This window comes from Neisseria sicca, assembly GCF_014054945.1.
GTDB lineage: Bacteria > Pseudomonadota > Gammaproteobacteria > Burkholderiales > Neisseriaceae > Neisseria > Neisseria sicca.
This window is the reverse complement of the sequence record NZ_CP059566.1, coordinates 57,672-114,416: the sequence shown is the minus strand read 5'-3', so window position 1 is coordinate 114,416 and position 56,745 is coordinate 57,672. Positions and strand designations below refer to the sequence as shown.

Here is a 56,745-nt window from a genome sequence, read left to right as displayed (position 1 = left end):
TCAACCATATCTTTTGGGTAGTAAGGAGATTGGCGCAATTCGGTATCGTCCAAGTCGTCAAGATAAGCGATGGCGGCGGCTTCGAAAGCCCAGTAGCCGCAATAACCGTTCTGCTCGGGTTCAAGATGGGTCTGGTATTCAAGGTCGCTCATGCCGACCATTTTGCGATACCAGTCTTTGAGATAGGCATTGAGTTCTTCCAATTGTTCTTCTTTGGTTTCGCCACGCATAGCTTCACCGAATAAAATGGCGTGTTTACCCATTTGGACGTAATCCGGATCGGGACGATTTTTAAAATGGTAGTCCAAAAAGTCTTCAATAGTGGAATCAGGTTCTAAATCGCCTTCTGCATTGGCAAGGATGACTTCGAGCAGGCGCGGAAGCAGGTCTTCGCGTTGCAGGAGGTAGCAAAGCGCGATAAGGTGCAGCGTTGTAAGATAGTATTCAACATAAAACCACGGCATCGGGCTGCTGTAGTAGCCGATATCGTTTAATTTCACTTTGTTTTGCTGCCAGAATTTGGTTATCTCTTCCTCTGAAGCTAAAAATTTTTCTAGAATAGGAATTAAATCCTCTATCGGTTTACCTGCTGTATATATAATTTTCAAATAATCCCAGTAGGTTTCTGCTTGTTGTCGAGATAAAAATCGTAATGCCAAATCATCTGAGAGCTTCCATTTATTATATTCAGGAATAGCTTCCACAAAATAATCATTAAATTTATTAAATCTTTCCTCCGTCAAAAAATGCTGCCTACGCTTTTCATGAAAAGGAATTTTCTCGGTTTCGTTCATGTTTACTCCCGTAAAATTTAGCTTGGTCGGTACTCTCTTAATTCTGCTGTTCGGTTTCAGACGACCTTTTAATCTTTAACCTTTTCCAAACTAATCAGCTTTACCTTTGGTTTCACGCTTTCGCTTCTGCTCCCTTGCCCAGTCAACAATATCTTTTGGGTAGTAAGGAGATTGGCGCAATTCGGTATCGTCCAAATCGTCAAGATAAGCGATGGCGGCGACTTCGAATGCCCAGTAGCCGCAATAACCGTTCTGTTCTGGTTCGAGGTGGGACTGGTATTCAAGGTCGCTCATACCGACCATTTTGCGATACCAATCTTTGAGGTAGGCGTTGAGTTCTTCCAGTTGTTCTTCTTTGGTTTCGCCGCGCATAGCTTCGCCGAATAAAATGGCGTGTTTGCCCATTTGGACATAATCCGGATCGGGACGATTTTTAAAATGGTAGTCCAAAAAGTCTTCAATAGTGGAATCAGGTTCTAAATCGCCTTCTGCATTGGCAAGGATGACTTCGAGTAGGCGCGGGAGCAGGTCTTCGCGTTGCAGGAGGTAGCACAGCGCGATAAGGTGCAGCGTTTTAAGGTAATGCTCACCATCACACCACGGCATTGGGCTGGTATAGTAGCCGATATCGTTTAATTTCACTTTGTTTTGCTGCCAGAATTTGGTTATCTCTTCCTCTGAAGCTAAAAATTTTTCTAGAATAGGAATTAAATCCTCTATCGGTTTACCTGCTGTATATATAATTTTCAAATAATCCCAGTAGGTTTCTGCTTGTTGCCTAGATAAAAATCTTAATGCCAAATCATCTGAGAGTTTCCATTTATTATATTCAGGAATAGCTTCCAGAAAATAATTATTAAATTTATTAAATCTTTCCTCACTCAAAAAATGCTGCCTACGTTTTTCATTAAAACAAACTTGTTCGGTTTCGTTCATGTTTACCCCTATAAAATCTGGCTCGGTTGGTGCAATTCTTTGAATCTTTGTATTGAGACGAATTTAATCCCTCAAACAATAGCAGTTTGAAATCTGAATCCAACGCCCTGTTTCAATTCACGAAAAGGTCGTCTGAAATCTAATTTCGTTTTTCAGACGACCTTTCCGTATCAAACTCAATCAAGATTCCCCCACCTCATCACGGCTCCGCCATTTCCAACGCCTGTTTGATGTCCACAGCAACGACGCGCGAGACGCCTTTTTCCTGCATGGTTACGCCGACGAGCTGTTCCGCCATTTCCATGGTCAGGCGGTTGTGGGAGATGTAGAGGAACTGGGTTTGCGCCGACATTTCTTTGACCAGGTTGCAGAAACGCGAGGTGTTGGCATCGTCCAGCGGGGCGTCGACTTCGTCCAGAAGGCAGAAGGGGGCGGGGTTGAGGCTGAACAGGGCGAACACGAGGCTCATGGCGGTGAGGGCTTTTTCGCCGCCGGAGAGAAGGTGGATGGTGCTGTTTTTCTTGCCGGGCGGGCGCGCCATGATGGACACGCCGGCGGTCAGGAGGTCGTCGCCTATCATTTTGAGGGTGGCTTCGCCGCCGCCGAACAGGGTGGGGAAGAAGGTTTGGACTTTGCCGTTGACGGCGTCGAAGGTTTCTTTGAAACGCTCTTTGGTTTTGTCGTCGATTTGGGCGATGGCTTCTTCCAAAAGGGTGATGGCGGCCTGTACGTCTTCACTCTGGCTGCGGTAGTAGCCGTCGCGTTCGCGCGCTTCTTCGAGTTCTTGCAGGGCGGCGAGGTTGACGGCGCCGAGGGCTTCGATTTGCTGGGTGAGGTTGCCGATGCTGCTGTTCAATACTTTCGGCGATTCTTTCGCCAACGCTTCGAGCGCGTCCAAATCGGCGGCGCGTTCGGTCAGGTTTTGATGGTAGCGTTTGGCGTTGATCAGGGCTTCCTGCTGCTGCAACAGGGCGGTTTGGGTGGCGGCCTGAAGCTGCGGCAGCTTGGTTTGCAGGGTTTGTACGCGGGCGTATTGCTCCCTGCCCTGTTCCTGAATCTGCGCGAGTTTCTCCTGTACGGCGATGTATTCTTCGTCCAGCGTGTGCACGGCTTCAGTCAATTCGTCGAGCTTGATGTGCTGCTCGTCGTTTTGGAACTCGGTTTCATAGGCGAGGGCAAGCTCTTGCTGGCGTTCCTGCCAGTCCAGAGTTTGCTGTTCGAGCCGGGCGATTTGCTGTTGGTAGTTTTGTTTTTGCTGGTTGAGTTTGTGGACGGCGACTTCGGCAAGCCCGTATTGGCGGTTGGCTTCCAACAGGGCAAGCTGCGCCTGTTTCAGACGGCCTTGCTGCTCTTGGCGGCTGTGTGCGGTGGTTTGCTGTTGGCGTTCGAGTTCGGCAGCGGCTTCCTGCAAAGTAGCGATGTCGTCTGAAAGCCCGTCGGACGTGTGTTGCAACACGGTCTGTTCTTCCGCCAACTGCGCCAGTTCGCGCTCGATGTGTTCGCGGCGGATTTGCCCTTGGTTGGTGCGCGCCAGAAGTTCGGCGGCGCGTTGCTGCGCTTGGCTGTATTGGCGCGTGTGCTGCTGTTGCTGCTGCATCAGGTTTTTATGCTGCGTTTCAGACGAGCGCACGGCGGCATCCGCCTGTTTGAACGCGGCTTCGGCGGCGGAGAGTTCGGGGGCGAGGTTTTCCAGTTCGGAAGCAATGCCGTCGAGGCGTGCTTTTTGGGCAATCAGGCTTTCCTGCGCGGGTTTGGCATAGAGCAGGACGCTAACCTTATCAACCTGATGGCCTTCGGGTGTGAGCCAGATTTGGTGTGCGCCCAAATCGCTTTGATGTGCGAGGGCGTAGCTCAAATCGGGTGCGCACAATACGCCGTCGAGCCAGTGGTGCAATGCCGTCTGAAACGGCGGCTGCGCTTGGATTTGGTTCAACAATGCCTGTACGGGCAGGGATTTTTTGATGCCGCCGGAGAGGTCGTCTGAAAGCCATGCCGCCTGCCCCTGCGGCAAAGGCGCGGGCGGCACGAAGCCGTGCGGCACGGCGCGGGCGTGCAGGCGTTCGGCAAGGATGACGGACAAGGCGTGTTGCCACTCGGCGGGCGCGGTGATGTGTTGCCACAGTTGCGGCGCGGCGGCGTGGTCGGTTGCCTGCCAAAAGTCGGCGGCTTCCTGCTGTTGCGACAGGATTTGCGACAACGCCTGCTGCTGCGCCTGCAAGGTAATGTGTTGCTGCTTCAGGCTTTGGAAGCGGCTTGAGGCCGTCTGAAACGCCTCGCGGGCGGCGTGTAAGGCTTCTTCGGCGGCAATGATTTGTTCTTCGTAATGCTCTTGCTGGCTTTGCAACAAGGCGGCGGCTTCCTGCGCGGCGGCGGTTTCGGCTTCGTCGGGCAGGTTTAAGGCTTGGTTTTCCTGTTTCAGACGACCTTTGCGCTCTTCGTGCTTGGCAACGGTTTGTTCGGCATGGGCAAGCTGCTGCTGCTTCAACGCCAGTTCGCGGCGGATGCGGTTTGCCTCGTCCTGCTGGGTTTGGAAGGCGGCGTTGAGCGTGGCTTGGGCTTCTTCCAATTCGGGCAGATGCTCTTCGTGTTCGGCAACCTGCATCGCCCATTCCGCCAACTCGGTTTGCTTTTCTTCGGCCTGCAATTCGTTTTCTTCAAGCTGCACGCGGATTTGCTGCTGCTCCTGATGGATGCGCTGCATCTGCGCCTGCGCCGCCTGCTTGTCGCGTTCGATGCGTTGGTGCAGGTTTTGCTGATGGCGGATTTGTTCTTCCAAACGGGCAATCTGCTCGCGCAATACGCCGCGTTTGTTGCTCAATTCGTGTACCGCCTGCTGCTGCGATTGTTCGGCGGTCTGCAAGGCGTGTACTTCGTCATTTAACGCCTGAACCTGCGCGGCGGTTTCGTCCTGCTGCGCCTGCAAAGACTGATGCTGCGCGGTCGCTTTGTCGGCGGCGGCAAGCGATTGCTGCCATTGGGCGTAATCAAGCAAATCCTGTTGTTGGTTCAACTGCGCGGTCAGGGATTTGTAGCGTTCGGCGGTTTCCGCCTGTTTCTCCAGCTTTTCCACCTGACGCGCCAACTCGTTCTGCAAATCGCCCAAACGCTGCAAATGCTCGCGCGTGTCTTTCAGACGACCTTCCGTCTCCTTGCGGCGTTCCTTATATTTGGACACGCCCGCCGCCTCCTCGATATAGGCGCGCAACTCCTCCGGCCGCGCTTCGATGATGCGCGAAATCATCCCCTGCTCGATAACGGCATAACCGCGCGCGCCCACGCCCGTACCCAGAAACAAATCGGTAATGTCGCGGCGGCGCACGGTCTGATTGTTGATGAAATAAGTCGATTCGCCCTGACGCGTCAGCTGCCGCTTGATGCTCACCTCGGCATACTGCCCCCACGCACCCTGCAAACTGTGGTCGCTATTGTCAAACACCAGTTCCACCGAAGCCCTCGGCGCAGGACGGCGCGTCGCCGCACCGTTAAAAATCACGTCCTGCATACTCTCGCCGCGAAGCTGCTTCGCCGAAGCCTCGCCCAACACCCAGCGCACCGCGTCAATCACATTCGACTTGCCGCAGCCGTTCGGCCCGATAACCGCAACAAGCTGCCCCGGAACATGAATCGTGGTCGGGTCGGTAAAAGATTTGAAGCCGGAGAGTTTGATGTGGGTCAGGCGCATGGGATAAGGATGGGGAGAAAAAATAAAGTGGGATTTTATACTAGTCTTCCCGCGAAAAACCAAATTCTTGAAAACAAATCCGACGGTCTGCCATCCTCGCCTGAAAATCAGGTTAGACGGGCAGCACACAAACTGAAAATAAGCAGTTTGCAGCAACCCGATTCTTCAAATGCGTCAGCAGGCAAACCGATAATTCAATGCCCTGATCAAAACAGGCATATAATATGCACCTTATCAAAAACAGATTGGAAGGAACCGACGATGGATGGACAAATGGCGCTTTTTTGCTATCAGGAACTGCCGGTTTGGCAGGCAGACGAGATTCCCGACGCGCTGCGGGTGGGTCATGCGTTTGACGAAGGGGAATGGGCTTGCCTGAACGTGTTGCAAGGTCGTCTGAAATTAACGGAAGCTGATAATGCTTCTGTCGAGCTGACTGCCGAAGACGGCGATCACATGATCGCGCCGCAGCAACAGTTTACGGTCGAGCCTTTGACGGACGACACGGAAATCAAACTCTCGCTTTATTGCGCAGCAAAAGATTATTTCAATAAGAAATACGGCATGAGCGCGACCCATTCGGCGGTAGTGGCGGCTGAAAATATCGTTCCTGCGGGCAAGGCTTTGGATATGGGCTGCGGTCAGGGGCGTAATGCGCTGTTTTTAGGTTTGAAAGGATTTGACGTAACCGCCGTGGACAACAATCCGCAGGCGGTGCAAAACGTCAACGAGTTGGCGCGCATCGAGGGCTTGGACGTGCGGGCGGTGGAATATGATTTGAATGCCGCCAACCTTCAAGATCATTTCGACTATATCGTGGCGACCGTTGTGTTTATGTTCCTGTATCCGCGTTTCATGCCGCAAGTGATTGCCGATATGCAGGCACACACCAACCCGGACGGCTACAACCTGATCGTTTCGGCGATGGACACTGAAGACTTCCCCTGCCCTATGCCTTTCCCGTTTAAATTTAAAGAAGGCGAGTTGCGCGAATACTACCGCGACTGGGAGATTGCCGAATACAAAGAGGAACTCGGCGCCATGCATGCGAAAGATGCGGCGGGCAATCCGATACAGTTTAAGTTTGTTACCATGTTGGCGAAAAAGCCTGAAGTATAGTGGATTAAATTTAAATCAGGACAAGGCGACGAAGCTGCAGACAGCACAGATAGTACGGAACCGATTCACTTGGTGCTTCAGCACCTTAGAGAATCGTTCTCTTTGAGCTAAGGCGAGGCAACTCCGTACTGGTTTAAAGTTAATCCACTATATAAACGAACGGGGTCGTCTGAAATATTTTCAGACGACCTTTTGGTATCCGCTTTGTTACGACGCTTTGAACTTTTCCTACCTGCCATCCGACCGGCAACCTCAAATCCGGATTGTGTCGGCTAGAGGCGTTTTCCACTCAAACACGCATCACCGACAACTTCAAAAACAAAAGGTCGTCTGAAACCTTTCAGACGACCTTTTTATGATCAAACAATCAGTTGCTCAACACATCCACACCTTTGGGCGGGGTGAACTTGAATGCGCCGCGCGAGAGGTTGGGCTTGGTGTTCAAGCCGCCGAAGCTGATGGAGGTTTGGTTGCCGAAGCTGTCTTTCAGCTGCATGGCGGCGAGGTTGTCGCCTTTGAAACCGATGCGGATGTATTGGTAGCCGGCGTTGTTTTTCTTAGGTGTTGCCAAGACGTAGTCGATGCCGTTGGACGAACCGTCTTCTTTGAGGGAGTAGCTGCTGTCAAGGGCGTTTTTGTTGGAAAGGATGGCGGCGGGGCTGTCGCCGATGGTTTGGTCTTGGGCGGACTTGGTCACTTGTGCCAAATCAACGTCGTAGAGCCAAATGGTTTGACCGTCGCCTACGATGGTTTGTTTGTAGGGTTTGGTGTATTCCCATTTGAAGAGGCCCGGACGCAGGATTTTGAACGTGCCGTGTGCGGTTTGGGTTTTCTTTTTGCCTTGGACGGTTTGGGTGAAGCTGCCGCTGATACCGTCGGCGTCGTTGTTGAATTTCTTGAGTGCATCCACTGCGCCTGCCTGTGCGAAACCGATGGTCGCGGTCAGGGCGGAAGCGGTGAGGAATTTGAACAGGTTGTGTTGTTTCATCATTATTTTTCCTTGTTGGAAGGGGTGTGGCGCCCAGTATCGATGTTACAAAATAACAATGCAAGCCGCTTATGGGCGGTTTACATTTTGCAAACAGTGTTTCCCGAGGGCTAATTTTTTGAAGCTGCGGGATTTTTTCCTGCGGAAAAGACAATCGGGTTTCACAATTCTTTAATGTATGCCGACTGTGCAAACTGTGGTATTTAATGGTTTTTGACGCGCAACGCCAAATTGTAAAGATTATATTCCTTATATTGTTTTTTTTAAACGCTATAATGTTTGTTTTCCGAAAAACGGCGGACTTGGAATGAAACCTGATATTTATGCCTTGCTGGAACTTGCCCTGCTTTCAGACGACCCCGATGAAAAAGGACGGCTGACGGACGAGGCGTTTGCCGCCGTTCAGAACATGGACGGTGCTGAAGCAAACGCTGCGCCGCTGGACTTCCGCCACGCAGGAAGGCCGCCAAAGCCTGTTTTGGTCGCGCCGTCGCAACTGACGCCGCGCAAGATGAACACGGTCGAAGGCTATGCGGCGATGCTGCACGCGATTGCGCATATCGAGTTCAACGCCATCAATCTGGCTTTGGACGCGGCATACCGTTTCCGCACGCTGCCGTTTCAGTTTGTGCGTGACTGGGTACGGGTGGCGAAGGAAGAGGTGTACCACTTCCGCCTGATGCGCGAAAGGCTGCGCGCTTTCGGCTTCGATTACGGCGATTTCGAGGCGCACAACCATTTGTGGGACATGGCGTATAAAACCGCCTACGACCCGCTGTTGCGTATGGCGTTGGTGCCGCGCGTGTTGGAGGCGCGCGGGCTGGACGTTACGCCGGGGATACGCGCGAAGGTGGAACAGCGCGGCGATTCGGAAACCTGCGGCGTGTTGGACATCATTTACCGCGACGAAGTGGGCCATGTCGCTATCGGCAACCATTGGTATCAACACCTCTGCCGCGAACGCGGTTTGGAACCTGTCGCCTTGTTCCGCAGTCTGATTGCCCGTTACGATATGTTTATCTTCCGCGGCTATGTGAACATCGAAGCGCGCGAAAAAGCAGGCTTCAGCCGCTTCGAATTGGATATGTTGGAAGATTTCGAGCAGGGTTTGAAACAAGGCAAAAAGGTCGTCTGAAAACCCCGAATCCGGATTTTCAGACGACCTCTATTGAGGAACGTTATGTCGACTCACCATCACGAACACCATCATCACGCACACGCCCACACGCATACCGCCAACAAAAAAGTATTGCGCGTGTCGTTCATCATCATCGCCGCCTTTATGCTGCTGGAGGCGTTCGGCGGCTGGCTGACCCACTCGCTCGCACTGCTTTCCGACGCAGGGCATATGTTCAGCGACGCATTTTCCTTAGGCGTGGCGTTGTGGGCGTTCAAACTCGGCGAAAAAGAAACCACGCTGCAAAAGACCTTCGGCTACAAACGTTTCGAAATCCTCACCGCCATGTTTAACGGCTTGTCGCTGGTGGTTATCGCCGTGCTGATTTTCTACGAAGCCGTCAAACGCCTGCTTTATCCGCCCGAAATCGCCACGCTGGGGATGCTCGTCATCAGCGTCGTCGGCCTGCTGGTCAACATCGGCGTGGCTGTTTACATGCTGAAAAACAGCGACACCGAAGCCAACGTCAACATGCGCGGCGCGTATCTGCACGTTTTAAGCGACCTTCTTGGCTCGGTCGGCGCGATTGCCGCCGCCGTACTCATGATGGCGTTCGGCTGGAAATGGGCGGATCCGCTCGCTAGCGTGTTCGTGGCCGCGTTGGTCGGACGCAGCGGCTGGAGCCTGCTCAAGCAAACGCTGCACATCCTCATGGAAGGCGCGCCTGAAAACATCCACACCGACGACCTGCTCGCCGTCATCCGCAATACCGACGGCGTCAAATCCGTCCACGACTTACACGTCTGGACGATTACCAGCAATATCAACGTATTATCCTGCCACATCGTCGTGGACGGCAGCATGACCGTTGCCGAATCCGAGCAAATCGCCTACCGCATCGAACACGAGTTGTCCCACAAAAACATCGGACACTGCACCATCCAAATCGAAAGCGAACACCACCCGCATCCCGACAGCGTCTTGTGTGCCAACGAAACCGACAGCACGCACCATCACCACCACTAAACCCAAAGGTCGTCTGAAATCCTTTTCAGACGACCCCATCGAAAAACCAAAGGAAAACATATGATACAAGCCGTATTGTTCGACCTCGACGGCACGCTCGCCGACACCGCCCTAGACCTCGGCGGCGCACTCAACACCGTATTGCGCCGCCACAACCTGCCCGAAAAAAGCATCGCGGAAATCCGCCCGTATGCCAGCCACGGCGTAGCCGGCCTGTTGAAAATCGGCGTCGGCATGACTGCCGAACATCCTGATTTCGCAGCATGGCGGCAAGAGTGCCTTGAAGCATACAGCCTTTGCTATGCCGATAAAACCACGCTGTTCGACGGCGTGAACGAAATGATTGCCGAACTCGACAGACGCGGTATCAAATGGGGCATCATCACCAACAAACCCATGCGCTTCACCGACAAACTCGTCCCCAAACTCGGCTTCGTCATCCCGCCCGCCGTCGTCGTCAGCGGCGACACCTGCGGCGAATCCAAACCCAGCGTCAAACCCATGCTGTATGCGTGCGAACAAATCCATGCCGATCCGCAACACACGGTTTACGTCGGCGACGCCGAACGCGACATGCAGGCCGGACGCAACGCGGGCATGAAAACCGTACTTGCCGATTGGGGCTATATCGCCGCCGAAGACCAAACCGAAACTTGGCCGTTCGACCACCGCATCGCATCGCCTTCGGATTTGCTCAAGATTCTATAGTGGATTAACTTTAAACCAGTACGGCGTTGCCTCGCCTTGCCGTACTATCTGTACTGTCTGCGGCTTCGTCGCCTTGTCCTGATTTAAATTTAATCCACTATATAAAACGAAAGGTCGTCTGAAAACTTTCAGACGACCTTCTTCAAATCCGCTTCTTTATTTCTTCTTCAAATAAACGCCGCTTTCGATATGGTGCGTAAACGGGAACTGGTCAAACAGGGCGGCGCGTTTGACGGCGTGGGTTCGGCAGAGGGTGTCGAGGTTAGCACGCAGGGTTTCGAGATTGCAGGAAATATAAATGATGTTGTCAAACTGCGAAACCAGCTTAAGGGTTTCTTCATCGACGCCGGCGCGGGGCGGGTCGACAAAAATGGCGGAAAAACCATAATCTTTCAGCGAGATGCCCTGCTCTTGCAGGCGGCGGAATTCGCGGCTTTGCGTATAGGCTTCGGTAAATTCTTCGGCGGAGAGGCGGGCGATTTTGATGTTGTCCCGCCGGTTGGCTTCGATGTTCCACTGTGCGGCATAAACGGAAGTTTTGGACACTTCGGTCGCTAAAACCTGACGGAAATGCTGTGAGAGCGGCAAGGTGAAATTGCCGTTGCCGCAGTAGAGTTCGAGCAGGTCGCCGCTCAGGTTTTGCGCGACATCGCACGCCCAACCGAGCATTTTTTCGCACACGCGGGCGTTGGGCTGGGTGAAACTGCCTTCGACTTGGCGGTAGCGGAAGGTTTTGCCGTTTACGTTCAGCTCTTCGGTTATATAGTCTTGAGTCAAAACAATTTTCTGCCCCCTACTCCGACCGATGATATGGATGCCCAATTCACGCGCCAAGGTTTCGGCGGCACGCTGCCACGCTTCGCCCAGTTTTTTGTGGTAAATCATGGTAACGAGCATCTCGCCGCTCAGTGCAGACAGAAATTCTACGGCATACCAACGGTTTTTGAGTTCGGGATTTTGTGCAGCGGCTTCGATGAGCTTGGGCATCAAGGCATTGATGGACTCGGAGGCGGCGGGAAATTGGTCGCAACGTATCAGGCTTGCGCCGCTTGCTTTCTGCCCGCGCTCGAACATGGCGTAAAACATTTCGCCGCCTTCGTGCCAGATGCGGAATTCGGCGCGCATCCGATAATGCTGTTCGGGAGATTCGAAGACTTCGATTTCAGGGAAATCGAGACCTTGGAAAAGCTGTTGCAAGTATTGGATTTTTTGGTCGAGCTGTTGCGTATAAGCGGTCATGTCAGATTAATCTAATAAAAACAATCAGCGCATTATAATATAGTTCAAAGAGCAGATTACGGCACTGCGCCAAAAACAGCAAACCCACCGCCCCAATACCCCATAAATGCCTTCTCAAGCAGTTTCAAAAAATTTTGGAAGTCACTCGGGCAGCCGTTATTTTTTCTGATCTACAAGCAAAAAAGCATACCTAAATTTCAGCAAAACTTCCGGCCCGGCATTCCATCGATTTACCCATTCAATCTATATTGATTAAGTAAAAATAACATTATAGAATATTCACTCTTTTTAACATTTCATCTCGGGTATCCATCATGTTTGCCAAACGCTTCCTCATTGCCGCCTTCTTATCCGCTTCCGCATTCGCCGGTGCCGATGTTCATATTGATGAAAGCATCCCCTATCGCGATAAAGAAGAGATTGATAACCGCATCGTATCCGAGTGTTTAGAAATCGGCAGCATCATGTCCGAATCCTTGCAGGAAAGCGCGACAAAAAGCGGGGTGACCGTCGTTCGCGACGGCCTGAAACAAGACACTTACGCAGACATCGCCATCACTTCCGCCATGAGCGCAGGCAATGCCTTTGTGGGACACGCCAAGGGCTTGGCTGTTTCTGTGACTTTGTATATTGACGGCAAACAAGTCAAAAAAACCACATTATCCCGCAATTCTATGGGCGGCATGTTTGGCGGTTTTAAAGGTTCTTGTTCCGTCCTGAACCGGACGGCCAAAGCTTTGGGTACGGATTTGGCCAAATGGATTATCCAAGAACAAAAAACCGCTCAGGCTAAATAAAGCGTTTAATCAAAAGATTGGTTTGCAAGCTCCGCTTCTGCCGTCAAAACCAGTGATAGCGGGGTATCGGTCAAACACAGTACCAATCTTCCCATTGCAAGTCAGTGCGAATACAAACGCGCTCCTAAATATAGACAAAAAGGTCGTCTGAAAACATCCGCCCCCATGCGAAACGTTTTCAGACGACCTGTTGCTTATCTTAACCGGGATAGAACCTTATTTCTTTTAACGCCCGAAGCCGATATAAGTTTCTCCGCTGCCTTGGTTGCGGCTGCGCCAAGTGTCTTTGACACCGGTTTTCGAACCCAAGGGCGTATCTTGTTCGATCTGCCACAATACATCATTGCTGCCGCCGATAGGATGCGAACCGCGCATACCGACATAGCTGCCCATGTCGCTTACGCCGTTATTGGAAATTCTGTGGCTGCCGTATTGGGTGCTGGAAGCTTCCACTCCGGCTTTCAAATCGCCGTAAAAATGAACTTCCGCCGCAGCAAACGCAGGCAGTGCGAGTAAAGACAAAATCAGAATTTTCTTCATTATGAAATGCTCCTTATATGACATCCCTTCTGCACAAGCAGGCGGGAAGGGTTAGTGCAAGGCGAATTCTACCGTCCTAAAAGTTTGTGTTTGAATTAAGAAAGAAAATTCATGCAAAGGGTCGTCTGAAAAATGTGAAATCAGATTCAAACTTCCCATGCCGACCGCACATGCTTTTAATGGCAGATGCGCGTCAAACCGAAGCCGCGCCTCGCCATCCGGAGCTTTACCATCCTGCGCAAAATGAAAACGCGCCCATCAAAACCGCAGCCATTACAGACACACCGGCTTTCGCTATAATGGAATACACCCTCCACTTGGCGCGAAAGGAATATTTATGAATCCCGAAAACACCCTGTGTCTGATTATCGACATCCAAGAACGCCTCCTCCCCGCCCTGCACGACAAAGACGATATGTTGCACCACAGCCGTATCCTGATACAGGGGCTTCACGCCTTAGGCGTCCCGTTTGCCGTGACCGAGCAATATCCGAAAGGCTTAGGCAAAACGGTTCCCGCCGTCTCGCTGCTGCTGCCCGAAACTACGCCTTTTATCGAAAAAACCCGTTTCTCCGCCTTCCCCCCCGAAACGCACGCGATTCTGACGCAGGCAGCCGTTCAAAACATCATCTTAATCGGTGCAGAAACCCATATTTGTATGTTGCAAACCGTATTGGATTTGCGCTTGGAAGGTTTCAATGTTTACGTCCCCTTTGAATGCACGACATCCCGTTCCCCCGCAAACAAAGAAAACGGTCTGGCGCAAATGCGCGAAGCCCGCGCCACCGTTTCCAATGTGGAAAGCATTTTGTTCCAATTGTTGGGCGACGCGCGCCACCCCACCTTCAAAACCGTTTCCAAACTGATTCAATAGCCTGTTAAGGTCGTCTGAATGCAATACACCATCACCGAAGCCGCCAAAACCGACTTGCCCGACATTGTCGAGATTTACAACAGCACCATAGCCGCCCGCCAATCCACTGCAGACCTGACGCCTGTCAGCATTGCCGAACGCGAACCATGGTTCGACGCGCACGGCGGCAAGCGGCCTCTGTATGTATTGAAAAATCACGAAGGTACGGTTTTGGCGTGGTGCAGCCTCAGCGACTACTACCCGCGTCATGCCTATCACATTAGCGCAGAAATCAGCCTCTATGTCCGCCATGACGCGCGCGGTATCGGCGTAGGCAAAATCCTGCTGCAAAATGTGCTCGAACGCGCACCGTCCTTGGGCATTAAAAACATATTGGCAGTCATCTTCGGACACAACTACCCCAGCCTGCACCTATTTCACCAGTTCGGCTTTACGGAATGGGGGCGATTGCCCGCCGTATGCGACTTAGGAACGCAGCAAGCCGATGTTGTCATCTTAGGCAAAAAATTAGTCGATTGAATCCCCGACAGCCAAACCGCAAACCTTTCCAAACACTACCCGCCCCAAACCAAAATGACCGCTCCCCAAACCTGCCCCTGCTCTTCAGGACAAACCTACAACGACTGTTGCGCCCCGTTCCACCGTCACGAAAGCCTGCCGCAAACCGCCGAACAGCTGATGCGCTCCAGATACAGCGCCTATGTTTTGCACGATATCGCCTATATCGTTGAAACGACTGTCCCATCCCAACAACACCTGCTCGACCAAGCCGATATGCTGGCATGGAGTCAGACGACCCATTGGCTGGGTTTGGAAGTCATACAACACGCCAATGTCGGCAAACAACATGCCCAAGTCGAATTCAAAGCCTATTTTCAAGACGGTCAGGAAACAGCGTGCCATCATGAATTATCCGCCTTCGTCAAAATCGACAACCGCTGGTATTTCATCGACCCGACCACGCCCTTACCCGGCATGAAACAAGACTGCATCTGCGGTTCGCACAAAAAATTCAAAGCCTGCTGCGGCCGTTTTTTCAAATAACAAACCCTGCCCATCCGCAGGCAAATTTGAAACCATGCCCGCAGACAGACCGCGTCTCCTGAAAACACCGGTTTCAAAAATGCCGCCAATCCTTCCCTCTTCCCCACCTCAATCCGCCTGAAAAACAGCCCTTTCCGTTATAATTCCCTTTTTCCCGCCCCATTCCTCAACAGCCGCCATGAAAGCCGCCTTTTTCCTCCTCTACCTCATTCAGCTCCTGCCCTTCAAGGCCATACACAAAATCGCCGACGCAGTGGGCATCCTTGCCTATTACGCCGTCAAACCGCGCCGCAAAGTCGGCGAGACCAACCTCAGAAAATGCTTTCCCGAATGGAGCGAAGACAAGCGCAAAGCCGTGCTCAAACGCCATTTTCAACACATGGCGAAGCTGATGCTCGAATACGGCCTGTATTGGTACGCGCCTGCCGAAAGGCTGCGCAAACTCGTGCATTATCAAGACAAACACCATCTTGATGACGCACTCGCGGCGGGCGAAAAAGTCATCCTGCTTTATCCGCATTTCACCGCATTTGAAATGGCGGTTTACACCCTCAATCAGGACGTGCCGCTGACCAGCATGTATTCGCACCAAAAAAACAAAGCGTTGGACGAACAAATCCTCAAAGGCCGCCACCGCTACAACAACGTCTTCCTCATCGGCCGCACCGAAGGCCTGCGCGCGATTATCAAGCAACTGCGCAAAAGCGACGCCCCCTTCCTTTATCTGCCCGACCAAGATTTCGGCCGCAACGACTCCATCTTCGTCAACTTCTTCGGCATCCCCACCGCCACGATTACAGGCTTAAGCCGCATCGCCGGCATGACGAAAGCCAAAGTCATCCCCGCCATCCCCACGCGCAATGCCGACAACACCGTTACGCTGCGTTTCTATCCGGCATGGGAAAACTTCCCTTCAGACAACGTTGTAGCCGACACCCAACGCATGAACGACTTTATCGAAGCGCAGGCAAGGGAAAATCCCGAGCAGTATTTCTGGCTGCACAAACGCTTCAAAACCCGTCCCGAAGGCGAACAGGGATTGTATTGAATTACATACAGTTACAACAAAAAGCAAAGCTCGTCATATTCGGGCTTTTATCATTTCTATTAAATCGAAAATTAACAACGATAGTAACAAATCTTCAATTGAGAATTTTTCACATTAACTCTTTGGATAAAATGGATATTCAGCCCCATTAAACGGGAAACAGAGGAAAAAACCGGCGTATTTCCCGTAAAACATAAATATGATGCAAAATTTTGATTAACATATTAAATTTAATTTGATTTAAAATCAAAGCGTTATAAAATAACATTTTTAAAAAATCAATTGCACCAACCATCCTTTGAAGAATATAATGCCAAATTTATAAAAATATAATTTTAATATTTATAAAAATTTAAAATTAATAGAATTATATTTTGTATTTTTTATAAATATTGGAATATTATAAATATATATTTTACATAAAAAAATAATGTGAACCACTTGGCAAACCCAAAATTTTCGCGTAAATTTCGTTACATCAAATTACAGCCGTACCGGCAAGATTTGATACTCCGGTTTCCTACTGCAAGCTTCCAGCTTGCAAGTGGATGTTTCGAGACTCACTCCCTCGGAACAAAAGTTTACCCGCACGGAGTTGAGCCGTGCAGGTAAAGCCGCAGGCGAAAGCCTGTATTGTTTGTGAAGCGTAAATCTCTGATTTGAGGTATTGGGGCAATCCTGTGGGGGATTGCCTCCTTTTTTTGTTCATCCGCTTCATCACACCCACAAGGGTTTACGGTGAACAAAACAGAAAATGCCCATCAACCGCCCCACTCCGCCTCAAACGCAAATATAGTGGATTAACTTTAAATCAGGACAAGGCGACGAAGCCGCAGACAGTACAGATAGTACGGAACCGATTCACTTGGTGCTTCAGCACCTTAGAGAATCGTTCTCTTTGAGCTAAGACGAGGCAACGCCGTACTGATTTAAAGTTAATCCACTATAACGGGCAAACAAAGTATCGTGTTATTGGAATCCGCCATACAAAAAGGTCGTCTGAAACATTTTTCAGACGACCTTTTGACAAACAGGGAACGCGGATTATGCGTTGCCTTCTTGTTGTTGCTGGTACATGGCTTCGAAGTTGATCGGAGCGAGCAGTACGGGCGGGAAACCGGCACGGGTTACGCTGGTGGAAATGGCTTCGCGTGCGTAAGGGAAGAGGATGTTCGGGCAGGCTACGCCTAAGAGCAGTTGAACGTCTTCTTCAGGGATGTTTTCCAGACGGAAGATGCCGCTTTGGGTCACTTCGTTGAGGAACATGGTGCGTTCGGCGTTGAGTTTGGCGGTTACGGTAACGGTTACGTCAACGTTGTAGTAGCCGTCTTCCAGCTTCTCGCTGTTGGTGGAAACGCGCATATCGACTTCAGGCTCGCCTTGTTCCAAAAAGATTTGGGGGGCGTTGGGCACTTCCAAAGACAGGTCTTTGACGAACAGGCGTTCGATGCTGAATACGGGTTGCAATTCTTCGCTCATTTTGTTTTCCTAGTTGGGTTTAAAGTTACGGGTTTAATAAAGAATCCAGCCTGCCTTCGCGGTGCAGGCCGTACAAATCGGTAAAACCGCCGACGTGGGTATCGCCGATGAAAATTTGCGGTATGCTGCGCTGCCCGGAAAGCTGCTGCATTTCGGCAAAGGCTTCGGGGCTGCGATCGACGCGGATTTCGTTGATTTCGGCGACGCCCAGCGAATGCAGCAGCTTTTTAGCCATGGTGCAGTAGGGGCAGAACGCGCCTGTGTACATCGTAACGGTTTGCATGATTGTTTTCAGAGTTCTAATGGGGTTCACTATATGGGCATATGGTTTATTTTACAATACTTGAAATCGGCTATTTTGCCTGAATCTTTGTTTTCGGGGCGTGAGGGCTGCCTGCCGCCCATGTGCCAAAACGCCGTTTTTAAAGTATGATAAACGGCAATCCGAACCGCTTTTGCCATTTATAGTGGATTAAATTTAAATCAGGACAAGGCAACGAAGCCGCAGACAGTACAGATAGTACGGAACCGATTCACTTGGTGCTTCAGCACCTTAGAGAATCGTTCTCTTTGAGCTAAGGCGAGGCAACGCCGTACTGGTTTAAAGTTAATCCACTATATTTTCCACAAAACCGACGGCAAGCGGGTGGTAGATTAAATTTGAGTCAGAACAGCAACACAATCAGCCGATTATTTCCGGGTTTGGGCAACATCAGTCTGGTTCAAATTTAATCTACTATATTTCTTATTAAAAATCAGGAACTAAAACCATGCTTTCAGGAATCCCCATCCCGAAGGACGCCATCCGTCCGCCCGAAACCGTGCTCGTCAACATTACGCCGCAGGAAACGCGCGTGGCAGTGTTGGAAGAAAACAATATCTGCGAGCTGCATATAGAGCGCAACAGCGGCCATAGTCTGGTCGGCAATATTTATCTGGGCGTGGTGCGCCGCGTGTTGCCCGGAATGCAGAGCGCGTTTATCGACATCGGTTTGGAACGCGCTGCGTTTCTGCACATCGTCGATGTCCTCGAACAACGCCGCAACCCCGACGAAACCCAGCGCATCGAACACATGCTGTTTGAAGGGCAGTCGGTTTTGGTGCAAGTCATCAAAGACCCGATTAACACCAAAGGTGCGCGCCTTTCCACTCAAATCTCGCTGGCCGGGCGTTTCCTCGTCCACCTTCCGCAGGAAGACCACATCGGTATTTCCCAGCGCATCGAAGACGATGCCGAACGCCACAGCCTGCGCGAACGCCTGACCAACCTGCTGCCCGAAGACGCGTGCCACGGCTATATCATCCGCACCAACGCCGAAAACGCGACCGACGAGCAGCTTCTATCCGACATCCACTACCTGACCAAAGTTTGGGAACACATTCAAGAACAAGCAAAAATCCAGCCGCCGGAAACCCTGCTTTATCAGGATTTGCCTTTGAGCCTGCGCGTATTGCGCGACATGTTCAGCCTCGACACGCAAAAAATCCTGGTCGATTCAACCGAAAACCACCGCCGCATGACCCGCTTCGCCGAGCAATATGTTCACGGCGCATTGGGCAGGATAGAGTTGTTCAAAGGCGAACGCCCGCTATTTGAAACCCACAACGTCGAGCAGGAAATCAGCCGCGCCCTGCAACCGCGCGTCAACCTCAACTTCGGCAGCTACCTGATCATCGAGTCCACCGAAGCCATGACCACGATAGACGTAAACACCGGCGGCTTCGTCGGCGCGCGCAACTTCGACGAAACCATCTTCCGCACCAACCTCGAAGCCTGCCACACCATCGCCCGCGAATTACGGTTGCGCAACCTTGGCGGCATCATCATCATCGACTTCATCGACATGGCGCAGGAAGCGCACCGCGAAGCCGTGTTGCAAGAGCTTGCCAAAGCCCTCGCCTTCGACCGCACCCGCGTTACCCTCAACGGTTTCACCAGCTTGGGTTTGGTCGAGCTGACCCGCAAACGCTCGCGCGAAAACCTCAGCCAAATCCTCTGCGAACCCTGCCCCTCCTGCCAAGGCAGGGGTCGTCTGAAAACGCCGCAGACCATCTGCTACGAAATCCAGCGCGAAATCGTCCGCGAAGCCCGCCGTTACGACGTGCAGTCCTTCCGCATTCTTGCTGCGCCCAACGTCATCGACCTCTTCCTCGACGAAGAATCACAATCGCTGGCGATGCTCATCGACTTTATCGGCAAACCGATTTCGCTGGCAGTCGAAACTGCTTACACGCAGGAACAGTACGATATTGTGTTGCTGTAAAGACAAAAGGTCGTCTGAAAACGGAATCGGGGTTTTCAGACGACCTTTTGGCAAAATCGGCAGACCATTCAAACGCAGTATTCCTTTAGAAGAAAATGTCCACCATACCCGGCAGAACCCACGCCGAAGGAAACCCAATCAAGTACGGAAAAGCAACAAAAGGTCGTCTGAAAACCAGCCGCCCCTTTCAGACGACCTCCCGCTAAACCCTTCCTAATTTTCCCCTGCTATCCTTCCCGCTGATTAAGGAGAACACCATGCGCGTATTGCTTGCAGAAGACGACAATATGATTGCCCAAGCCATAGCCGCCAACCTCAAAGACAGCGGCTATGCCGTCGACTGGGTCAAAAACGGCAGCCAAGTTTCTACCGCCCTTCAGGCGCAGAACTACGACTTGCTGCTGCTCGACCTCGGCCTGCCCGGCAAAGACGGGTTGGACGTCCTCACCCAAATCCGACACGAAGGCAGCCAAACCCCCGTCCTCATCGTTACCGCCCGCGACGACCTCCACAGCCGCCTCAACGGACTGGACGGCGGCGCCGACGACTACATCGTCAAACCCTTCGACATGGCGGAGCTGCAAGCCCGTATGCGCGCCGTCCTGCGCCGCCACAGCGGCCACAGCCAAACCCTGCTGACCAACGGCGCGCTCACCCTCAACCCTGCCACCTACCAAGTCGAAGTCAAAGGAGAAAACAAACCCGTCCTCCTGAGCAACAAAGAATTTGCCGTCCTTCAAGCGCTCATGATGCGCCCCGGCATCATCCTCTCCCGCAGCGACCTTGAAGACAAAATCTACGGCTGGGGCGAAGAAGTCGAGAGCAACGCCGTCGATTTCCTCATCCACGCCCTACGGAAAAAGCTCGGCAAAGAACACATCCAAAACGTACGCGGCGTAGGCTGGCTGGTTGCCAAAGAGGTCGTCTGAAACCCCAATCCGCGCATCCATGCCCGCCCATGCCATAATCAATATAGTGGATTAACTTTAAATCAGGACAAGGCGACGAAGCCGCAGACAGTACAGATAGTACGGAACCGATTCACTTGGTGCTTCAGCACCTTAGAGAATCGTTCTCTTTGAGCTAAGGCGAGGCAACGCCGTACTGCTTTAAAGTTAATCCACTATAACAAAACCTAAAACAGCCTTACCAAACACACTATGCATCACTTTATCCAGACCCTCAAACAATCCCTGCAAGTCCGTATCAGCATCGCCCTGATACTGATGTTCCTGCCTTTGTCCATCATCGCGGGCGCATTCTCCTATTACCAAACCTACCATGAAGCCGAAGAGCTTCAGGACGACCTGTTGCGCCAAACCGCCGCCTACATCAACCCCAAAACCACCGACTACACACAAATAGGCAGAGAAAACCACATCCTCATCCAAACCTTCGGACAAGAAGACACCGTCCCCCTGTCCGACACACTCGGCGAAGGATTCCACACCATCAAAGGCAGCGTTGATGACGACGACGATGACGATGATGACGACGAATACCGCGCCTACATCCGCCAAACCCCGCAAGGCAAAATCGCCGTACTCCAAGAAACCGAATACCGCGACGACCTCGCCGCCACCGCCGCCTACCAAAGCGTCCTCCCGCTGCTCATCGCCCTGCCCCTCATGATCCTGCTGACCGTGTGGATCACCTACCGCGCCATGCGCCCCGTCAAAACCCTTTCCGCCTCACTCGGCAAACGCCGTTCAGACGACCTCTCGCCGCTGGACGGAGAAGGCGTGCCCAGCGAAATACAAGGCTTCGTTACCGCCATCAACCAACTGCTGCAACGCACAGGCGAAAACATCCGCCGCCAGCAACGCTTCATCGCCGATGCCGCCCACGAACTGCGCAGCCCACTGACCGCCCTCTCCCTTCAGGCAGAACGGCTCACCAAGCTGCCCCAATCGGACGAAGCCCGCGAACAGACCGGACTCATCCTCCAAAGCATACAGCGCAACCGCCACCTGCTCGAGCAGCTCCTGACCCACGCCCGCGCCCAAGGCTCCGAAACCCAACGCAACCTGACCGATATCAGCCTGCAAACCCAGTTCCGCCGTGTGCTACAAGAACTCATGCCCCTCGCCCTTAACAAACAGCAAGACATCGGTGTCGCCGTCGAAAACGACCTGCGCATCCGAGCCGACGACACCGAAATCTACACCCTCATCAAAACCTTCACCGACAACGCCATCCGCTACACCCCTGCAGGCGGCCGCATCGATATAGGTTTCAGCGAGACCCCGACCACCCTCACCATCTGGGTGGAAGACGACGGCCCCGGCATCCCCTCCGCCGAACGCAGCCGCGTAACCGACGCCTTCTACCGCATACTCGGCACGGAACAGCAAGGCACAGGACTCGGACTCTCCATCGCCGACGCCATCGCCAAACGCTACGGCGGCAAACTCATCCTCGCCGACAGCCGCAACTTCGCCCATGGCCTGCTGATACAGGCGGAACTCAACAAACAACTGCTGCAAGCAGACTAAGCAAACAAAAAGGTCGTCTGAAACCACAAATCAGGGTTTCAGACGACCTTTTTCTATGTTCCATCCCTCCATCCAAATATCCGCATCACACCTCCCCTCTTCCTAAAACACAGGTTTCCCATCCCAGCCGGCCTTGCCGCAGCCATCAAACAACGCGATGCCGACAGCAAAAATATCGCCAGCCCTTCCGAAAATCCGGCTTCCGCCACATTCGGTTAAAGAGCATCAATAAAATGTAGGCCTCTGAAAATATGATTAATATTCTCGGAGTAATATATATTGTTTGCAAATCATTATCAAAAAATATTAGAATATACACTCTTACTTTAACGCAATACCCCTTAATCACCCAACTAGAGGAAGAACATGAAATCCCCCCATTCCCCCGCCTTCCGTTTCAGCATCATGGTGCTGGCACTGTCTTCAGGTTTTGCCCATGCAGACAACGTCCGCCCCGAAGCGACTGCCGAACTGAAAGAAGTCGTCGTTACCGGTACTGCCGTGCCGACCCGCGTTACCCGCAACCAGCTTGACCGCGAAACTTCGACCGATTTGAAACAAGTCATGAAAGACCAAATCGGCATGGATGTCGGCGGCGGCAACGGCGTGGCGCAGTTTTACAGCATCCGCGGCGTCGGCGAAGACAAGATTAATTTGGAAGTGGACGGCACCAGCCAATCCACCAAAATTTTCCACCACCAAAGCCGCTTCCAGCTTGACCCCGCTTTGGTGAAAAGCATCAACGTCGAAAAAGGCACGGGCGCGGCGAGCGCGGGTTTGGGCGCGGTCGGCGGTACCATCCGCGTAACGACGGTTGACGCGAAAGACCTGCTGACCGACGGCAAACCTTTCGGTTTCAAACTCGGCGCAGGCTTGAGCAGCAATAAAGGCTCAACCGGAAACGCGGCGGTTTACGGCTATCAAAACGGCTTCGATGCCTTGTTTGCAGGCAACTTCCTCAACAACCGCGACTACAAAGACGGCAACGGCAATGTTAACCGCGGCAGTCGCCTGAAACAGCACAGCTACCTTGCCAAACTCGGCTACGATTTCAACGACGACCACGGCATCCGCCTGACCTACCGTCAGGAATACCAAAAAGGCAACCGCACCGACAAAGCCGAGTTCCAAAACGTTGACAGCTACGTCGGCGTGGACGGCACTTATCAAAAAGAGCAATCCTACAATCTGGAATACCGCGGCCGCAACGTCGGCTTCCTCGACAAAATCGACGCCAACGTCTTCCAAATCAACACCGACGACACCAAGCCGCCTAAAGGCGCGCCTTCCCCGAAAGCCCACGCCTCCGGCACGGCTCAAGGCGGCGTTCCCATCGGCCAGCTTGAGTTAAGCAAAATCAAAGCGACCGGCGCCAACCTGAACCTCGCCAGCTCCTTCGGCGACGGACACATGGTGAAATACGGCGTCAACTACCGCCACGAAACCTCCGAGCCGTCCGACAAAGGCGCGTGGCTGAAGATTCTGGGCCTGTATGACCGCGACAAAGAGAAGAAAGCCGAATACGGCGTGTACGCGGAAGGCATTTGGAACCTGCACCCCGTTACCCTGACCACCGGCCTGCGTTACGACCATTTCAAATACAACGCCGCCAGCAAACAAAGCGCGTCGCACGGCCAGCTCAATCCCAGCATCGGCGCGATTTGGGACATCAACGACAACTTCTCGCTCTTAGCAAACCTCAATCAGGCAAGCCGCGCGCCCCGCCTGAACGAAGCCCTGTTGGCTAACGAACGCGCAGGCGCCGCCGCCGATTTGGACGGCAACCTCAAAGCCGAAACCGCCCGCCGCGCCGAACTCGGCTTCAAATGGCGCAACGACAACTTCAACGTCAGCGGCAGCGTGTTCCATCAACGCATCAAAGACCTCATCGTCTATCGTTGGGCAAAAATCAACAACAACACCGCCTCCATCACCGAACGCGGCAAGATTTACAACGGCGGCACGCTCAAAACCTACGGCTACGAACTTGACGCATCCTACCGCTGGGGCGGCCTGACCGCGCGTGCCGGCGTGTCCTACGTCAAACCGCGTCTGAACGGCGAAATGTACTACGGCGAAAGCCCGATTCAAGCGGAAGACCACGAAAGCTCGTTCACCTTCTGGAACACCGGCCGCCAATGGCTGACCGGCCTGTCTTATCAGTTTGAAAACCCCAAACTCGAAATCGGCTGGCGCGGCCGCTACGCCCAAAGCGTGAAATACACCGACGTCGCCCGCGGACAAGGCACGATACACGGCAAGAAATCAGGCTACGGCGTACACGACATCTACGCCAACTGGCAGCCGCTGAAAAAAGACAACCTGAACGTCAACTTCGCCGTCAACAACATCGGCAACAAGCAATACCGTTCGCACAGCCAACGCTTCCCCGACGGCAACGGTCGTACCCCTTTCTACGAGCGCGGCCGCGAGTTCGCCTTGGGCGTGAATTACCGCTTCTGATAGAAACGTTGACCAAAGGTCGTCTGAAACCTGATTTTTGGGTTTCAGACGACCTTTTCGTTATGGAGAACAAGCAATGGACTGCGAACACTGCCCGAAATCCGTTAAAATACCGCATCCTTATTTTCAGACGACCTCAAACCATGCTGGTACTCGGAATCGAATCATCCTGCGACGAAACGGGCGTTGCGCTTTACGACACCGAACGCGGCCTGTTGGCGCACCATCTTCACACCCAAATGGCGATGCACGCCGAATACGGCGGCGTTGTCCCCGAACTTGCCAGCCGCGACCACATCCGCCGCGTCGTCCCGCTGACGCAGGGCTGTTTGCAGGAAGCGGGCGTTTCCTATGACGACATCGATGCCGTCGCCTACACCCAAGGGCCGGGTTTGGGCGGCGCGCTTCTGGCGGGTTCGAGCTACGCCAATGCTTTGGCGTTTGCCTTGAACAAACCCGTCATTCCCATCCACCATCTCGAAGGCCATTTGCTCTCTCCGCTTTTGGCGGACGACAAACCCGAATTTCCGTTCGTCGCCCTGCTGGTTTCGGGCGGGCATACACAGTTTATGGCGGTGCGCGGCATCGGCGATTACACGCTGATGGGCGAAAGCGTCGACGACGCGGCGGGCGAGGCGTTCGACAAAACCGCCAAACTCTTAGGTTTGCCGTATCCCGGCGGCGCGAAGTTGTCCGAACTCGCAAAGCTGGGCAACCCCGATGCCTTTGCGTTCCCGCGCCCCATGCTCCATTCGCACGATTTGCAGATGAGCTTCTCCGGTTTAAAAACCGCCGTGCTGACCGCCGTCGAAAAAGTCCGCGCCGAAAACGATGGCGAAATCCCCGAGCAAACGCGCAACGACATCTGCCGCGCGTTTCAAGACGCGGTGATTGACGTCCTCGCCGCCAAAGCCAAAAAAGCCTTGTTGGATACTGGATTCAGAACTTTGGTCGTCGCGGGCGGCGTCGGGGCAAACTGGAAGCTGCGCGACGAATTTTCCCGCTTGAGCGTCAAAAAGCCGTCTGAAAAAGGCAAACCCAAGCCTAAGGAAGAAAAAATCAAAGTCTGCTTCCCGCCCATGGAATACTGCACCGACAACGGCGCGATGATTGCCTTCGCCGGCGCGATGAGGTTGCAGGAGCGGCAGCCCGCGGGCGCGTTCAACGTCAAACCGCGCTGGCCGCTGTCGGATATTGTGAAATAGTGTGTAACAAAGACAAAAGGTCGTCTGAAAACTTGGATTGGGGTTTTCAGACGACCTTTTTGCATGACTTCAAGCAGAACCATCAACAGCGACAGGCTCAACCGTTCCAGTAATACCGGACAATGTGGAAGAACACGGGTGCGGCGAAGCAGATGGAATCCACACGGTCGAGCATACCGCCGTGGCCGCGTATCATGTTGCCCCAGTCTTTAACGCCGTAGTCGCGTTTGATGGCGGACATCACCAGCCCGCCGAAGAAACCCATCAGGCAGATGACAAAACCGATAGCGACGGCCTGTCCGTGGCTAAACGGCGTAATCGGCGACAGCAGCGCGGCGAGCGCGGTGGCGGACAAAATGCCGCCGACCGTACCGGATATGGTTTTAGACGGAGAAAGTGACGGCATGATTTTGGCACCGCCGACCAGTTTGCCCCAAACGTATTGCAACACGTCCGAAGCCTGTACCACGAAAATCAGGAACATCAGCAGCAGGATATTGCCGCTGCTGTCAAAGTCATCCAAGTTCAGGAACATCAAGGCGGGAACGTGTGAAAGGCAGAAGATGCAGATCATCGACATCCACTGCGTTTTGGCGGCGCGTTCGAGGAAATGGGCGGTTTGACCGCTCAGGCTGGCGATAATCGGCAACACCAGAAAGCCGTAAACGGGGATGAAAATGCTGAACATGCCATACCAACCGTCATAGACGAAATAATATTGCACCGGCAGCAGCAGGTAGAAACACACCACCATGCTGTAATAATCGCTACGGCGGCGATAGACAAGGGTCATAAATTCGCGCAAGGCGGCAAACGAAATCAGGAAAAACAACGCCACCGTCCCCGTTTTGCCGAACCAAAATGCGACCAGCAGCACCAGCGTCATCAGCCACCAAGCGTAGATGCGGGCATTGAGATTGGAGATGGTGGCATTGTCTGCACCGTTTTTGCGTTTCAGCCATTGCCCGACGACGTTGGCGAAAATCAATATGGCAAAGACGCCGGTAAAGATATAGCCTGCCTGCGGGGTCAGATGTGCGGCGGCTTGTTCGGTAATGATTTGGCTGGACGTGTTAACAAAGCTCACGATGCAGCTCCTTTGTTTTGTTGAGACTCGTTGCACTCGTTTTGGCGAAACTCGTTACACTCGTTTTCAGACGACCTCAACGCCAGCAAGGCTTCGCGGGTGCGCATCAGGAAAGTGTCTTTGTCTTCATCTTCGCGCAGGGTCAGCGGTTCGCCGATGTGGACTTCACACAACAGCGGCACGGGCAGCACTTTGCCTTTGGGCAGGACGCGGTTGATGTTGTCTATCCATATCGGCACAAACTCGGTGTCGGGCTTGCTTTTTGCCAGATGGTAAATGCCTGATTTGAAAGGGAGCAGAATTTCATTTTCGTCCGTATTGCGAGTGCCTTCGGGGAAGATAATCAGCGAATCGCCCACTTGGAGCGCGTGGTTCATCTGCTCGGTAATCGACTGCGGATTGTCGCTGTGGCGCGGAATCAAGAGCGCGTTGAAGACGTTTTGGATGATGAAGCGTTTGAGTTTGTTGGTCAGCCAGTAATCCGAACCCGCAACGGGACGCGTCGAAAGCCGCCAGCGGCGCGGCAGGGAAATCCACACCAGCAAAAAATCGCCGTGGCTGCCGTGATTGGCGTAATACACTTTCTGCTGCGGATTGAACGCCAGCTCGCGCGGGCTTTTGGGGCGGACGCCGGTGAGGAAGGATACCGACAGGCACAATGCTTGGTCGGTCAGCCATGCAAGTTGTTTTTTAAGAAAATTTTTCATGACATCAGAGGATTTGGATAAGGAAAACTGCCGCTTGCGCAGCGGTCAGGTAAAGGCTTTTGCGCCACAAGGCAATCGCGCCCGCCACACGCTGCAGCATGGAGGGGTCGTCTGAAACACGGCGCAAGCCGGTTTGCCGCAGGGTTTGGTCGAAGGCTTCGGGCGTATAGCGGCCGTCGGCAAAATCTTGGAACACGCGACGGTCGAATTCGATGCGGATGTGGTAATACAACAGAACCGCCGCCAAGATAAGCTGTACCTCCGACCACGCACCGCCACGTTGCGCGGACAAAACGAATAGCAAGGCGTTGAACACGGCGGTATAGCGGGTGGTGGCAAGCAGGCGGGCGGTAATCAGGCTGTCAGTGGAATTGTCCATTCACATTCCTTTTAGGTATGGAAACCGTCTTTCGGGGCATATCATGTCCAAGGGTCGTCTGAATTTGTTATCGGGATGGCACAGGCTTATCTAAAAACAAATTCTTTTCCGTAATTAAAATATAAATGGCTACTAACGACAAAATGGCCGTCTGAATAACCTTGCTGACAGGGTGGGTGGCGAAAATCTCGTTACCCAGATTGGCGCACAGGTGGAATATCGTCGCCACGGCGATGCTGCGTCCGCTTTTGGCGTACAACCAGTTCATCAATAGGACGAAGACGAACATGCTGACCACGAAATTAACCGTGTAGAGTGCGCCTTCGGAAACAATTTGGCTGTGGTAATAGCCTTTGACGAAGGCAAGCGGCATATGCCAAAACGCCCAATACACGGCAAATAGCAAGGATGCGACAAACAGGCTTCTGCGTGCCGTGAGCGCGTCGGTGCCATAGCTGTGCCACGCCAATTCTTCGGCAACAGGCGCAATAAGGAGCATGAACCATGGCGACAGCAAGGCGGACGTAAATGACGGATGTCCCGAAATGTGAAACTGCGCCCAACTGTGTCCGAAAGCGATGGAAATGAGTTGCGCCAGCACCAAGGTAACCGGGCCGAGCAGTGCGGCAGCGAACAGGTATCGCTTGGGAAAACCTGTCAGACGGAACAGGCGGCGTTTCGCGTCCGTCCACAATTTGGGCTGTTTGTACAACAGAAACGCCGCCACGAGCATGGGTGCGAACAGCCCGGCTAACCCTAACGCAGCCTGTGCCCACTGGTACTCAACAGCATCAGGGCGGTGGCTGATGTAGGCGGCAGCAAACCACAATGTCCACGGAATCAGCAGGGATAAAGTGTAAAACGTAACGGGGCGGTAGCTTTTAGTCATAAGATTCCCTCCTTACTTTGGTTCGGCACAGATGAGTCGTCGTATCGTGAATTTACTTTAAACTAGGACTGCATTGCCTTGCACAAGCTCAATAGAGAATGATTTGCTCAGCTTGGGTTTTTCATCTACTTATATCTTAGCTATCTCGATTAGCTTCGCAAAAACTTGCTTCGTTCATTTTAGCTTCGCAGAAACTCGCTTCGCTCGTTTTCAGACGACCTGCCACCGCTTCTACTGCCTTTGCCGTTTCCGGCGGCAGCACCATCTGCGGGCGGACCTGTTTCAGTTCCGCCGTTGCCTGCGCCAAATCCCGACAGCCGCCGTAAACCAGCAGCCAAGTAAGCACCACCGCCGCACTGCGTCCGTAGCCCAGCGCGCAACAGGTCAGAACTTTTCCGTGTTGCCGGTGCAATGCTTCCAGTAGCGAAGCCGCATGCACCAAATCGTTTTCAGACGGCGCAACCATATCCAGCAGCGGCAGAACGCGGTATGCGCCGCGATAGCGAGGACGAGGATATTCGGCGCATACGTCCAATATGGCGGGGAGGTCGTCTGAAATTGCTGATACGCTGCCAATTAACACACCATCACGCACCCGCGCCGTCTTCGCCTTTCCGCACAGCCAGTACGCCATGTTCAGCCGCACGCCCACCAGATAAGGCAGCAGTAAAACCGTTGCCGCCGCCGACAGCCTGCCGTCTGCCTGTTTTTGGAACACCGCCGCATTGCCGGTCAGATAGGCGAAAGCGACCACTGACAGCGACACGCTGACCCACAACATCCACAACCACGCGCCGCCGAACAAGGACGGCAGTGCCGACAATGCCGCACCCGCCAGATACAGCATGGCGATTTTGATTTCGCGGGAACGTGTTTCGGGGGGAGTTTTGGCTTCACAGAAACTTGCTTCGCTCGTTTTAGCTTCGCAGAAACTCGCTTCGCTCGTTTTCAGGCGGCCTTGAGTATCAAAAGGCCGTCTGAAAGGCGATACGCCGTGTTGGGGTATTGCCCACAACACCAGCCAGCCCAGCAGCGCGCCGGTCGGCACGTCGATAAAATGGTGTTGGTAAGTCGTCAGTACCGACAAAGCAATCAGGCTTTGCCACAGAAAAATCGGCAAACGGATTTTGGGAAACCGCGTCCAATAAAACGCGCCGACAATGATAGACAGCGCGATATGCAGCGACGGCGATTGGTTGTACGGCAAATCAAATGCGACCAATGAATCAAACATCACGCCCCACAGCCCGTCGGTAGGCGGCTTCGGCCAGCCGAAATGCAGCGGGAACAGCATAAAGCAAGTGGTGGCAATAATTTGCGCCGATACCAGCCGTGCGACATAGCGGTTTTGTTCACACGCATTTCGGCAAAGGAAAAACGCCGCTGCGTACATCAGATTCAACGACCAATAAGGCACAATCGTCCACGCCCAAAACGGAATGCCGCGCTCCCACGCAAAAGCGACTTCCGGCACATAGGCCAGCGATGCCGCGTAATGGTTGGACAGGCCGTAGCTGGCATAAAAAAGCATGCCGACCAAAGCGAGTTTGAGTAGAGAAGTTTTCAGCGTAGGTTTCATGTTTTATCTAGTGCATTCCACTTCATCGCCATAATGGTCGGAATTCAGGCAGGATAAAACGTTTTCTTTTGGATGGTAGCGGAATTCCTGCCACGGCCCCTCAGACGAAACGGCGCGCCAGTGATGCCGCGAAGATTGGTATTGCTTCAACGTCCCGTTTGCGCCTTTGACACAAAAATTCTGCGCCCTACCCGCTGCCAACATACCGTGCCGTTTATCGGTTGGTGTGGTAAATAAGGGAATAAGTTTAGACACATCGGCATTTCGGGCAAACTTCATTTTGACATGGCCGTATCCTTCACCGGATTCGATGATTAAGGCGGACAAGGGCTGTCCAAAAGCAACAGAATTTTTCAATTCAATAGTTAATGCTTCACCATCCGACTCTGTCTGCCTGCTCCGGCTGCGGGCAACGGAGGCGCGGTATTGGGCAGGCAGTTTGCCGATTGCGGCCTTTCCATAAGGCAAGGCATCGAAATCAACAGCGCAGCCTTTCTTCATAGACTGCAACAACGGCGTCCAGTCAGCCGCAGCGGCATAACAGGCGGATGAAAATGCGGAAAGAGTTAGTAATGTAAGTAATTTTTTCATTATGAAACTTCACCTTATTAAAATTTGTACAAGCGTAATAACTTTTCCCGAAAATTTCTTTGTATAGCTTTGCATATGGGCATATTGTATATTTCTTCGGAACGGATAAAATATGTCCTGCTTTCAAAACAAAGCAAGGATGGCGCCGGATAGTCCACGCCACACATCACTCTTTTTTACTTTATGGAGTAATACCAGATGAAACTCTTATCTGCCGCTGTTGTAGCCGTTCTGACCGCCGGTGTTTCCATGACTGCCGCCGCCGCTCCTGCAGGCTATGTTCCTTACAAATGCGACAACGGTAAAAAACTGAATGTCGTTTATGAATTCGACCGTAAAGGCAATGCAGTAGGCGCTTCTGCAAATGCAGCCGGCAAACAAATCAGCCTGCGCGTTGACAAACGCCGCTCTGACAGCACCGGCACTACCTTCACCAACAAACGCGGCTTCTCTATGTCTGCCGGTTACATCGACCGCAACACCCACACCACTTCCGAAGTAGTGGGCGTCAGCGATGCACAAAACCGCTTCATCGTGAAAAACTGCGAACCTGTTAACATCGATCGTTAATTTAAAGCAACGATTTAAGTTTCTTCGAGGTCGTCTGAAAACCGAAACAAGGTTTCAGACGACCTTTCGTTTTAACTGTTTCCAGGCAAATTTTGAAACTGTTGCACATCTGCACAACTGCCGTTCCCCGCACATATAGTGGGTTAACTTTAAACCAGGACGGCGTTACCTCGCCTTAGCTCAAAGAGAACGATTCTCTAAGGTGCTGAAGCACCAAGTGAATCGGTTCCGTGCTATCTGTACTGTCTGCGGCTTCGTCGCCTTGTCCTGATTTAAATTTAATCCACTACTATATCAACCTAAAAATGTTTCGCTACGTGAGAAACGGCGGTAATTCATCGACTCCTCTTTTTATTTCTTCACAGCCAGGCTCACGGTGAAAATGCCGTCTTCGTCTATCCACTGATAGATTTTTTCAAAACCGGCTTTTTCTACAAGTTGATCCATTTCCTGCTGGCTGCGGCGGCGCATCACCCAGTTCGGGCTGCCCGCTTTGTGGCTGGTCAGCGCGCGGGCAATCATTTCGAGCTGCGGATGCCACGGCTGGCCGGTGTAAATCAGGTAGCCGCCTGTTTCAATCGCATCGCCGAAGCCGTAGAGCGATTTTAAAATCAAATCATTGTCGGCAAACAATTCGTGTAGTCCGGAAACGATGCCCAGCGTAGGACGGGGCTGCAAATCCTGATAATTGGCGCGGTCGTAGGCATTGACTTCGTCGAAGGTAACTGTGTCTTGCAGACCGCGCTCGGCAATCAGTTTGCGTCCGGCTTCGACGTTAATCGGGCTGTAATCGCGCAGGCGCACGGAATCGGGCAGCGTGTCGGCAGTCAGTGCGTCGAGCACATAGCGGCCGTGCCCCGAGGCAATATCGAGAACGTGTACGGGTTTGCCCGCTTCGCGCAGCTTGGCAGAGGCCGCCTGAATCGCTTTGCCGATATTGATTTTGCGTTGGCGGATGCCGCGCCAGCCGATGGCGTTGAGATAGTGTTTGTCCACCGCCTCACCAAAGGCATTGCTGCCCTGCGGCTGGTTGCGGTACACATAATCGAGCGTGCTACCGGAGTCGTAGCCGGTTTCCTTGCCGATTTTCAAACCTTCGCTCCAGCGCGCACCGAGGTCTAGGGAGGCACGGTAAACCGCCCAGAATGCGCCGCGCGGCGAACAAATAGGCAAAGGCGTAGCCAGCTCGTCAGCTTCACGACGGCTTTCGCCGTGCAAGTGGGCTTGGGTCAAATCGACTTGATATAAAGGCTGATTGAAACGTTCGCGGATAAAGCGGCGCATTTCGACAAACGCGATTTCGCGGTTTTGTTCGCCCAATGTGTCGTGATAGAAGCTGGGCAAGATATGGCGTTCTTTGATGCGGCTGCCCAAACGGTTGTAGAAATCGTGTTGCGGTTTGTGATGAACAACCCAGTCGCTGCCGGAAATCAAAAGCTGCAAGGGCGTGGTAATCGCCTGCGCATCGGCGACGACGCGCTCGGCAGCTTCGTACAAACCGAGCAGGATGCGCACGGAAATGGCACGGGTAATCAGCGGATCGTTGTCGTAGCTGGTTTGGCGTTCTTGGTTGTGGGTCAGGTAGTGGGCTTTGACGTAGCTGTTGACAAAGAAATTGCCGCGCCATTTCTGCATGATTTTCAAGCCCGTGCGGGCAAAAGGAACGTAGAGTTTGACTTTGAATGCGGGCGATGCCAATACGGCGCAGCGGATTTTCGGCGCGTAGTCGTGCAGCCAAGTGGAAACCAATACCGCGCCGACGCTTTGCGCGATCACGCAGATGTTTTCAGGCTTGATGCCGTATTCGCTTTGGATGTGGCGGATGAAGTCGTCCACGTCGGCAACGGAAGTACCGATACTGGGGCTGTCGCCGCGTTCGCCGGGGCTGTGGCCGTGGCCGCGCGCGTCCCATGCGAAATAGGCAAAATCATCGAAACCGAGTTCGTCGGCAACAAACATCATCCGACCGGAATGCTCGTGGCCGCGGTGGAACAGCACGATGGCTTTATCGGCCGAGCCGTCGGCAGCGGGGCGGTAGCGGTAGAAAAGCGAAGTGCCGTCTTGGGTAGAAAAGTATTTTTGTTGCTCGGACATGAAAAACTCCTGATAGTCATATTTTTGAACGGTATCATGACACGCTGAATTTATGCAATCGTTATCTGATAAACGGATAAAGGAAATGACGGAAAGAAGCAACAAAAGGTCGTCTGAACCGTTTCAGACGACCTTTACTACGTTTAACGAAGTGCTAAATGACTGCTAATTTTGCCGTGTTTAAATACACCCATCAAAACCCCAATGACACATTTCGAAAGGAAGTCGAACATGAAAAAATTATTATTGACCGCCATCGTCGCTTTGTCCGCTGCTGTCGCAGGTGCCAACGATTACATCGAACACCAAATTTACAGCGACAAAAATTTTGAACAAAACCGTACCAAAGCCATCAGAATGCTTGAGCAACGCGGCTATCGCGTTCACGACATCGACGCCGACGACTATCGCGGCAGACCTGTATTGGACGTAGAAGCCTACAAAGGCGGACGCGAATACGACATCAAATTGTCTTACCCCGACTTGAGAATCATCAAAGAGCGTATCGACTACTGATAAACGATGCGTTACAACTGCCGCAAACTGCCCGTTTGGCGGCAGTTTTTGTTGAAGGGGAACTTGGATTGCCGACTTCATCATTACAAACATGATTATCCCAAGAAGTGTAATGTTTTTATCGATAATGTATGACGTTGTGTAAATTCCCCGAATCAGAGGAACTAAAAAACGCTTTTTCCTTTCCATTTAAATTGATTCACTCAAACGGAGGATAAACATGGATTTCCACGATAAAAATAAAAAAGGGCAAGAGCCGCAAAATACGGTTTCTGACTGGGAGAAACCTTTCGAACGATCCGATCCCGATGCGCCGCAGCCTGTTTCCGAAGTTTGGGAAGATTCAGAAGAAGCGTTTGATAAGGGTGAAGAAAATTTAAAAACTGAAGAAGCTGTAAACATTGAAGAATCCGTGAAAGCTGAAGAAACTTTAAAAGTTGAAGAAGCTGCGGAATCTGAAACGGCAGACCATCAACAAGACAGCAATGCCGAAGAGGCCGTGACGGATAACATCATCCTTGAAGGCATTGAGACGTCGTCTGAAAAGCCCAAAAAGAAAAAGAAAGACAAAAAAGACAAGGCGAAGAAGAAAAAACAAGCCGCTGATGTGCCGCCTTCCGATCTTTTGGGTACGAACAAAGGCGTGGAAACCATGTTCCGCAATGCCGTTCGCTCAGAGATGGAGCTGCTCGCGCTGGCGGCGACCAAGGCGAACATTATGATTTCGCTCAACGGTTTTATCGTGTCTGCGCTGATGATTTCGGGCGCATTTATTTTTTCATCGTCACCCGAATTTCTGATTCCGGCGAGTACGTTTATGATTACCGCCGCCGCGTCCATCGTGTTCGCGCTGCTGTCCGCTTCGCCCGAACGTATCGGCAAAATGCAGGCGGCGCGCGCTTGGGTTAAGGATTTCTTTCGCGGGCGCGCCAAACTGCGTGATTTGAGAACCCGCCTCAGCAGTACCCAAACGCGCTTTTTCAGCGGCAGCCAGCCCAATATCCTGATTTACGAAGACCGTGTGAAGGTGCAAAAAGACCAATATTGGGAAATGATGCAAGAGATTATGGGCGACCGCAAACAAGTCTATCAAAAGATGAGTGATCATCTTTACTGGCTGGGTCTGCTGGCGGACAAACAGTTCAAATACATCAACTTGTCCTATGCCGTATTCCGTTGGGGTCTTTTGGCTTCGCTGGCGGCGTTTATCGGCGTGAAGACGCTGCCTTCGCTGCTGACCCAACCTGCCAACAATGCGGCAGAGCTGCGCTCTTTGGGTATTAATATGTTCAACGGCGTGTACGAGCCATCTGCCGTGCAACAGCTTCCCGACGGCAAACTGCTGATTGCCGAAGACGAACCGAACCACGCATTCAGCATCGTCAGCATCGATCCGTCCGGCAGATTTATCGAAGACGAAGCCTTGGATACACGCGTGATTACCGGCTTCAAACGCCGCCTGAGCGACTTGGAAGCATTGGCGCGCGACGATGAAGGCTTTATCTACGCGCTCACTTCGCACTCGCGCACCCGCAAAGGCAACCGTTCGCCCGACCGCGAACACCTGATGCGCTTTAAAATCCAAGACGGCAATGTGTTGGGACTGACCAGCTACGACAATCTGACGCAAGTTTTGGAAACCGACCACAAGCTGCACGACCTCATCCGCGAACGCACCAGAGCCGAAGTTTCCTTTGAAGAAATCAATATCGAAGGCATGGCGTTCGACCCCGTGAAGAAACGCCTCGTCTTGGGCTTCCGCGATCCTGAGTTCAACAATATGGCGCTGGTGGCATTCATCAGCAACCCGAAAGACGTATTCGAGCGCAACGCCAAGCCTGAGTTTGATGAAGTCGCCATCCTCGACATCGACGGCGGCGGTATCCGTTCCATCAACTACGACCCGGTGTTGAAAAACTACGTCATCGCCAACGAAGTGAAGGACGAAAACGGGCAGAAATTCTCGCAACTGTGGACTTGGAGCGGCAACCCGACCGACGAACCGCAAAAAATCTCACTGCCCAACCTGCAACACATCACCAACGTCGAAGCCGTCGATTCGATTACGGTCAACGGCAAACCGCAGATGATTCTGATGGGCGACGAAGGCAACGCTTCGCAGAAAATTACTGCCAAGTATATGTTGGTGGATTACAGCCAGCTTGGTAAACAGTAGTTTTAAAGCTGATTAAAGGTCGTCTGAAACGGAGGGTTAAGGTTTCAGACGACCTTTTTTTGGCGAATGACTGCTCCATCCAAACCGATACGGCATTGCCTCGTTTTGATTTATATCCTTCCGCGAAAGGACAAATCGAAAGCCGCGGACTGGGAAGCAGCTGCAAAAGAAAGGTCGTCTGAAACCAAATCATGATTTCAGACGACCTTTCTTTTTGCTATTGCCCAAGGTCTATCGGCTTGCTTTCAAACGCTTGTCCGGCCGTGTAAACATAAACACCACCAGCGAAGTCAGCGCGCCCAGCGTATCGGCGAGCATGTCTTTTTGCGCGTCCCAAATATCACCTTGCGAACCGAGCACTTCCAGCCCCGCTTCGCCGCCGTCGATCACCGCATACTGCCATTCGATGATTTCGTAAGCCGCCGCCACGCTCATAATGAAGAACAAGGAAAAAAACAGGGCAAGCGCGGGGCGGCAGAGTTTGCGGCGCAACAGCCATTCCGCCATCGGATAGGCGTAGAAACCGATAATGTAGTGTCCGACGCGGTCGAAATGGTTGCGGTTTTCGCCTAAAAACGGCGCAAGCAGGCGGTTTGCCCAGTCGAAGGGCACATCGGCGAAGGTGTAGTGTGCGCCGATGGTGTGCATAATCAGCCAGAAGCTCATGAACACATAGGCCAGATTGCTAAAGCGGAACAGGCGGTAAGTGGCGATAAGCGCGACAAATACGATGGAAACAGGGATGATTTCGGCGTACCAAACGGCGCGGTCGGACGGGTTGATGCCTGACCAGACGATGAGTGCGGCAATGAAAACCGCGAGCAGCAAAGGAATGGTGTGCGAAGTTTTTTGCATGATATTTTCTTTTTGTTAAGTGAGTAGAAGATGGGGAAATGGGTTTCAGACGACCTTTAAGCCGTTGACGACGCGCTTATAGCAGGTGTAAACCAGTGCCGCGCAAGCCAACCACATGACGACGTAGAAAACCGCATGGAAGCTGCCCGCCACCGCATACCACACCGCCAGTACGCCGATAAAGAACGCGCGGTCGCTCTTGCCGAACGGCCCGTCATAACGCCGCCCGTTGCCGTGTACCTGCCCCAACACGCCGCAAAATTCGGTCATTGCCGCCAGCCAGACAAACAGGCCGATTTGTGCGCCGTCAAACGGGGCGATAAAGGCGAAAGGCAGATACAGCGCGGCATCGGCGGCGACATCGGTGATTTCGTTCAGATAGCCGCCCAATGCCGACTGCTGACCGAACTCGCGCGCCAGCATTCCGTCCACCGCGTTCAACGCCATGCGGACAAACAGCCACACTGGCAACAGCCAAAACAAGGCAGGAACCTGCGCGCCGAGCGACAGCAACAGCCCGACCGCGACCGACACCGCGCAAGCTGCCAGCGTAACCTGATTGGCGGTTACCCCCTTTTGATAAAGCCGGCGCACCAGCGGGCGAAGCAGGTTTTGGAATTTGGGTTTAAGGGCGTAGATGCTCATGATTATGCCGTATGAAAAAACGAAGTGCCGCGATTATAGACGAAATCCGTTATAATCCGTCAACTTTCCCACCACGCGGTTCGCAAACCTCCCGCGTTACCAAAACTAGGATTCACCATGCAAAACCAACAAGCCTTGGTCATCTTCTCCGGCGGACAGGATTCCACCACCTGCCTGATTCAGGCGATTCAAACCTACGGGCGCGAAAACGTCCAAGCCATCACTTTCCAATACGGGCAACGCCACGCCGTCGAGCTGGAACGCGCCCGCTGGATCGCGCAGGATTTGGGCGTCAAACAAACCGTACTCGACTTGAGCCTGATGCAGCAGATTACGCACAACGCCCTGATGGACGACACCGCCGCCATCGAAACCGCTTCAGACGGCCTGCCCAATACCTTTGTGGACGGACGCAACGCCCTGTTCCTGCTCTACGCCGCCATCTACGCCAAAGGACAAGGCATCAGGCACATCATCGCGGGCGTGTGCGAAACCGACTTCTCCGGCTATCCCGACTGCCGCGACGTGTTCGTCAAATCCATGAACGTCACCCTCAATCTGGCGATGGACTACGCCTTCCAAATCCACACCCCGCTGATGTACCTGACCAAAGCGCAAACTTGGGCGCTGGCGGACGAAATGGGTGCGCTGGACTACATCCGCGAGCAGACCCACACCTGCTACAACAGCATCGTCGGCGGCTGCCACGAATGCCCAAGCTGCGTGTTGCGCGAGCGCGGGCTGGCGGAATATTTGGAAAGCAAGAAGGCCGTCTGAAAAAGTGTTCCGTTTGGAGTGGGAACGTCTGCGGCAAGAGGGCGGTCGAATAATAAGCCGAGAACAACTGTAAGGGCCGTCATGACCGACAAAATCCATCTCTACCACCCGCTCCATACCCTGAAACCTTTTTCAGACGGCATCTGGATTGCCGACGGAAAAGTCATACACATGAATTTTCCGCTGGGCATCAAAGTGCCGTTCAGCACCCGCATGACCGTCGTGCGCCTGAACGACGGCGGGCTGTGGTGTTATTCGCCGGTTGAACCCGTGCCCGAACTGCTGCGGCAAATCGATGCGCTCGGCGAAGTCCGCCATCTGGTTTCGCCCAACAAAATCCACTACGCCCACATCGCCGCGTGGAAACGGCATTACCCGCAGGCGCTTGCGTGGGCAAGTTCCGGCGTGCGCGAACGGGCGGCGTCGCAGCATATTGCCGTTTGTTTCGATGCCGACCTCGGTGCCGCCGCGCCGCCGCAATGGGCGGACGATTTGGCGCAATTGCCGTTTGCGGGCAGCGCAGCGATGGAGGAAACCGTGTTTTTCCACCGCGCGAGCCGAACCCTGATACTGGCCGATTTGATTGAAAACTTCGAAACCGTCAAATTTCCCAGCCGCTTTTGGGCGGGCGTGATGAAACTGACGGGTATCGCCGACCCCGACGGCAAGGCCCCCGCCGACTGGCGCGCCACCTTCAAAGACAAAACCGCCGCCCGCGCCTGCCTGAAACAGATGCTGGACTGGCAGCCCGAAAAAATCATACTGGCGCACGGCCGCTGCTACGAAACCGGCGGCACGGACGAACTGCGCCGCGCGTTCAGATGGCTGGATTAGCCCTGCGGCGGCTGTTTTGTTGAAAAATATAGTGGAAATCCACTATAAAAAGCCACAGCAGCGTGCAAACCACTATGGCTTCCCATACGACCAAAGGTCGTCTGAAAACATGATTCCGATAAGACGGAACGTTTTCAGACGACCTTTTCTGCTGCCAGCAACATTTCCACATTCTGCTCGGTCGCTTCGGCTATCTCTTCAACGGCAACGCCGCGAATTTCAGCGGCGATGGCGGCGATTTGGCGGATGTTGGCGGGCGTGTTGATTTCGTTTTTCAGCATATACGGGCTGTCGGTTTCCAAGACGAAATCGGTGTCATTCAAGGTTTTGAGGGTTTCGCGTATTTTTCGTGCGTTCGGGTTGAGCAACAGCGAACCGATGCCGATTTTGAAACCTAATTTCGTCAACACGCGCGCTTCTTCCACGCTGCCTGAAAACGCATGAACAATCCCGCCTTGGGCAAAGCCTGTCTGTTTGACGGCGGCGGAGATGGCGGCGGTGGCTTTGAGATTATGGATAATCACGCGGCGACGCAGGGTTTGTGCGATGGCAAGCTGGCGGCTGAAGACTTGGATTTGCCGTTCTCGCTGCGACGGCGTTTGGGTTTTGTCGTAAAAATCCAAGCCGATTTCGCCGACCCATGCCGTCGGACGCGCTTGCAATGCTTGTTCCAAACGCTGGAAATCCGGTTCGGAAACGTCGTCTGAAAACCAAGGATGGATGCCGAGCGCGATATGGATGTTGCCCCAAAGCAGGTTTTCAGACGACCTTTGCACCAAATCCGCCACGTCCTGCCAATCCTGCGGCCGGGTCGCGGGAACGATAAACCGCCCTACCCCTGCCTCCCGCGCGGCGGTCAGGATATGCGGCAGGTTTTCGCGCAGGGCGGGATCGGCGAGGTGACAATGGGTGTCGGTGAAGTTCATCGGTTTCACACTAATTTTAGTCTTACCAATTCTTTGTGAACATCTTCCACCCCCCAGCCTTGCGATACAGCGAGGGTCATGAGTGCGGTGGCGGTTTCGAGGTTGCATTTTCCACCGTTGATGATGCCCGAATTGCGGAACGCGTTGCCTTGCGCGTAAACGGCGGCGGTTCTGCCTTGTCGGACTTGACTGATGTTGAGCAGCAGTTTTCCTTGCTGCGTAAAGTCTCGAATGGCGCGGATGAAGCCTTCGTCTGCGGGGGTGTTGCCGTGTCCGTAGCTTTGAAGGATAAGGGCGTGGGCGGGAAGCTGTGCGAGTCCGTCCGCAAGTTCTTGGACGGCAAAGCCGGGGATAAGCGTGCGGACGGCGATTTTTGCCTGCGGGTCGGGATAGCGGATTTTGAGGTCGTCTGAAACATCTGCCGTATCTTGGGACGGGACGCGGATATGGTGCCAGCCTTGGGTTTCGTCCCATTCGGCGATGGCGCCGAAATGCGGATTGTCGAAGCCTGCGGCGGTTTCGGTGCTGACTTTGCTGCTGCCGACGGCGGGATAAAGTTTGCCGTCAAAGGCGATAACGGTTTGTTTGAGCTTGAGGCTGAAGGCGGCGACGGCGGTGGAGAGGTTGCGCGGGGCATCGCTGTTTTCGGCGGCGTAAGGCCATTGGGAGCCGGTCAGGACGATGGGTTTGCCCAAACCTTGCAGGGCGAGCGCAAGGAGGTTGGCGGTGTACGCCATGCTGTCCGTGCCGTGCAGTATCAGGATGCCGTCGCAGGAAGGCAGTTTGGCGGCGATGATGTCCAGCCAGTCGCGCCAGTGTTGCAGGGTGACGGAGGAGGAATCAATCAAAGGATTGCAGACGTGCCACTCGAAGTCGAGGTCGTCTGAAAAGGGGGAAAGGGCTTGGCTGACAAGCGCGGTATCTGGGCGCAGGCCTTCGCTGCTTTGGGTCATGCCTATGGTGCCGCCTGTGTAGAGGACGAAGATTTTTTGTTTCATGGACATCATCGGGTCGTCTGAAAATAATGATGCGGCTTATTTAACTATATTTCGGACAGGCTGGCAATTTGGCGGCGTAGACGGTTTTCAGACGACCTTAAAATGAAAAAGCACCCCGAGGCTGCCGATATTTGATTTTCCAAGTGGATTTTTATTCACGAAGCGGGAGATTCAAGGCGGAAGCCGCAACAAGGTCAGAGACCTTGCGAGAATTTCCAACGCGGAAGATACCGCTTTGGATAAAAAACACGGAAACTATTAAATATCGGCAGCCTCTTTAGGGTGCTTGATTTTATTGTTCGCTTTGCGCGGCTTTTTTGGCTGCCTTGGCGGCTTTGCGCTGCGCCCGCTTTTCGCTCAATTTGGTACGGTAGAACTGGAGGCGCTGGCGTTTTTTCCACCAAAACCAGGCCAACACCACTGCCAATATACCCAAAACAGTAAAGATACCGGATTGCAGGCTGTGCATTTTTGCCATCAGCCAATCGATGTTGTTCGCGCCGTATTCGCCCAAATAAATCCACACCGGTACGGAAATCAACGCGGCAAGCCCGTCCATCAGAATGAAGCGGGTATAGGAAACTTTGCGGCTGATGCCTGCGGTCACGAAAACGGCGGTACGCAAACCGGGCAGGAAGCGGGCGACGAACAATACCCAGTTGCCGTATTTGTCGAATTTCTCCTGCACCTGCGCGTAACGCTTTGGCGTCATCACGCGGGCAATGGGTTTGAACTTGAGAATTTTCTGCCCCCACACGCGTCCGGCGACAAACATAAATCCGTCGCCCGCCAACACGCCGAGCATACCGACGACAACCATCCAATGCGAATTGGTGTACCCCAAGCCGGAAATCACGCCGCCTGTCACCAGCGTCAAATCTTCGGGAATCGGCACGCCAAAGCCGCAAATGACCAAAACGAAAAACACGGCCGCATAGCCGTAATGTGAAAAAAGGGCTTCTAAAAAGGCAAACATGGCGTATCCGTCGGTTGTAATGTGGAGGGGAAATTCATTTGAACTGAATGTTGTATTTTACCAAAGATAGGGTCGTCTGAAAGAAATAACAAGGCAGGTTATGAAAATAGGCGTCAGCAATATTGTTTGATGCTTTTCAGACGACCTCGAATCCTAAAAAACACAGTGGATTAACCTTAAACCGGCATGGCGTTCCCCCACCTTGCCCTGATTCAAAATTAATCCACTGTACCACCGTTCCCGCTTGCGTGGAAACGACGGCAGTTCCAAGGTTTGCTAAAAACCTATTGATTTTTCGACGGTATTACTGCTTACCGGTGATGGCTGCTGCGATGCGTTCCGCGCCTTTTTTCGCCCAGTCCGCCTGACGCGCTTCTACCATGACGCGCACGACCGGTTCGGTACCCGATGCGCGCAACACGACTCGGCCTTTGCCTTCGAGTTCTTTTTCCACTTCTGCCAACACGTCTTTCGAGGCTTCCTGCCATTTCTGACCTTTTTGGATGCGCACGTTGATCATGGTTTGCGGATACGGCTGCCAATCGGCGCAAACGGTGGCGAGGTCTTGGTTCAGGATTTGCAGTGCCGCCAAAACTTGCAGCGCGGAGATGATGCCGTCGCCGGTATTGTGTTTGTCCATACACAAAATATGGCCGCTGGCTTCGCCGCCGATGAGCCAGCCGCGTTGGTTCAGCTGTTCCAATACATAGCGGTCGCCGACTTTGGCGCGGCAGAAATCGACGCCCTGCTCTTTCAGGGCAATTTCCATCGCCATATTGGTCATGACCGTACCGACCACGCCGCCGATGTTGATACCTTCTCGGGCGCGGGCTTTGGCGATGACGTAAATCAGGCTGTCGCCGTCGTACACTTTACCGTTGCGGTCGACCATCATCAGGCGGTCGCCATCCCCGTCCAACGCGATGCCGTAGTCGGCTTCGTTTTGCAATACGGCAGCCTGCAAGGCTTTGGGATGGGTTGCGCCGCATTTTTCGTTGATATTGTAGCCGTTGGGTTCGTCGCCGATGCTGACAACTTGTGCGCCAAGTTCGTGGAACACTTTGGGCGCAACGTCATAGCCTGCGCCATGCGCGGTATCGACCACCAATTTCAGGCCGCGCAAATCCAAATGGCTGGGGAAGGTGGATTTGCAGAATTCGATGTAGCGGTCGTCCGCGCCGTTGATACGGCGCGCGCGTCCGAGACGGGCGGACGGCTGGGTTTTCATTTCCTCGTCGATTTTGGCTTCGATTTCCAACTCGATTTCATCGCTCAGTTTCACGCCGCCTTCGGCAAAGAATTTGATGCCGTTGTCAGAATAGACGTTGTGCGATGCGGAAATCATCACGCCGGCGGACAAACGCAGCGCACGGGTCAGATAAGCCACACCCGGCGTAGGCAGCGGGCCGGTTTGGATGACGTTGACACCTGCGGCGGTAAAACCCGCCACCAGCGCGGCTTCGAGCATATAGCCGGAAATACGCGTGTCTTTGCCGATCAGGACGGTCGGCTTCTGCCCGCCGTCATGCTGCACCAATACCTGCCCCGCCGCATAACCGAGTTTCAATACGAAATCGGGAGTAATCGGAAATTGACCGACTTCGCCGCGCACGCCGTCCGTGCCGAAATATTTTTTTGCCATGAGTTTGCTCCGTGAGGATGTTTTTTAGAATGGGGTTACCCGTAAATGTCATAACGGGCAGTATAAGGGGTTTTATGCAAAACTATTGGGATTTATGTTTAGCGTCATTAGATTGCGCCTGAGCGGTATAGTTTCTTATTTTATCAAAATACGGAACAAGTTAACCGGATTAAACAAACAGGTCGTCTGAAACCGCCAAACTCGTTTTCAGACGACCTCTTTATCACCACTTCAGGGACTGCCGACATTTCATTTTCAAAGTGTTTTTTGTTTGCAAAGCAGAAGCCATTAAATGCCGGTAATGCCTAAGGCGTCCCACACCTTCAACGCATCTGCCGTCTCCTTCACATCATGCACCCGAACGATTTGTGCGCCGCGCGCTACGGAAGCCAAAGCAGCCGCCACGCTGCCGTGTACGCGTTCCGCCGCATTTGCCTCGCCGGTCAGCTCGCCTATCATGCGTTTGCGCGACACGCCGATCAGCAGCGGGAAACCCGTTTCCGCCATCAATTCGGGCAAATGCCGCATCAGCGCGATATTGTGTTGCAGGTTTTTACCGAAACCGAACCCCGGATCGAGCGTGATGCGTTGCGGAGCGATGCCTGCCGCGATACATTCCGCCGCCCTCTCTTTCAAATACCGCGCCACTTCACCGACAACATCCTGATATTTCGGATTAATCTGCATGTTTTCGGGCAAACCCTGCATGTGCATCAGGCAAATGCCCGTGTCCGCCTGACGTGCCAGCAATTCGACCGCGCCCTCGTCGGTCAACGCCGCTATATCATTAATAATATCGACGCCGCCGAGCGCCAACGCTTTTTCCATAATCACCGTGCGGCGCGTGTCCAAACTGACGGGAACGCCCCACCCCGCCACTTCCGCCAATACAGGCTTAACCCGCGCCCATTCTTCTTCAGGCGAAACATAATCCGCACCCGGCCGCGTCGATTCGCCGCCGATGTCGAGAATGTCCGCACCCTCTTTCAAAAGCCGTTCGGCGTGTGCCAAGGCTGTTTGGGCATTTTGCGAATATACGCCGCCGTCGGAAAAAGAATCGGGTGTCAGATTGACGATACCCATGATTTTCGGCTTGTCCAAACCGATTTCAAACCTGCCTGCCTGCCAGATGCGCGTGGTCATGATGTTGTTCCGTAAAATAATGAAGACGAAATTATAGGTCGTCTAAAAACATCATGCAGCTTTCAGACGACCCCGTTTTACAAATCCTGCCGTTTAATGCAAAAATCAGGTTTCCCGTCCCCATCCGTCTGACAAAGGAAGCATCATGTACCGCCACATCGAATATTACCCCGGCGACCCGATTTTAAGTTTGGTCGAAACCTTCAAAAACGACCCGCGCCCCGAAAAAGTCAATTTGAGCATAGGCATTTATTTCGACGATGAAGGCAAAATGCCCGTATTGGAATCCGTGAACCGTGCCGAAACCGCCCGCGCCGCCACGCCTGCGCCGTCGCCCTACCTGCCGATGGAAGGCTTGAACACTTACCGCAGCGCGGTGCAACATTTATTGTTCGGCAAAGACAACCCCGCGCTCGCGCAAGGACGCATCGTTACCGTACAAACCTTGGGCGGCTCGGGCGCGCTCAAAGTCGGGGCGGATTTCCTGCACCGCTGGTTTCCCGAAGCGCGCGCCTACGTCAGCGACCCGACTTGGGACAACCATCGCGGCATTTTTGAAGGCGCAGGTTTCGAGGTCGGCACTTATCCTTATTACGACCCCGCCACCGTCGGCGTGAAATTCGACGAAATGACCGCGTTTTTCAACACCCTACCCGAACACAGCGTCCTAATCCTGCACCCCTGCTGCCACAACCCGACCGGCGTGGATATGTCGGAACAGCAATGGGACGAAGTGTTGCACATCATCAAAACGCGCAAACTGATTCCGTTTATGGACATCGCCTACCAAGGCTTCGGCGGCGATTTGGACAGCGATGCCTACGCCATCCGTAAAGCGGTGGAAATGGAATTACCATTGTTCGTCAGCAATTCCTTCTCGAAAAACCTGTCGCTCTACGGCGAGCGCGTCGGCGGTTTGAGCGTGGTTTGCCCGAATAAAGAAGAAGCGGAATTGGTGTTCGGACAGCTCAAATTCACCGTCCGCCGCATCTACTCCAGCCCGCCCGCACATGGCGCGCATATCGCCGCCGATGTGATGAACAGCCCGGAACTTTACGCCTTGTGGCAAAAAGAAGTCTATGTCATGCGCGACCGCATCCGCGCCATGCGGCAGAAACTTTATGATGTCTTGACCGCCCAAATCCCCGACCGCGATTTCACTTATTTCATCAAACAGCGCGGCATGTTCAGCTACACAGGATTGAGCGTGGAACAAGTCCGCAGGTTGCGCGACGAATTTGCCGTTTACCTGCTGGATTCAGGCAGGATGTGCGTCGCCGGGCTGAATGCTTCGAATATCGCCTATGTTGCCGATGCGTTTGCCGAAGTGTTGAAATAAAGCGCAAAAAGTAAAAGGTCGTCTGAAACCTGATGTAGTTTTATTTGAAGTAAGTCAAAAGGCCGCCCGAAAAATTTTCATCTTTCAGACGGCCTCTCTATAATTGGCGCACCCAACAGGGATCGAACCTGTGACCTCCAGCTTCGGAAACTGACACTCTTCCAACTGAGCTATGGGTGCGAAGAAGGCGTAAGATTAACGCAAATCCCGCCTGTTGGCAAAGCCTATTATGCAGGATGGCGCAAACAAGACAAATTTGAAGAAAAATCCCATAAAATAATCAACAACATACAAAACCCACCCCCTAACAGGCGGCAAAAAACCGCCGCCTTTGCGTATATTTTCCACAAGAGCGATTGGAAAGCCCTTGTGAATTCAGTATAATCCAGCAAAATATTGTTAACTGCGTTTAACACACCAAACTATAACTCAAAGCACAACCTAACCTAACGGCGAGGCCTACCAAATGAAACAACTCCGCGACTCAAAAGCCCAAGGCTCTGCATTGTTTACCCTTGTGAGCGGTATCGTTATTGCCATTGCAGTCATTTACTTCCTCATCAAATTGGCGGGCAGCGGCTCGTATGCAGACGTTGCCCAATCTTCCGAAACTGCCACCCAAACCCGCATCCAGCCCGTAGGACAGCTTACCTTGGGAGACGGCATTCCGGTAGGCGAACGCAAAGGCGATCAGATTTTCAACAAAATCTGTATCCAGTGTCACGGCGCAGACAAATCCGTCCCCAACGCACCGAAAATCGAAAATAACGGCGAATGGGCTCCCCGTATCGCACAAGGCTTCGATACCCTTTTCCAACACGCTCTGAACGGCTTTAACGCCATGCCTGCGAAAGGTGGCGCAGCCGATTTGACCGACCAAGAACTCAAACGCGTCATCACTTACATGGCGAACAAGAGCGGCGGTACCTTCCCTGATCCGGATGCCGCAGCACCTGCCGATCAAGCCGCTTCAGGCAATGCAGCCGCCTCCGCACCGGCCGCTGCCGGCTCCGCCCCCGCAGCCGATGCACCTAAAGCCGAAGACAAAGGCGCAGCCGCTCCTGCAGCTTCCGGCGCAGACGGTAAAAAAGTTTTCGAAGCAACCTGTCAGGCATGTCACGGCGGCGCAGTCCCCGGCATTCCAGGCATAGGTAAAAAAGACGAATGGGCTTCGCGTATCAAACAAGGTAAAGAAACCCTGCACAAACACGCTCTCGAAGGCTTCAACGCCATGCCTGCAAAAGGCGGCAACGCCGGTCTGAGCGACGATGAAGTCAAAGCAGCGGTCGACTACATGGCCAACCAATCAGGCGCTAAATTCTGATTTGTTCAAAAAACGCCCGCCATATATCCCATCAAAAACGCACCTTTAAACAAGGTGCGTTTTTTTTTGCAGCCGTTCGCCATCCTAAAAGATATAGTGGATTAAATTTAAATCAGGACAAGGCTACGAAGCCGCAGACAGTACAGATAGTACGGAACCGATTCACTTGGTGCTTCAGCACCTTAGAGAATCGTTCTCTTTGAGCTAAGGCGAGGCAACACCGTACTGGTTTAAAGTGAATCCACTATACAAATCGACCAGACCCATCGATTGATTTTGCCTTACCCTTTCCCTCTTGATATTCAAAGCATTCTAAACAACAAAAATATTTTCAGACGACCTCCTACCCGCTTTGGTAAAATGCACCACACCATAACCCACCCCTTCCACACTCCCGACCAACTGCCCATGACCAACCAGCGCATCAACCACGAACCCGTCTTCCTGCTTGCTTCCGCCCCTTGGCGCGAGAGCAGTTTGTGGGTGGAAGTGTTCAGCCGCCGTTACGGGCGCGTGGCTTTGCTGGCAAGAAGTGCGCGCAAGCGGCAGAGCGAGTTGCGCGGCGTGTTGGTGCCGTTTGTACCGGTCAGTGCCTCTTGGTACGGTTCGCAAGAATTGAAAACGCTACACCGCGCGGAGTGGATAGGCGGCTGGCCGCAGCCGCAAGGCAGGGCTTTGTTCAGTGGCTTATATATCAACGAACTGATGCTCAAGCTGACAACCCGCGAAGACCCGATACCCGAGCTTTACGACGCGCTGGAAGCGGTAATGCGGGCGGTATGCGGCGAAAGCGGTCATACCGCCGCGCTGCGACGCTTTGAATGGACTTTACTCAACCGCTTGGGATTCGCGCCCGATTTGTTCCACGATGGCAACGGCGAAGCAATCCGTGCCGAAGAAACCTACTGGCTGACGCCTGAAAACGCGGTCGTTCCCATCGAAGAAGCCGAACGCTTCAATCCACGCAATCATGGTGTGGCAATCGGCGGCGACATTTTGATCCAGCTGCGCGAAGGCGATTTCACCCACCCCGAAAGCCTCGGGCAATCGCTAAAAATCACGCGCCTGCTGATTGACAACCTCCTGCCCGAAGGCATTAAATCCAGACAGGTTTTGCAACAACTCCAGCAATTCAGTTTCGGCGTTTAACTTTTTCAGACGACCTTTTCCATCGGCAGGTCGTCTGAAAATCCAAAGAAAGGACACATCATGCTCTTAGGTGTAAACATCGACCACATCGCCACCGTCCGCAACGCCCGCGGCACGACCTATCCCAGCCCCGTAGAAGCGGCATTGGTCGCGGAAACACACGGTGCAGATTTGATTACCATGCACCTGCGCGAAGACCGCCGCCACATCAAAGACGCGGACGTGTTCGCCGTCAAAAACGCCATCCGCACGCGCCTGAACCTTGAAATGGCGTTGACCGAAGAAATGCTGGAAAACGCGCTCAAAGTCATGCCGGAAGACGTGTGCATCGTGCCTGAAAAACGTCAGGAAATCACGACCGAAGGCGGTTTGGACGTTTTGGCGCAACAAGAAAAAATCGCCGGGTTCACCAAAATCCTGACCGACGCAGGCATCCGCGTCTCGCTCTTCATCGATGCAGACAACGATCAAATCCAAGCCGCCTATGATGTCGGTGCGCCCGTTATCGAGCTGCACACCGGCGCATACGCCGATGCACACAGCCACGCCGAACAAATCAAGCAATTCGAGCGTCTGCAAAACGGCGCGCATTTTGCCAGCGATTTGGGCTTGGTCGTCAACGCCGGACACGGCCTGACCATACACAACGTTACCCCCATCGCCCAAATCCTCGCCATCCGCGAGCTGAACATCGGGCATTCGCTGATTGCCCAAGCCCTCTTCCTCGGCCTGCCCGAAGCCGTCCGCCAGATGAAGGAAACCATGTTCAGGGCAAGAATGCTGCCTTGATAGGCGACACCCACCTTTTCAGACGACCTTCTCTCAACAAGGAGACCACCGCATGATTTACGGCATAGGCACAGACATCGTTTCCCTCAAACGCATCATCCGCCTGAGCAAAAAATTCGGACAAGCGTTTGCCGAGCGCATCCTTACGCCCGAAGAACTGCTCGAATTTCCGCAAGCAGGCAAACCCGTCAACTACCTTGCCAAACGCTTCGCCGCCAAAGAAGCCTTCGCCAAAGCCGTCGGCACGGGCATACGCGGCGCGGTTTCCTTCCGCAACATCGGCATCGGGCATGACGCATTGGGCAAACCCGAATTCTTCTACGCCCCCGCCCTGTCCAAATGGCTGGAAGAACAAGGCATCAGCCGCGTCAGCCTCAGCATGAGCGACGAAGAAGACACCGTGTTGGCATTCGTCGTTGCCGAAAAATAAGACAATACCCATTGGCAGGTCGGATTCCCAAATCCGACCTTTCCGAATTTTCAGACGACCTTCCACCCCTATCCCCATGACCCAAGACACCCGTCCCCTTATCCGCGTCGTTGCCGGCATCTTGCTCAACCAAGACGGCGACTACCTGCTCAGTTCCCGCCCCGAAGGCAAGCCCTATGCCGGATATTGGGAATTTGCCGGCGGCAAAGTCGAAGCGGGCGAAACCGACTTCCAAGCCCTGCAACGCGAGTTTGAAGAAGAACTCGGCATCCGCATCCTCGCCGCCACGCCTTGGCTGACCAAAATCCATTCCTACGAACACGCCCGCGTCTGCCTGAAATTTCTATGGGTAAACCCCGACCAATGGACGGGAGAACCCCAATCCCGCGAAGGACAGGCATGGTCGTGGCAAAAAGCGGGCGATTTCAACGTCGCCCCCATGCTGCCTGCCAATGGTCCGCTGCTGCGCGCCCTTTCCGTCCCACGCCGGCTTCAAGGTCGTCTGAAAACCGGTTTGTACGGACAAAACAGCACCGGCGAATACCGCGTCGCGCCCTACTCCCTAGCCGAACCGCACCACGCCAACATCCTCATCTCAGAAACCGAACTGCGCAAGCTCGGCAAGCTGCCCCAAGCTCAAAGCGTTTGGGTGTCGGTACACACCCGCGAACAATGGCAACGCGTGCAAGATGCCGACGTCGTCGTTTGGCAAGTCAACCACGAAGCAAGCGCACGGCAAGTGCTTGAAATATTAGAACAAGGCGTATCCGTTCCGCTGGTTGTCGCCGCGCCCGAAACACTGGTTTCAAGCTACCGCGACCGCTGGCTCTCGACAGGCGCACACGCCGTCCTGTCTGACAATGACACCGAGGTCGTCTGAAATGGTCAAAAACCGCAAACTCCTCCTCGCAGGCGTCCTCCTCATCCTCTTCGCCGCCGCCAAACTCCTGCTGCTGGACTGGTGGCAAAAACAACAGCCTCAAGCCCGCGCCGCCGAGTGCGACCTCATCAAAGGCTGCACCCTGCCCGACGGCTCGCACGTCCGCTCCACCCCCATCAGCCACCGCTCCGCCTTCGACATCACCGTCGAAAACACCCCGGCCGAAACACAGCAAGTCAGCATCAGCTTCAGCATGAAAGACATGGACATGGGCTTCAACCGCTATATGCTCCAACAACAATCCCCGCGCACTTGGCAAGCGCGCCAAATCCACCTGCCCGTCTGCGTTGAAGGCAGACGCGACTACATCGCCGACATCACCATAGGCGGACAGACTTTTCAGACGACCTTTACTGCCCAATAGGCTTTCTACGCGTATTCCGCAAGAAAACTTTTCGTCGAATGGCTCATCACGGATTCAATTTCAATCAGAAACCTGAAAAGAGTGCCTATAACATGAAAGCGATTGTTTAGATGTTTTTCACACTAAACAATCGCTTTCTTCAGGTTTGCACAACATAAAGCCATGCCGGTTTATATTGAATTCCCCATCAAGCTGATAAGCTAAAAATCCCATTAAAATCAAAATATCAATTCCATATTCAATATATTGGGATTCCGCCATCAAACCGTTTCCAATCCGCCTCCTTTATTCTTTATCCCTAACCCATCCCCCGCGCCGACAAACGTAAAAGAAACAGATGCTGCACATTATCCAATCATATCCCAACCCCTTAAAAACAAATGAAAATATAGTGGATTAACTTTAAACCAGTACGGCGTTGCCTCGCCTTGCCGTACTATCTGTACTGTCTGCGGCTTCGTCGCCTTGTCCTGATTTAAATTTAATCCACTATATTAAAAACCCACCCGTATCACAACCTAATGTTTCCAAATCTCCCTATTTAAGTTTGCTTATCAATAAAAACAGACAAAGCAGCCCAAGAATATTCAAAAAATATCTTTGAATTCAATATTTATATCAAGCCTTCATTATAAAAATAATATAAATACCCCATTTATTAATTATATTACTGTCAACACTCTGATTTTGTGCTATATTGTGACGAAATAACCATTATTCAGAAATTGAGAAGAAAACTATGAAAACCGCCTCCGACTTCATCCGCGACGACATCAAATCCATGTCCGCCTACCGAATTGCCGACTTGCCCGAAGGCTTCATCAAGCTGGATGCGATGGAAAGTCCGTATCATCCGTTTGCCCGTTTCCCAGAGCTGTCAAACGAATGGCTGCGGCTGATTGCCCAAGCGCCGATTCATCTTTACCCCAATCCCGCCGCCAGCGGGCTTCAGGAAACTTTAAGAAAAGCCTTCGATATTCCTGAAGCTGCCGCCATCGCTTTAGGAAACGGCTCGGACGAGTTAATCCAATTCATGACCCTGCTTGTTGCCCAATCCGGCGCGACCATGCTTGCGGTTGAACCGAGTTTTGTAATGTATCGGCACAATGCCGAGCTGTACGGTATGAATTATGTCGGCGTGCCGCTCAATGAAGATTTCACGCTTGATTTGCCTGCCGTTTTATCCGCCATCGACAAACATCAGCCCGCGTTGATTTTCATCGCCTATCCGAACAATCCGACAGGCGTATGCTTCCGCCGCGAAGAAGTGGAAGCCATTATCCACGCGGCGCGCGGTATCGTCGTTGTCGATGAAGCATACGGCGCATTCAGCCGCGACAGTTTTCTGCCGCAGGCGGGCAGCATCGAAAATCTGGTCGTGATGCGCACCATCAGCAAAATCGGTTTTGCCGGACTGCGCATCGGCTATGCGGCAGGAAGCCCCGCCGTAATGGGCGAGCTGGCGAAAATCCTGCCGCCCTACAATATGAACCAATTAAGCTTGGCGACCGCCAAATTCGCCCTGCAACACCACGACGCGATTCAGACGACCATCGATATTTTAAAAGCCGAACGCGAACGCGTTTTCAACGAATTTTCCGCCATGGGTCGTCTGAAAGCCTTCCCCAGCGAAGCGAATTTCATTACCGTGCGCGTTCCCGATGCAGACGCATTGTTTAACACGCTTAAAGAAAACCGCATCCTGATTAAGAAACTCCACGGCACGCATCCGCTTTTGGCGCAGTGCGTCCGCATTACCATCGGCAGTCCCGAGCAAAACGATGCCGTACTGGACATTATCCGCAAGCTTTATGCCTGATTTTTTAAAACCTCACAGAGAGTAAACCTATGACCATCACTCAACTCCACCTTGCCAATTTCCTGCAGCTTGTCGAAGAAGCAGGCTCACTGACCAAACTTGCCCGCAAATGCGGTTACGACAACGCGGCATCCCTGTCCCAGCTGAAACGCCGCCTTGAAGAGCAGGCAGAAGACGAAAAAGCGCGCGGCATCCGCCCCAGCCTTGCCGCCAAACTCGAAGCCGGCATGCACAAACGCAAAGGCTGGTTAAACCGCGACCACAGCAAAGACAGAGAAAAAGCCGCAGCCGCCGAAGCCGCCCGCCAAGAGCGTGCCGCCCAAGCAGCCGCAGCCGCCGCACCGGCATTCCATATGCCCGCAGAAGGCCGCGCAGTCAGCATCACCCGCAACACCAGCGAAACCCAAATCACCCTCAGCCTCAACCTCGACGGCACCGGACAATACCGTTTCGACACCGGCGTACCCTTCCTTGAGCATATGCTTGCCCAAGTCGCCCGCCACGGCATGATCGACCTCGACATCACCTGCAAAGGCGATTTGCACATCGACGACCACCACACCGTCGAAGACATCGGCATCGTACTCGGACAAGCCCTGAAACAAGCCTTGGGCAGCAAAGCCGGCATCCGCCGCTACGGCCATGCCTACGTCCCGCTCGACGAAGCCTTGAGCCGCGTTGTCATCGACCTCTCCGGCCGCCCCGGACTCGTGTACAACATCGACTTCACCCGCGCCCTCATCGGACGTTTTGACGTTGACCTGTTTGAAGAATTCTTCCACGGTGTCGTCAACCACAGCATGATGACCCTGCACATCGACAACCTCAGCGGCCACAATGCCCACCACCAAGCCGAAACCGTATTCAAAGCCTTCGGCCGCGCCCTGCGCATGGCGGCAGAATACGACCCTCGTATGGCAGGACAAACCCCGTCCACCAAAGGCACTTTGAGCGACGAATCCGTTGCCGTTGAAGTTACCGTTGAAAAAGAAGAAGCACAAAGTGAAGAGTAATCCGCTTTAAAAAAAGGTCGTCTGAAAACCTATTTCCCGGTTTTCAGACGACCTTTTCGTTTGCAGCAGGCATTGTTCAAAACAGCAATCGGCAAAAACATCACAAATGAAAGCAGAAAGCATCCGCCCCGCCCTCTTTCCCGCATCGATGTAAATCCATCTTAAATCGCAGACAAACCAAACAAAATAAAAATCCATAGTTCAAATCTCACCCACAGATTCCGTTCTTCAAAAGCATCTCGTCAAACCACGCACCCTATTTCCCTATCATCGCCTCAAAACCCCAAAAAGGTCGTCTGAAAACAGGCATAACAAGTTTCCAGACAACCTCCGATTTGTCAAACCCGCCCGATTTATGGGAAAATCGCACGATTGAATTTAACGAAGGGCGACACCGTGTTAGACAGAGAAGGCTATCGCCCCAATGTCGGTATCATCTTAATCAACAACCGCAACGAAGTCTTTTGGGGCAAGCGTGTGCGCGAACATTCGTGGCAGTTTCCACAAGGCGGCATCAAGCCGGGCGAAAGCCCTGAAACCGCCATGTACCGCGAGCTGTACGAAGAAGTCGGGCTGCTGCCGCAACACATCAAAATCGTCGGCCGCACGCGCGACTGGCTGCGTTACGACGTGCCGAGCCACTGGGTACGCCGCGAATGGCGCGGTTCGTATCGCGGGCAGAAGCAGATTTGGTATCTTTTGCGGCTGGTCGGGCGCGACAGCGACATCAATCTGCGTGCCTGCCACCATCCTGAATTTGACGGCTGGCGTTGGCACCAATATTGGGCTCCCGTTGACGAAGTGATTGATTTTAAACGCGACGTTTACTTGGGGGCATTAAAAGAACTCTCCTCCCGCTTCCTGCGCGGCATGGAAAGCTACGAAGACTTTACCGCGCGCCTGCCTTTTGACAACCGATAAAATAACGAAACGCAACGCTTTCAGGTCGTCTGAAAGCGTTGTTCTTCCTTTCAGACGACCTCTTCCCCTATGACTAAAAACAACCAATACAGCGAATCCAGCATCACCGTCCTCAAAGGCTTGGAGCCGGTCAAAGAACGTCCCGGCATGTACACCCGCACCGACAGCCCAACCCACATCTGCCAAGAAGTCATCGATAACGCGGCGGACGAGGCGTTGGGCGGTTTCGCCACTGAAATCGACGTGCGCATCCACGACGACGGTTCGCTTTCCGTACACGACAACGGGCGCGGCATTCCCGTCGGGCTGCACCCTGTCGAAGGCGTGCCCGTGGTCGAACTCGTGTTCACCCGTCTGCACGCGGGCGGTAAGTTCAATAAAAAAGACGGCGGCAGCGCGTATGCCTTTTCAGGCGGCCTGCACGGCGTGGGCGTATCCGTCACCAACGCCCTCTCCACCCGCCTTGAGGTCACCGTCAAACGCGAAGGCAAAATCCACCGCATCGTGTTTGCCGGTGGCGATGTGGTCGAACCGTTAGCGGAAGTGGGCAAATGCGCCGTCAAAGACAGCGGCACCGAAGTACGCGTCTGGCCGGACGGCAAATATTTTGAAAGCCCGAATTACAGCATTCCCGAACTCGAACGCCTGCTACGCGCCAAAGCCGTGCTGCTGCCGGGTGTGCGCGTTTCCCTGACCCGTCCGGTCAAAGGCGAAGACGAAGCGCATACCCAAACCTGGCACTACCCCGACGGCCTGAAAAGCTATCTGACCGACCTGATTGCCGACGCGCAGGAAGCCGTGCCGCTGTTCTCCTGCGAAAACTACATTTCAGACGACCACAACGGCGATTTCAGCATCGGCGAAGGCGCCGCGTTTGCCCTGACCTGGCTGGAAGAAGGCTCGTGCGCCAACGAAAGCTACGTCAACCTCATCCCCACCCCGCTGGGCGGCACACACGAAGCAGGCTTGAAACAAGCCGTGTTCAACGCCGTCAACAACTTCATCAACCTGCACAACCTTTTACCGCGCGGCGTGAAAGTGCAAAGCGACGACGTGTTCAGCAAAACCGCCTTCGTCCTCTCCGCCCGCGTCCTCGATCCACAGTTCCAAGGTCAGACCAAAGACAAGCTGACCAACCGCGACGCGTTGAAACTCGTCGCCGCCGTATCGGGCGACCCTTTGGAATTGTGGCTGAACCAAAACGTGGACTTCGGCAAAAAAATCGCCGAACTCGCCATCCGTCAGGCACAGGCGCGGATGCGTTCGGTTAAAAAAATCGAAAAGAAAAAAGGAAGCGGCGTCGCCGTCCTGCCCGGCAAACTGACCGACTGCGAGAGCGAAGACATCCGCGAAAACGAACTCTTCCTCGTCGAAGGCGATTCCGCCGGCGGCTCCGCCAAACTCGCCCGCGACAAAGCCACCCAAGCCATCCTGCCCCTGCGCGGCAAAGTGCTC

Annotated in this window: 54 protein-coding genes and 1 tRNA gene (2 of these 55 running past the window's edge); 31 read left to right on the top strand and 24 right to left on the bottom strand. The window is 53.3% G+C overall.

What is annotated here, in order from left to right; genetic code table 11:
* The 3 genes from H3L95_RS00585 to smc form a co-directional block, all read right to left on the bottom strand.
* On the bottom strand, positions 1-794 hold the 5' portion of the coding sequence (locus H3L95_RS00585) for a PoNe immunity protein domain-containing protein (protein ID WP_003755148.1). Its footprint begins 52 nt before the window's first position; only the first 794 of its 846 coding nucleotides appear in the window; the start codon lies at positions 792-794; its stop codon lies off the left edge, out of view.
* 90 nt (positions 795-884) lie between these two features.
* Positions 885-1,730 (bottom strand): PoNe immunity protein domain-containing protein, encoded by an 846-nt coding sequence (locus H3L95_RS00580; protein WP_003755147.1) that lies wholly within the window; start codon positions 1,728-1,730, stop codon positions 885-887.
* A gap of 199 nt (positions 1,731-1,929) precedes the next feature.
* Complete coding sequence (gene smc / locus H3L95_RS00575; protein WP_003755145.1) at positions 1,930-5,412, bottom strand: chromosome segregation protein SMC; 3,483 nt, start codon at positions 5,410-5,412, stop codon at positions 1,930-1,932.
* Positions 5,413-5,673: 261 nt separating this feature from the next.
* Here smc and tehB point away from each other — a divergent pair, with 261 nt between their 5' ends.
* The gene (tehB, locus tag H3L95_RS00570; RefSeq protein WP_040667822.1) at positions 5,674-6,531 is read left to right on the top strand and encodes an SAM-dependent methyltransferase TehB; all 858 of its coding nucleotides are present in this window, start codon (positions 5,674-5,676) and stop codon (positions 6,529-6,531) included.
* Positions 6,532-6,898: 367 nt separating this feature from the next.
* Here the strand turns inward: tehB and lolA are convergent, their stop codons facing one another.
* A complete protein-coding gene (gene lolA, locus H3L95_RS00565) occupies positions 6,899-7,522 on the bottom strand; it encodes an outer membrane lipoprotein periplasmic chaperone LolA (protein WP_003755137.1) in 624 nt (207 codons plus the stop codon).
* Positions 7,523-7,826: 304 nt separating this feature from the next.
* Between lolA and H3L95_RS00560 the strand changes: the two genes are divergently transcribed.
* The 3 genes from H3L95_RS00560 to H3L95_RS00550 are packed head-to-tail and all read left to right on the top strand — an operon-like array spanning position 7,827 to position 10,370.
* The gene (locus tag H3L95_RS00560; RefSeq protein WP_003755135.1) at positions 7,827-8,654 is read left to right on the top strand and encodes a ferritin-like domain-containing protein; all 828 of its coding nucleotides are present in this window, start codon (positions 7,827-7,829) and stop codon (positions 8,652-8,654) included.
* A gap of 45 nt (positions 8,655-8,699) precedes the next feature.
* Positions 8,700-9,662 (top strand): cation diffusion facilitator family transporter, encoded by a 963-nt coding sequence (locus H3L95_RS00555; protein WP_003755134.1) that lies wholly within the window; start codon positions 8,700-8,702, stop codon positions 9,660-9,662.
* A 60-nt stretch (positions 9,663-9,722) separates the two neighbouring features.
* Positions 9,723-10,370 carry an HAD family hydrolase gene (locus H3L95_RS00550; RefSeq protein WP_003755132.1) on the top strand — a complete coding sequence of 216 codons (648 nt, stop codon included), beginning with the start codon at positions 9,723-9,725 and terminating at the stop codon, positions 10,368-10,370.
* Positions 10,371-10,526: 156 nt separating this feature from the next.
* Here H3L95_RS00550 and trmA read toward each other — a convergent pair whose 3' ends face one another.
* On the bottom strand, positions 10,527-11,609 hold the full coding sequence (gene trmA, locus H3L95_RS00540; protein ID WP_003755129.1) for a tRNA (uridine(54)-C5)-methyltransferase TrmA: 1,083 nt from the start codon (positions 11,607-11,609) through the stop codon (positions 10,527-10,529).
* 314 nt (positions 11,610-11,923) lie between these two features.
* Between trmA and H3L95_RS00535 the strand changes: the two genes are divergently transcribed.
* Entirely contained in the window at positions 11,924-12,406 is a 483-nt protein-coding gene (locus H3L95_RS00535) for a hypothetical protein (RefSeq protein WP_003755128.1), read from the top strand.
* Between the two features lie 225 nt (positions 12,407-12,631).
* Here H3L95_RS00535 and H3L95_RS00530 read toward each other — a convergent pair whose 3' ends face one another.
* Entirely contained in the window at positions 12,632-12,946 is a 315-nt protein-coding gene (locus tag H3L95_RS00530; protein WP_040667820.1) for a porin, read from the bottom strand.
* A 170-nt stretch (positions 12,947-13,116) separates the two neighbouring features.
* On the opposite strand from H3L95_RS00530, the gene H3L95_RS00525 reads away from it, so the two are divergent.
* From H3L95_RS00525 to H3L95_RS00505, 5 genes are all read left to right on the top strand, one after another.
* Positions 13,117-13,287: a hypothetical protein gene (locus H3L95_RS00525; protein WP_003755123.1), complete on the top strand. Its 171-nt coding sequence runs from the start codon at positions 13,117-13,119 to the stop codon at positions 13,285-13,287.
* Positions 13,284-13,820: an isochorismatase family protein gene (locus H3L95_RS00520; protein WP_003755122.1), complete on the top strand. Its 537-nt coding sequence runs from the start codon at positions 13,284-13,286 to the stop codon at positions 13,818-13,820. The genes H3L95_RS00525 and H3L95_RS00520 overlap by 4 nt, the downstream gene beginning before the upstream one ends.
* An 18-nt stretch (positions 13,821-13,838) precedes the next feature.
* Complete coding sequence (locus H3L95_RS00515) at positions 13,839-14,339, top strand: GNAT family N-acetyltransferase (RefSeq protein ID WP_003755120.1); 501 nt, start codon at positions 13,839-13,841, stop codon at positions 14,337-14,339.
* A gap of 54 nt (positions 14,340-14,393) precedes the next feature.
* On the top strand, positions 14,394-14,864 hold the full coding sequence (locus H3L95_RS00510) for a YchJ family protein (RefSeq protein WP_003755118.1): 471 nt from the start codon (positions 14,394-14,396) through the stop codon (positions 14,862-14,864).
* Positions 14,865-15,042: 178 nt separating this feature from the next.
* Positions 15,043-15,912, top strand: coding sequence for a lipid A biosynthesis lauroyl acyltransferase (locus H3L95_RS00505; RefSeq protein WP_003755116.1), 870 nt, complete (start codon positions 15,043-15,045; stop codon positions 15,910-15,912).
* Between the two features lie 1,044 nt (positions 15,913-16,956).
* Here the strand turns inward: H3L95_RS00505 and secB are convergent.
* On the bottom strand, positions 16,957-17,391 hold the full coding sequence (gene secB, locus H3L95_RS00500; RefSeq protein WP_003755109.1) for a protein-export chaperone SecB: 435 nt from the start codon (positions 17,389-17,391) through the stop codon (positions 16,957-16,959).
* Positions 17,392-17,416: 25 nt separating this feature from the next.
* Positions 17,417-17,674 (bottom strand): glutaredoxin 3, encoded by a 258-nt coding sequence (gene grxC, locus H3L95_RS00495; protein WP_003741129.1) that lies wholly within the window; start codon positions 17,672-17,674, stop codon positions 17,417-17,419.
* Between the two features lie 487 nt (positions 17,675-18,161).
* On the opposite strand from grxC, the gene H3L95_RS00490 reads away from it, so the two are divergent.
* The 5 genes from H3L95_RS00490 (at position 18,162) to tsaD (ending at position 25,818) form a co-directional block, all read left to right on the top strand.
* A complete protein-coding gene (locus H3L95_RS00490) occupies positions 18,162-19,655 on the top strand; it encodes an Rne/Rng family ribonuclease (protein WP_003755105.1) in 1,494 nt (497 codons plus the stop codon).
* Between the two features lie 257 nt (positions 19,656-19,912).
* Positions 19,913-20,584, top strand: a complete 672-nt coding sequence (locus H3L95_RS00485) for a response regulator (protein ID WP_003755102.1) — start codon at positions 19,913-19,915, stop codon at positions 20,582-20,584.
* Positions 20,585-20,815: 231 nt separating this feature from the next.
* Positions 20,816-22,150 (top strand): ATP-binding protein, encoded by a 1,335-nt coding sequence (locus tag H3L95_RS00480; RefSeq protein ID WP_003755100.1) that lies wholly within the window; start codon positions 20,816-20,818, stop codon positions 22,148-22,150.
* Between the two features lie 366 nt (positions 22,151-22,516).
* Positions 22,517-24,613, top strand: a complete 2,097-nt coding sequence (locus tag H3L95_RS00475) for a TonB-dependent receptor plug domain-containing protein (RefSeq protein WP_040667819.1) — start codon at positions 22,517-22,519, stop codon at positions 24,611-24,613.
* 143 nt (positions 24,614-24,756) lie between these two features.
* Positions 24,757-25,818: a tRNA (adenosine(37)-N6)-threonylcarbamoyltransferase complex transferase subunit TsaD gene (tsaD, locus tag H3L95_RS00470; RefSeq protein WP_040667817.1), complete on the top strand. Its 1,062-nt coding sequence runs from the start codon at positions 24,757-24,759 to the stop codon at positions 25,816-25,818.
* A gap of 97 nt (positions 25,819-25,915) precedes the next feature.
* On the opposite strand, the gene H3L95_RS00465 is transcribed toward tsaD, so the two are convergent.
* From H3L95_RS00465 to H3L95_RS00440, 6 genes are all read right to left on the bottom strand, one after another.
* Complete coding sequence (locus H3L95_RS00465; protein ID WP_003755092.1) at positions 25,916-26,905, bottom strand: phosphatidate cytidylyltransferase; 990 nt, start codon at positions 26,903-26,905, stop codon at positions 25,916-25,918.
* Complete coding sequence (locus H3L95_RS00460) at positions 26,902-27,612, bottom strand: lysophospholipid acyltransferase family protein (RefSeq protein ID WP_003755090.1); 711 nt, start codon at positions 27,610-27,612, stop codon at positions 26,902-26,904. The genes H3L95_RS00465 and H3L95_RS00460 overlap by 4 nt, the downstream gene beginning before the upstream one ends.
* 4 nt (positions 27,613-27,616) lie before the next feature.
* The gene (locus tag H3L95_RS00455) at positions 27,617-27,991 is read right to left on the bottom strand and encodes a hypothetical protein (RefSeq protein WP_003755089.1); all 375 of its coding nucleotides are present in this window, start codon (positions 27,989-27,991) and stop codon (positions 27,617-27,619) included.
* Positions 27,992-28,058: 67 nt separating this feature from the next.
* The gene (locus tag H3L95_RS00450) at positions 28,059-28,880 is read right to left on the bottom strand and encodes a CPBP family intramembrane glutamic endopeptidase (RefSeq protein WP_003755086.1); all 822 of its coding nucleotides are present in this window, start codon (positions 28,878-28,880) and stop codon (positions 28,059-28,061) included.
* A gap of 136 nt (positions 28,881-29,016) precedes the next feature.
* Positions 29,017-30,459: a phosphatase PAP2/dual specificity phosphatase family protein gene (locus tag H3L95_RS00445; RefSeq protein ID WP_003755084.1), complete on the bottom strand. Its 1,443-nt coding sequence runs from the start codon at positions 30,457-30,459 to the stop codon at positions 29,017-29,019.
* A gap of 3 nt (positions 30,460-30,462) precedes the next feature.
* The gene (locus H3L95_RS00440; protein WP_003755081.1) at positions 30,463-31,050 is read right to left on the bottom strand and encodes a hypothetical protein; all 588 of its coding nucleotides are present in this window, start codon (positions 31,048-31,050) and stop codon (positions 30,463-30,465) included.
* A 198-nt stretch (positions 31,051-31,248) separates the two neighbouring features.
* Between H3L95_RS00440 and H3L95_RS00435 the strand changes: the two genes are divergently transcribed.
* Positions 31,249-31,620: an ACP-like domain-containing protein gene (locus tag H3L95_RS00435; RefSeq protein WP_003755076.1), complete on the top strand. Its 372-nt coding sequence runs from the start codon at positions 31,249-31,251 to the stop codon at positions 31,618-31,620.
* 351 nt (positions 31,621-31,971) lie between these two features.
* Here the strand turns inward: H3L95_RS00435 and H3L95_RS00430 are convergent, their stop codons facing one another.
* Positions 31,972-33,714 (bottom strand): bifunctional alpha/beta hydrolase/class I SAM-dependent methyltransferase, encoded by a 1,743-nt coding sequence (locus H3L95_RS00430; protein WP_040667816.1) that lies wholly within the window; start codon positions 33,712-33,714, stop codon positions 31,972-31,974.
* A 231-nt stretch (positions 33,715-33,945) separates the two neighbouring features.
* Here H3L95_RS00430 and H3L95_RS00425 point away from each other — a divergent pair, with 231 nt between their 5' ends.
* A complete protein-coding gene (locus H3L95_RS00425) occupies positions 33,946-34,230 on the top strand; it encodes a PepSY domain-containing protein (protein WP_039406898.1) in 285 nt (94 codons plus the stop codon).
* A 220-nt stretch (positions 34,231-34,450) separates the two neighbouring features.
* Positions 34,451-36,406 carry a Pycsar system effector family protein gene (locus H3L95_RS00420; RefSeq protein WP_003755065.1) on the top strand — a complete coding sequence of 652 codons (1,956 nt, stop codon included), beginning with the start codon at positions 34,451-34,453 and terminating at the stop codon, positions 36,404-36,406.
* A 231-nt stretch (positions 36,407-36,637) separates the two neighbouring features.
* Here the strand turns inward: H3L95_RS00420 and H3L95_RS00415 are convergent, their stop codons facing one another.
* Together H3L95_RS00415 and H3L95_RS00410 are read right to left on the bottom strand one after the other, a co-directional pair.
* Positions 36,638-37,261: a DUF2238 domain-containing protein gene (locus H3L95_RS00415; RefSeq protein ID WP_182096181.1), complete on the bottom strand. Its 624-nt coding sequence runs from the start codon at positions 37,259-37,261 to the stop codon at positions 36,638-36,640.
* A gap of 45 nt (positions 37,262-37,306) precedes the next feature.
* On the bottom strand, positions 37,307-37,906 hold the full coding sequence (locus H3L95_RS00410) for a CDP-alcohol phosphatidyltransferase family protein (protein ID WP_003755057.1): 600 nt from the start codon (positions 37,904-37,906) through the stop codon (positions 37,307-37,309).
* Between the two features lie 117 nt (positions 37,907-38,023).
* Between H3L95_RS00410 and queC the strand changes: the two genes are divergently transcribed.
* Both queC and H3L95_RS00400 read left to right on the top strand, forming a co-directional pair.
* Positions 38,024-38,683: a 7-cyano-7-deazaguanine synthase QueC gene (gene queC / locus H3L95_RS00405; protein ID WP_003755055.1), complete on the top strand. Its 660-nt coding sequence runs from the start codon at positions 38,024-38,026 to the stop codon at positions 38,681-38,683.
* Between the two features lie 81 nt (positions 38,684-38,764).
* The gene (locus H3L95_RS00400) at positions 38,765-39,517 is read left to right on the top strand and encodes a DUF4336 domain-containing protein (protein WP_003755054.1); all 753 of its coding nucleotides are present in this window, start codon (positions 38,765-38,767) and stop codon (positions 39,515-39,517) included.
* Positions 39,518-39,651: 134 nt separating this feature from the next.
* Here H3L95_RS00400 and H3L95_RS00395 read toward each other — a convergent pair whose 3' ends face one another.
* From H3L95_RS00395 to folP, 5 genes are all read right to left on the bottom strand, one after another.
* Positions 39,652-40,443 (bottom strand): TatD family hydrolase, encoded by a 792-nt coding sequence (locus H3L95_RS00395; RefSeq protein ID WP_003755052.1) that lies wholly within the window; start codon positions 40,441-40,443, stop codon positions 39,652-39,654.
* Positions 40,444-40,448: 5 nt separating this feature from the next.
* Positions 40,449-41,441, bottom strand: coding sequence for an asparaginase (locus H3L95_RS00390; RefSeq protein WP_040667890.1), 993 nt, complete (start codon positions 41,439-41,441; stop codon positions 40,449-40,451).
* A gap of 292 nt (positions 41,442-41,733) precedes the next feature.
* Positions 41,734-42,417 (bottom strand): DedA family protein, encoded by a 684-nt coding sequence (locus H3L95_RS00385; protein WP_003755047.1) that lies wholly within the window; start codon positions 42,415-42,417, stop codon positions 41,734-41,736.
* A 304-nt stretch (positions 42,418-42,721) separates the two neighbouring features.
* A complete protein-coding gene (gene glmM, locus H3L95_RS00380; RefSeq protein ID WP_003743468.1) occupies positions 42,722-44,059 on the bottom strand; it encodes a phosphoglucosamine mutase in 1,338 nt (445 codons plus the stop codon).
* A 288-nt stretch (positions 44,060-44,347) separates the two neighbouring features.
* Entirely contained in the window at positions 44,348-45,202 is an 855-nt protein-coding gene (folP, locus tag H3L95_RS00375; protein ID WP_003755045.1) for a dihydropteroate synthase, read from the bottom strand.
* 145 nt (positions 45,203-45,347) lie between these two features.
* Between folP and H3L95_RS00370 the strand changes: the two genes are divergently transcribed.
* Positions 45,348-46,541, top strand: a complete 1,194-nt coding sequence (locus H3L95_RS00370; RefSeq protein WP_003755039.1) for an amino acid aminotransferase — start codon at positions 45,348-45,350, stop codon at positions 46,539-46,541.
* A 104-nt stretch (positions 46,542-46,645) separates the two neighbouring features.
* Here H3L95_RS00370 and H3L95_RS00365 read toward each other — a convergent pair.
* Positions 46,646-46,721 (bottom strand) — tRNA-Arg (locus H3L95_RS00365).
* Positions 46,722-47,007: 286 nt separating this feature from the next.
* Between H3L95_RS00365 and H3L95_RS00360 the strand changes: the two genes are divergently transcribed.
* The 6 genes from H3L95_RS00360 (at position 47,008) to H3L95_RS00335 (ending at position 51,537) form a co-directional block, all read left to right on the top strand.
* Positions 47,008-47,865, top strand: a complete 858-nt coding sequence (locus H3L95_RS00360; protein WP_003755035.1) for a c-type cytochrome — start codon at positions 47,008-47,010, stop codon at positions 47,863-47,865.
* Positions 47,866-48,273: 408 nt separating this feature from the next.
* Positions 48,274-49,014 (top strand): DNA repair protein RecO, encoded by a 741-nt coding sequence (gene recO / locus H3L95_RS00355; RefSeq protein ID WP_036529507.1) that lies wholly within the window; start codon positions 48,274-48,276, stop codon positions 49,012-49,014.
* Positions 49,015-49,074: 60 nt separating this feature from the next.
* Positions 49,075-49,803, top strand: coding sequence for a pyridoxine 5'-phosphate synthase (gene pdxJ, locus H3L95_RS00350; protein WP_045073938.1), 729 nt, complete (start codon positions 49,075-49,077; stop codon positions 49,801-49,803).
* Between the two features lie 52 nt (positions 49,804-49,855).
* Entirely contained in the window at positions 49,856-50,233 is a 378-nt protein-coding gene (gene acpS / locus H3L95_RS00345; protein ID WP_003755026.1) for a holo-ACP synthase, read from the top strand.
* A 76-nt stretch (positions 50,234-50,309) separates the two neighbouring features.
* Positions 50,310-51,113 carry an NUDIX domain-containing protein gene (locus H3L95_RS00340; RefSeq protein ID WP_003755024.1) on the top strand — a complete coding sequence of 268 codons (804 nt, stop codon included), beginning with the start codon at positions 50,310-50,312 and terminating at the stop codon, positions 51,111-51,113.
* A 1-nt stretch (position 51,114) separates the two neighbouring features.
* Positions 51,115-51,537, top strand: coding sequence for a hypothetical protein (locus tag H3L95_RS00335; protein ID WP_003755022.1), 423 nt, complete (start codon positions 51,115-51,117; stop codon positions 51,535-51,537).
* 117 nt (positions 51,538-51,654) lie between these two features.
* On the opposite strand, the gene H3L95_RS00330 is transcribed toward H3L95_RS00335, so the two are convergent.
* Positions 51,655-51,798 carry a hypothetical protein gene (locus tag H3L95_RS00330; RefSeq protein ID WP_003755018.1) on the bottom strand — a complete coding sequence of 48 codons (144 nt, stop codon included), beginning with the start codon at positions 51,796-51,798 and terminating at the stop codon, positions 51,655-51,657.
* Positions 51,799-52,276: 478 nt separating this feature from the next.
* Between H3L95_RS00330 and hisC the strand changes: the two genes are divergently transcribed.
* From hisC to parE, 4 genes are all read left to right on the top strand, one after another.
* Positions 52,277-53,356, top strand: a complete 1,080-nt coding sequence (hisC, locus tag H3L95_RS00325; RefSeq protein ID WP_003755015.1) for a histidinol-phosphate transaminase — start codon at positions 52,277-52,279, stop codon at positions 53,354-53,356.
* Positions 53,357-53,385: 29 nt separating this feature from the next.
* Positions 53,386-54,369 (top strand): imidazoleglycerol-phosphate dehydratase HisB, encoded by a 984-nt coding sequence (gene hisB / locus H3L95_RS00320; protein WP_003755013.1) that lies wholly within the window; start codon positions 53,386-53,388, stop codon positions 54,367-54,369.
* A gap of 396 nt (positions 54,370-54,765) precedes the next feature.
* A complete protein-coding gene (locus H3L95_RS00315) occupies positions 54,766-55,290 on the top strand; it encodes an RNA pyrophosphohydrolase (protein WP_003743450.1) in 525 nt (174 codons plus the stop codon).
* A gap of 69 nt (positions 55,291-55,359) precedes the next feature.
* Positions 55,360-56,745, top strand: the 5' portion of a protein-coding gene (gene parE / locus H3L95_RS00310) for a DNA topoisomerase IV subunit B (protein ID WP_182096180.1). 600 nt of this gene lie beyond the right edge of the window; the window shows 1,386 of its 1,986 coding nt (coding positions 1-1,386); the start codon lies at positions 55,360-55,362; the stop codon falls past the right edge of the window.

What these genes read in the sequence shown, in the direction of transcription:
- H3L95_RS00360 (WP_003755035.1), top strand. Translation starts at nt 47,008, where the DNA reads ATGAAACAACTCCGCGACTCAAAAGCCCAAGGCTCTGCATTGTTTACC.
- H3L95_RS00435 (WP_003755076.1), top strand. Translation starts at nt 31,249, where the DNA reads ATGAAACTCTTATCTGCCGCTGTTGTAGCCGTTCTGACCGCCGGTGTT.
- H3L95_RS00520 (WP_003755122.1), top strand. Translation starts at nt 13,284, where the DNA reads ATGAATCCCGAAAACACCCTGTGTCTGATTATCGACATCCAAGAACGC.
- H3L95_RS00395 (WP_003755052.1), bottom strand. Translation starts at nt 40,443, where the DNA reads ATGAACTTCACCGACACCCATTGTCACCTCGCCGATCCCGCCCTGCGC.
- hisC (WP_003755015.1), top strand. Translation starts at nt 52,277, where the DNA reads ATGAAAACCGCCTCCGACTTCATCCGCGACGACATCAAATCCATGTCC.
- H3L95_RS00555 (WP_003755134.1), top strand. Translation starts at nt 8,700, where the DNA reads ATGTCGACTCACCATCACGAACACCATCATCACGCACACGCCCACACG.
- H3L95_RS00475 (WP_040667819.1), top strand. Translation starts at nt 22,517, where the DNA reads ATGAAATCCCCCCATTCCCCCGCCTTCCGTTTCAGCATCATGGTGCTG.
- trmA (WP_003755129.1), bottom strand. Translation starts at nt 11,609, where the DNA reads ATGACCGCTTATACGCAACAGCTCGACCAAAAAATCCAATACTTGCAA.
- H3L95_RS00530 (WP_040667820.1), bottom strand. Translation starts at nt 12,946, where the DNA reads ATGAAGAAAATTCTGATTTTGTCTTTACTCGCACTGCCTGCGTTTGCT.
- H3L95_RS00430 (WP_040667816.1), bottom strand. Translation starts at nt 33,714, where the DNA reads ATGTCCGAGCAACAAAAATACTTTTCTACCCAAGACGGCACTTCGCTT.
- H3L95_RS00550 (WP_003755132.1), top strand. Translation starts at nt 9,723, where the DNA reads ATGATACAAGCCGTATTGTTCGACCTCGACGGCACGCTCGCCGACACC.
- H3L95_RS00400 (WP_003755054.1), top strand. Translation starts at nt 38,765, where the DNA reads ATGACCGACAAAATCCATCTCTACCACCCGCTCCATACCCTGAAACCT.
- H3L95_RS00370 (WP_003755039.1), top strand. Translation starts at nt 45,348, where the DNA reads ATGTACCGCCACATCGAATATTACCCCGGCGACCCGATTTTAAGTTTG.
- H3L95_RS00505 (WP_003755116.1), top strand. Translation starts at nt 15,043, where the DNA reads ATGAAAGCCGCCTTTTTCCTCCTCTACCTCATTCAGCTCCTGCCCTTC.
- acpS (WP_003755026.1), top strand. Translation starts at nt 49,856, where the DNA reads ATGATTTACGGCATAGGCACAGACATCGTTTCCCTCAAACGCATCATC.
- tehB (WP_040667822.1), top strand. Translation starts at nt 5,674, where the DNA reads ATGGATGGACAAATGGCGCTTTTTTGCTATCAGGAACTGCCGGTTTGG.
- glmM (WP_003743468.1), bottom strand. Translation starts at nt 44,059, where the DNA reads ATGGCAAAAAAATATTTCGGCACGGACGGCGTGCGCGGCGAAGTCGGT.
- H3L95_RS00510 (WP_003755118.1), top strand. Translation starts at nt 14,394, where the DNA reads ATGACCGCTCCCCAAACCTGCCCCTGCTCTTCAGGACAAACCTACAAC.
- H3L95_RS00560 (WP_003755135.1), top strand. Translation starts at nt 7,827, where the DNA reads ATGAAACCTGATATTTATGCCTTGCTGGAACTTGCCCTGCTTTCAGAC.
- H3L95_RS00415 (WP_182096181.1), bottom strand. Translation starts at nt 37,261, where the DNA reads ATGCAAAAAACTTCGCACACCATTCCTTTGCTGCTCGCGGTTTTCATT.
- H3L95_RS00440 (WP_003755081.1), bottom strand. Translation starts at nt 31,050, where the DNA reads ATGAAAAAATTACTTACATTACTAACTCTTTCCGCATTTTCATCCGCC.
- H3L95_RS00515 (WP_003755120.1), top strand. Translation starts at nt 13,839, where the DNA reads ATGCAATACACCATCACCGAAGCCGCCAAAACCGACTTGCCCGACATT.
- H3L95_RS00390 (WP_040667890.1), bottom strand. Translation starts at nt 41,441, where the DNA reads ATGAAACAAAAAATCTTCGTCCTCTACACAGGCGGCACCATAGGCATG.
- tsaD (WP_040667817.1), top strand. Translation starts at nt 24,757, where the DNA reads ATGCTGGTACTCGGAATCGAATCATCCTGCGACGAAACGGGCGTTGCG.
- grxC (WP_003741129.1), bottom strand. Translation starts at nt 17,674, where the DNA reads ATGCAAACCGTTACGATGTACACAGGCGCGTTCTGCCCCTACTGCACC.
- smc (WP_003755145.1), bottom strand. Translation starts at nt 5,412, where the DNA reads ATGCGCCTGACCCACATCAAACTCTCCGGCTTCAAATCTTTTACCGAC.
- H3L95_RS00330 (WP_003755018.1), bottom strand. Translation starts at nt 51,798, where the DNA reads ATGGCGGAATCCCAATATATTGAATATGGAATTGATATTTTGATTTTA.
- H3L95_RS00535 (WP_003755128.1), top strand. Translation starts at nt 11,924, where the DNA reads ATGTTTGCCAAACGCTTCCTCATTGCCGCCTTCTTATCCGCTTCCGCA.
- H3L95_RS00420 (WP_003755065.1), top strand. Translation starts at nt 34,451, where the DNA reads ATGGATTTCCACGATAAAAATAAAAAAGGGCAAGAGCCGCAAAATACG.
- pdxJ (WP_045073938.1), top strand. Translation starts at nt 49,075, where the DNA reads ATGCTCTTAGGTGTAAACATCGACCACATCGCCACCGTCCGCAACGCC.
- folP (WP_003755045.1), bottom strand. Translation starts at nt 45,202, where the DNA reads ATGACCACGCGCATCTGGCAGGCAGGCAGGTTTGAAATCGGTTTGGAC.
- H3L95_RS00385 (WP_003755047.1), bottom strand. Translation starts at nt 42,417, where the DNA reads ATGTTTGCCTTTTTAGAAGCCCTTTTTTCACATTACGGCTATGCGGCC.
- lolA (WP_003755137.1), bottom strand. Translation starts at nt 7,522, where the DNA reads ATGATGAAACAACACAACCTGTTCAAATTCCTCACCGCTTCCGCCCTG.
- H3L95_RS00580 (WP_003755147.1), bottom strand. Translation starts at nt 1,730, where the DNA reads ATGAACGAAACCGAACAAGTTTGTTTTAATGAAAAACGTAGGCAGCAT.
- H3L95_RS00450 (WP_003755086.1), bottom strand. Translation starts at nt 28,880, where the DNA reads ATGACTAAAAGCTACCGCCCCGTTACGTTTTACACTTTATCCCTGCTG.
- H3L95_RS00335 (WP_003755022.1), top strand. Translation starts at nt 51,115, where the DNA reads ATGGTCAAAAACCGCAAACTCCTCCTCGCAGGCGTCCTCCTCATCCTC.
- H3L95_RS00485 (WP_003755102.1), top strand. Translation starts at nt 19,913, where the DNA reads ATGCGCGTATTGCTTGCAGAAGACGACAATATGATTGCCCAAGCCATA.
- queC (WP_003755055.1), top strand. Translation starts at nt 38,024, where the DNA reads ATGCAAAACCAACAAGCCTTGGTCATCTTCTCCGGCGGACAGGATTCC.
- secB (WP_003755109.1), bottom strand. Translation starts at nt 17,391, where the DNA reads ATGAGCGAAGAATTGCAACCCGTATTCAGCATCGAACGCCTGTTCGTC.
- hisB (WP_003755013.1), top strand. Translation starts at nt 53,386, where the DNA reads ATGACCATCACTCAACTCCACCTTGCCAATTTCCTGCAGCTTGTCGAA.
- H3L95_RS00445 (WP_003755084.1), bottom strand. Translation starts at nt 30,459, where the DNA reads ATGAAACCTACGCTGAAAACTTCTCTACTCAAACTCGCTTTGGTCGGC.
- H3L95_RS00525 (WP_003755123.1), top strand. Translation starts at nt 13,117, where the DNA reads ATGCTTTTAATGGCAGATGCGCGTCAAACCGAAGCCGCGCCTCGCCAT.
- H3L95_RS00425 (WP_039406898.1), top strand. Translation starts at nt 33,946, where the DNA reads ATGAAAAAATTATTATTGACCGCCATCGTCGCTTTGTCCGCTGCTGTC.
- recO (WP_036529507.1), top strand. Translation starts at nt 48,274, where the DNA reads ATGACCAACCAGCGCATCAACCACGAACCCGTCTTCCTGCTTGCTTCC.
- H3L95_RS00460 (WP_003755090.1), bottom strand. Translation starts at nt 27,612, where the DNA reads ATGAAAAATTTTCTTAAAAAACAACTTGCATGGCTGACCGACCAAGCA.
- H3L95_RS00455 (WP_003755089.1), bottom strand. Translation starts at nt 27,991, where the DNA reads ATGGACAATTCCACTGACAGCCTGATTACCGCCCGCCTGCTTGCCACC.
- H3L95_RS00480 (WP_003755100.1), top strand. Translation starts at nt 20,816, where the DNA reads ATGCATCACTTTATCCAGACCCTCAAACAATCCCTGCAAGTCCGTATC.
- H3L95_RS00340 (WP_003755024.1), top strand. Translation starts at nt 50,310, where the DNA reads ATGACCCAAGACACCCGTCCCCTTATCCGCGTCGTTGCCGGCATCTTG.
- H3L95_RS00410 (WP_003755057.1), bottom strand. Translation starts at nt 37,906, where the DNA reads ATGAGCATCTACGCCCTTAAACCCAAATTCCAAAACCTGCTTCGCCCG.
- H3L95_RS00490 (WP_003755105.1), top strand. Translation starts at nt 18,162, where the DNA reads ATGCTTTCAGGAATCCCCATCCCGAAGGACGCCATCCGTCCGCCCGAA.